This is a genomic window from Paraburkholderia sp. BR14374, assembly GCF_040948685.1.
Taxonomy (GTDB): Bacteria; Pseudomonadota; Gammaproteobacteria; order Burkholderiales; family Burkholderiaceae; genus Paraburkholderia; species Paraburkholderia youngii.
The window spans coordinates 288358-343919 of the sequence record NZ_JBFPKF010000004.1 but is presented as its reverse complement, the minus strand read 5'-3'; the positions used below and the strand labels follow the sequence as shown (position 1 = coordinate 343919).

Genomic DNA, 55562 nt, shown 5'->3' with positions numbered 1-55562 from the left:
CGCCTGCGCATACGTCGCGTCCGATACGCGCCTGGTCTCATACAGTTCGCTTGCGAAGTCGTAGATCAGTGCGTCGTCGGCATCGGCGAACTCGGGGCGGCGCCCCTGGCGAATCGTCTCGGCCTCCGCTGCGGCCACGCCCGCCTGCAGCGCGATCGGATAGTGGATGTGCCACTCCGCCTGGGCCTGCCAGCGCGAAGCGGTGACCAGAATCGCGAGTTCCGACAGCCGCAGCGGCAGCCCGGTCTGGTAGCGGCAAAACGCGCCGAGGCGTTGCGCGTGCTGCGCAAGTTCGGGGCTATGGATCCAGCCGAGGAACGGCCCGTTCAGGTTGCCGCGCGGGCCGGACAGGATTTCGTCGAGCACCGCCTTCTGCTCGGGCGTGGCGGTGGATATCTCGAAGTGAGGCAAGCGCTCGGTCATCATGGTTCTCGCTAAGGGCAATGGTTCGGAACAGCTTAGACGGCGGCGAGCGACGCGCCGATCCCATCGTCGAGGCGGCTGACGATTTCGTCGATGTCGCGCGCCGTACAGATGAACGGCGGCGCGAGCAGCACGTGGTCGCCGCTCTTGCCGTCGACGGTGCCGCCCATCGGATACACCATCAGGCCGCGCGCGAACGCTTCGCGTTTGATCGTTGCGTGCAGTTTCAGTTTGGCGTCAAACGGCTCTTTGGTACCGCGATCCTTCACGAGTTCGACGCCGACGAACAAGCCGCGCCCGCGCACGTCGCCGATATGCGCATGCTGCGCATAAAGCTCGCGCAGCCGGCCGCGCAACTGCTCGCCACGCGCCTGCACGTTCGCCAGCAGATTGTCTTCCGCGATCACGCGCTGCACTTCGAGCGAGGCCGCGCACGCGGTCGCATGGCCGATATAGGTATGGCCGTGCTGAAAGAAGCCGGAGCCGCCGACGATCGTCTGATAGATGCGGTCGCTGACCAGGGTCGCGCCGATCGGCTGATAACCCGCGCCAAGGCCCTTGGCGATGGTCAGCATGTCCGGCGCCACGCCGTCTTCGTCGCACGCGAACAGATAACCGGTGCGGCCCATGCCCGACATGATCTCGTCGAGAATCAGCAGCACGCCGTAGCGGTCGCACACCGCGCGGATCTTGCGGAAGTATTCGCGCACCGGCGGCACCGCGCCCGCCGTGGCGCCGACCACCGTTTCCGCGACGAATGCGGCGACCGTGTCCGCGCCGAGTTCGAGAATCTTCTGCTCGAGTTCATCGGCCAGACGCTGCGCGAACGCTTCTTCGGTTTCGTCCGGGCGCTGTTCGCGATACGCGTAGCACGGGCTCACGTGATGCGCTTCGATCAGGATCGGCAGGAACGGCTCGCGGCGCCACGCATTGCCGCCAATCGCGAGCGCGCCGAGCGTGTTGCCGTGATAGCTCTGCCGACGCGCGATGAAATGACGCCGCTGTGTCTCGCCCTTCTCGACGAAATACTGACGCGCGAGCTTCAGCGCCGCCTCGATCGCCTCCGAGCCGCCCGACACGAAGTACACGTGCTCGAGTCCGGCCGGCGCGCTCGCCACGAGCCGGTCGGCCAGTTCCTCGGCCGGCTCCGTCGTGAAGAACGACGTGTGCGCGTACGGCAGCTGTTGCGCCTGCCGCTTGATCGCGTCGATCACGCGCTGGTTGCTGTGGCCGAGGCACGACACGGCGGCGCCGCCCGACGCGTCGATATAGCGCTTGCCCGTGGAGTCGATGATTTCGATGCCGTCGCCCGCGACGGCCACCGGCAAGGACTGCTTCGGAGAACGATGAAAAACGTTGGTCATGATGTTCAGCTCCTGCTGATGGAGGTGCGGACTGAGACGCAGGCCGGCTCGGGCGTCGCGCACGCGATGAAAGTGTCGAACACGCATTGCCGCTGGCGATACGCCTCATCGACACGCCCGCACTGCCGATGCCGAACAGCACGGTCGCTAAGGTGTTTTCGTCGTCGGAATGGTGCGGATCGTCGCTGCATCGACGCCACGGGCCGCACCGATATTCAACAATCGGTACGTATTTATACGCCTATACAACATTTGTTGTCAAACGTTGTTGGACGGCACCAGTTGGAGCGCGGCGTGCCCTCACGCAATCGTTCAAGGCACGTACGCGCCCTTCGCATGCAGCGATTGTTCGGCGAGCGCGAGCTGTTCGAGCGCATCCGCGCCTTCGAGCGCGAGCAGATGCGCGACCAGCGCTTCGGTGATCGCGGTGGCGGCCACCAGCGACGGAAAGAACGACGGGCTTTCGTGCGAGAAAATCAGCACCTTGTCGGCGTTCAGCGCGATCGGCGACACCGCGCTGTCGGTGATGGCGATCAGCTTGCTGCCTTTTTCGAGCGCGGCCTCGGCGACGCGCGCGGCTTCGACCGAATACGGCGCGAAGCTGATGACGATGGTCGCGCTGTCTCGCTCGATCGTGCGCAGCTGCATTTCGAGCGTGCCGGCCTCGCCGTTGAGCAGCGATACCGACGGCCGAAACAGCCGGTAGCCATAGACGAGGCCGAACGCCACCGGATAACACGAGCGGAAGCCCGCCACGTGAACGTGCGGCGCGCGCCGCAATACCCGCGCGGCCTCGACGATCACGCGACCGTTATGCGCGGCGGTCGTTTCGAGATTGTGCTGTTGCGCGACGAGCAGGTCGTTCGCGAGCGCATCTTTCGATTTGACCATCGAGCGCGCCCGGCTCGTCAACGGCTCGGGCCGCGTGCGCACGCGCGCGACGAACAGATCGCGCAATTCGTTCCAACCGGGAAAACCCAGTTGCTGCGACAGCCGCACCAGCGACGCCGGCTGCACCTGCGCGCGCTCGGCCACCTTGCGCATCGACGACACCGCGACCTCGTCCGGGTGATCGAGCAGGAAGCCCGCCCCCATCTGGAACTGCGGACTCAGTTCGGGGAAGCGCGCCCGGATCAGGGCGACGAGCTGATCGAAGCTGTCTGGCATGTTGAGGTGGCGCGGCGCCGCGGTAAGAGATGACAACAAATGTTACCACCGGGTAGCAGTGTTTCAACGGCGCGAAGACGCTCTGGCGCCCTTAAGTGACTCCAGATTGCGCGGCCGAGGTCGGCGGGATCGCGCAAGTCCGCAGACAGCGCAAGCGCGGCGCTGCCGAGTTCCGTGGCAGCGGCTTCCAGCCGCGACGAGTTTGTTCCGATCACCCGTCAGTTCACTCCACCAGCGCCTCCCGATGCGCGTCGACGAAGTCAGCCATGCTGTTGAAGCGGAAGTCGAGGTTCGGCTGCGAGCCCGGGTCCATCGTCGCGCCGAAGCCCGGCTGCGAATGGCGACGGTAAATCCAGCACGACGCCAGCCCGAACTCGTTTGCGGGCTTGTGGTCATGAAAAAGGCTTTCTGCGGTGTGGAGGATTTTTCCCTTCCTGATGCCCCGCTGATCGAGCTTCTGAAGCATGTACTCGAAGTTGCGCGGCGACGGCTTGTAGGAGCCGACGTCCTCCGCCGTGATGATCGCGTCGAACTCAACCTGCAGCCTGGCGTTGCTGTAGGTGAAACTTTCGTTGTCGATGTTCGACAGGATGACCAGCTTGTAGTGCTGCTTCAGATATTGCAGCGCGGCCGCCGAATCGGGGAATGCTGGCCAGTTTCTGATCGAGCGACCGTACGCCACGCATTCTTCGTGGGTGTAGGGCAGGCCCCATTCCTCTGCCATGCGCTTATACACGATGGACAGCAGTTCCTGATAGCGCTTCGCGGGCGTGAATATCTGCTGCGACGACTCATGGCGAGCGTGGGCTTCCAGAACCTGGTCGCGTGTGAGCGGCGTCCTGGCTCGCTCCAGCAGAGGCTGCAGGGCTTCAAAGATGCCACTCTCCCAGTCGATCAAGGTGCCGTAGCAGTCAAAAGTCAGTGCCTCGAAATCGGTCAGTTTCACGACTCTCTCCTGTCAGATGTCCATGATGAAAATCACAATGGATTGAGCAACTGCCGGAACCAGAACTTTAATGCAGCAGCGAATCGACAGCGTCATTTCTCTTCGCAAACCCTGGCGTTTTCCCGAATGCGATCCCACGCCGAAGCGGAGCTAATCTGATCAACCCGGTCCAACACCTGGAGACTTTATGCGCCCCCTCGTCATAACAATGGCTGTCCTAACAGCCGCCGGCATCTCCGCATCCGTCAACGCTCAATCGGTGGTCACGCTCGGTCACTCGGCTCCCCTCACTGGCCCGCAGGCGCCGAACGGAAAGGACAACGAGAACGGCGCCCGCCTCGCTATCGACGAACTCAACAAGAGCGGTGTCACGGTTGCTGGCCAGAAGGTAACGTTCAAACTGGACTCCGAAGACGATCAGGCAGACCCGAAGATCGGCGTTCAAGTCGCGCAGAAACTCGTCGACAGCGGCGTGATCGCCGTGCTGGGCCCGTACAACTCGGGCGTGGCGATTCCGGCATCGCGCGTCTATAACACGGGTGGCGTACCGATGCTGCCGGTTGCGTCCAATCCGGCGCTGACGAAGCAAGGCTTCAAGAACATCTTCCGTATCGGCGCGAGCGACGAGCAGCTAGGCGGGACGATGGGCCAATTTGCGGCCAAGACATTGAAGGCCAAGACCGCCGCGGTGATCGACGACCGCACGGCCTATGGGCAAGGCGTGGCCGAGCAGTTCATCAAAGAGGCCAAGGCAAACGGAATTCAGATCGTGGACCAGCAGTTCACGAACTCGTCGGCGACTGACTTCCTCGGCATTCTGACCAGCATCAAGGCCAAGAATCCGGATGTCGTCTTTTTCGGCGGATACGCTGCTCAGGGCGCGCCGATGGCCAAGCAGATGCGCGCACGCGGACTGCGTGCCAAGCTGCTTGGCGGCGACGGCATTTGCTCGGCCGATATGGGTAAGGTCGCCGGTGACGCGGCCTCCATCGTGTATTGCGCCCAAGGCGGCATTGCGCTCGACAAGACCCCAGCCGGCCGTGAGTTTCTGCAGAAGTACAAGACCGCCTTCAATACCGATACGCAGGTCTATGCAGTCAGCTACTACGACGGCGTAAAACTGCTGGCTGATGCGATGGTCAAAGCGGGCACCACGACCGACAAGGCAAAGCTGACCGCCCAGTTGGCAAAGACCGACTACAAGGGCGTCGCAGGCACCTACTCGTTCGATGAAAACGGCAATCTGAAGGGCGCACCCACGACCGTCTATGTGATCAGAAACGGTCTTCCGGTGCCGTACGGCCAGTGACGTTCAATAGAGTAACCCCAAAGCACCCATGAAAATCACCCGCACTATTTCAACAGTCGAGGTTCATACCGGCGGCGAAGCGTTCCGTATCGTGACGAGCGGGCTGCCTCGCCTTCCCGGCGACACCATCGTCAAGCGTCGCGCGTGGCTGAAAGAGAACGCCGACGAGATACGAACCGCACTGATGTTCGAACCGCGTGGTCATGCGGACATGTACGGCGGATACCTGACCGAACCCGTGAGCCCCACGGCAGACTTCGGGATCATCTTCGTCCACAACGAGGGTTATAGCGACCACTGCGGGCACGGCGTGATCGCGCTGTCCACCGCGGCGGTCGAGTTGGGCTGGGTTCAGCGCCAGATTCCCGAGACCCGCATTGGCATCGACGCTCCTTGTGGTTTCATCGAGGCCTTCGTGCAATGGGATGGTGAACACGCCGGCAACGTACGTTTCGTGAACGTTCCATCGTTCATCTGGAAACCGGATGTCACGGTTCAGACGCCGTCGTTTGGCACGGTCAGGGGTGACATCGCGTTCGGTGGTGCCTTCTACTTCTATACGGACGGTGCGCCGCACGGCCTCGCAGTCCGCGAGTCTTCAGTCGAGGAACTCATCAGGTTTGGCGCCGAGGTAAAACAAGCCGCAAATCACGCTTACCCGGTTGAGCATCCGGACATCCCGGAAATCAACCACATCTACGGCACCATCATTGCCAATGCGCCGCGGCACGAAGGCTCCACGCAAGCCAATTGTTGCGTGTTCGCCGACCGTGAGGTGGACCGTTCGCCCACCGGCTCAGGGACGGGCGGGCGCGTCGCGCAGCTCTATCTGCGTGGCGAACTTGCCATGAACGAGACGCTCGTCAACGAGTCCATCATCGGCACGGTCTTCAAAGGGCGCGTACTCAGCGAGACGACCGTCGGCGACTTCAAGGCGGTCATCCCCGAGGTCGAGGGCAGCGCCTATGTTTGCGGCTTCGCAACCTGGATCGTGGACGAGCGTGACCCGCTAGCTTACGGTTTCCTCGTCCGATAAACGGCTCAAGCTCTCCTCCGGTTCCGAAGCGCGAAGTACATACCGGCCCCGAACGCAACGAGCAGGACCACGATCAGGCCGCTCCCCATGCCGGGCAGATCTGTCATGCTGCTGGTCGCACTGGGCGCCGCAGAGGCAGCCACCGGCGCTGAAGCCACCGGCGCGACCGGTTGCGGAAGCGCCACACCGGCGGCACTACCTTGACGTACCAGAGAAGCCTCCGATGTCGGCGAGGCCGGGGACGCCTGCGGCACTTCAGGCGCGGACGCGTCAGCAGGCGCTTGCGGATTGGGTCCGACAGGCGCCATCGTGGTTTGCGAAGGCACCACGACAGATGCGGCCGCCTGAGGACCGGCTTCGAGCGCCCGCGCCATCGTCTTCCACTTGTCGAATACGCCATCCACGCAGTGCACGTCGATACACGCGTTGCGCGCGTGCCGCCACTGCGCCAGCTGCGCGGACGACAGTTTGCCGCTGCCGAGCAGTGCCTGTTGCTGCGCGAAGATGTCGTCGTACTCGTTGTTCAGGATCGCGTGATCGCAAATGACGCGCTCAGCGGGTTGCTGTGTGGTTGCACACTGAATGTCGTTCGCCGACGCCGCGGTCGAACCCAACGCCGCCAGGGATAGCAGCAATACTCCAATAGGTCGTGCCAGGTGCACCCGTCCTCCGAGAATGTGAGCGTCAAAGTCCAGGCACCACGATGAATCCGCCCGACTCGTCACCGTATGTATCGACTCTGCCTTCCAGCAGACAACGTGCCGCCAACGCGCATAGGGCCGCGTCGACATGGTCGATCGATGTCAGCGGTGCAGTCGCGATGCCTTCCCGTTCGAGAATAGCCCGGCGCTGCGGGCCCTTTTGCTTCGCGGATGCGACGTCCGTCCCGAGAAAAGCGCACGTGATCGCGTGAGGAAACGTTTCGAAGCAGACGCGACCCGTGATTTCTTTGCCGCCCCTGAAAAGCGCAAAGTGCGCGGCGAATGCGTCGTAGACGCGCTCGCCGTTGAACATCCATGCATAGAAGCCGCTTTTGCTGGCCATCGCATGTTCGCGAGCCGGAGTCGCGAACGAAAAGATGCGCTGCCGCGCGAGTGCCTTCTCGGCAAGCCTTCCCGCGGCACCCGTTCGCCAACGACACGGCGCATCGATGCCCACCGCCGCCACCTCGTGCGCGCGACACCGCTCGAGCATCTGTTCGGCGGTCGCGTTGCCGAGTTTGCACAGTATCCGAGTGCCGCGCAGGATGACCAGATGGTTGCCCTTCCGGTCCCCGCCGACATCGATGCCCGCGACGGTCGGCGACGTCAAAGCAGCGCCACCACCCTCACATCGCCCTGCTCCGCCGACGCCACCACCTTCTCGCCGATCCGGCGGAACGTGATCGACACCGACGAATCCCCGACCCGCAGATCGCTGACCTCGAGCCAGTCGATACCTTCGGGAAGCATCGGCTGTTCGATCAGCACTTCGCGGCGCTCGGCGTCGATCGTGATGCCCAGACACGCCTCGAGCATCATGAACGGCGAACCGGCCGCCCATGCCTGCGGCAAGCACGCGACCGGATAGGCCGTGGGCGGCTCGCCGCGGCGTCGCGGGAAGCCGCAGAACAGTTCCGGCAAGCGCATGTCGAAATTGACCGCGGCCTCGAACAGCGCCTGCAGCAGTTTCACGGCCGACCCCTTGGCGCCATAGCGCGACAGCCCGCGCGCGCATAGCGCGTTGTCATGCGGCCAAACCGAGCCGTTGTGATACGCCATCGGATTGAAGCGCGCCTGGCTCGCCGCCAGCGTGCGCACGCCCCAGCCGGTATGAAACAGCGTCGAGTCGAGCGCGCGCACCAACGCTTCGCCGCGCTCGCGCGTGGGCAGGCCGAACGCCAGCAGATGCCCCGCGTTCGATGCCATCACGCGACACAGCTCGCCATGACCGTCGAGCGCGATGCCGTAAAAGCCGACCTCGTCCATCCAGTACTTTTCTTCGACGCAGCGACGGATCTTCTTCGCGCGCTCCGCATACTGCGCGGCCGCGTCGCGCAGACCGCGCAGCTTCGCGAAGCGCGCCATCGTGTCGAACGCGGCGCTCGCATAGGCCTGCACTTCGACGAGCGCGATCGGGCCGTCGGGGAAGCGCCCGTCCGCATGAAACACCGAGTCGTGACTATCTTTCCAGCCCTGATTCGCGAGGCCGCCATCCGATTCGCGCTGGTAATCGAGCAGTCCGTGCCGGTTCTTGTCGCATACGCCCGCGACCCACTGCGCCGCGCGTTCGAGCGCGGGCCACAATTCATCGATCAACGCGACGTCGCCGGTGCGGGCCGCGTAGGCGCCGGCCAGCACGATGAACAGCGGCGTGGTGTCGACACCGCCGTAGTACAGCGCGAACGGCACTTCGCCGGCCGCGGCCATTTCACCCTTGCGCATCTCATGCATGATCTTGCCCGGCGCGGCGTCGCGAAACGGCGAGTTCTCGCGCGCCTGATGCTCGGCGAGAAAGCGCAGCACGCCGGCCGCGAGATGCGGCTGCAGCCACAGCGTTTGCAGCGACGTGATCACCGCGTCGCGGCCGAACGGGGTCGAAAACCATGGGATGCCCGCGTACGGGTACGGGCCGGTCGCGAGATCCGTCGTCAGCAGTTCGAGGTCGGCGAACGAACGGTCGATCCATGCGTTGAACAGCGGGTTGCTCGTGCGCACGCGCGCGCTCGCGCGGCGTCGCTCGCGCATCACCAGGTGGGCATCCACCAGCGCCGCGCGCACCGCCGCACGGCCGACGCGCGGGCGTTCCGCGTCGATCTGCGACAGATGCGCTTCGCTCAGCGCGTGCACGGGTTGCGACACGTCGGCGCCGGGCCTGCTGCTCATCGGCACGACGTGCACGGCCACCGACAGATAGATCGACACGCATGCCTGCGCGGGCAGCTTGACGGTGTAGTCGGCGCGGTCGGCGAACAGCTTGTCCGGCTGCGGCGAGAACGCGATCTGCACGTTGCGCGCGACGTCGTCGAGACCGACATAGCCGAGCAGCACCTGCTGATTCTCGACCCGCGCGGGCTGCACGCGACCCTGTTTGTCGCGCTTCAGGCCGCGCACTTCGAACATGTCGCGGAAGTCGCTGGAAAATGAAATGGAGAGCGGCACGGTCGCATCGCGCGTGCCGTAGTTCGTGAGCTCGATCGCCTCGTTGAGCACGGTGCCCGACAGCACGCGCACACGCTCGACGTGGATCACGCCTTCAGGCGTGCTGTCGCCGCCGAGCGGCGGCAGCGGGCGGTTGGTCAGATGCGCGGTGAACGTGGTGTTGTCGCTGCTGACACTGCCCGACAGCAGCGACGGCGCACGCCCGCCGAAGGTCAGGCGCAGTTGCGACATCACGCGCGTGTCGTTGACGAACAGGCCGTCGTCATGACCGGTGATATCGCCGAGCGGATCGTTGACGATGAAGGTGTCGCCCGACTTGAGCACGTGCTGCGTGGCGCTCGCGACGTTGAGGTTTTCCGTCGGGATGAAGACGCCGTCCTGCTCGGGATCGCGATGATCGACGCCGCCCGAGTGGGTCAGCCCGCCGAGGGCTTCTGGCTGCTGTTTCAAGGTCGCTCCTATGAATTCGCTGCTGCTTTCAGTTGCACTTCGGGTCTCGCCTCGGATTCGCCGCCGTGTTGGCCAGCCCATCCGATTGTAGAGGCTCTGAGGGCGTCAGACGAAGTTATCGCGTAGGAGTTTCGGCTTTTTGCGCCATTTTTTTGACGCCGTTTTCGGTGGCACAGGACGTGCAGGCGGCGGGATGCGCGGAATGTAAAAAAACCCACGGCCTCTTGAGCCGTGGGTTCGGGACCGTCGTTAAACGCGTTGTTGGACGTCTATCCGACCTGTTACCGCTTTGCAATGGGTTTCGCCTCGCGCAGCGTCTCGCCGACGAACAGCTGACGCGGACGACCAATCTTCTGCTCGGGATCGGCGATCATTTCGTTCCACTGCGCGATCCAGCCGACCGTGCGTGCCATCGCGAAGATGCACGTGAACATCGACGTCGGAATGCCCAGCGCGCGCTGCACGATACCCGAGTAGAAGTCGACGTTCGGGTACAGCTTGCGCGACACGAAGTATTCGTCTTCGAGTGCGATCTTTTCGAGTTCCATTGCAAGCTTGAACAGCGGGTCGTCGTGCAGGCCCAGCTCTTCGAGCACTTCGTGGCAGGTTTCGCGCATCAGCTTCGCGCGCGGGTCGTAGTTCTTGTACACGCGGTGGCCGAAGCCCATCAGCTTCACGCCCGAGTTCTTGTCCTTCACCTGCTTGATGAACTCGGGAATGTTGTCGACCGAGCCGATTTCTTCCAGCATGTTCAGTGCGGCTTCGTTCGCGCCGCCGTGCGCCGGGCCCCACAGACACGCGATACCCGCCGCGATACACGCGAACGGATTCGCACCCGACGAACCGGCGAGACGCACGGTCGACGTCGACGCGTTCTGCTCGTGGTCCGCGTGCAGGATCAGGATACGGTCGAGCGCGCGCACCAGCACGTCGTTGACCACGTACTCCTCGGCCGGATTCGCGAACATCATGCGCATGAAGTTTGCGCTGTACGACAGGTCGTTCTTCGGATACACGAATGGCTGATCGATGCTGTACTTGTAAGCCATCGCTACCAGCGTGGGCAGCTTCGCGATCATGCGGATCGCCGATAGGTCGCGATGCTGCTGGCTCGTGATGTCGAGCGAGTCGTGGTAGAACGCCGACAGCGCGCCGACCGCGGCAACCAGAATCGCCATCGGGTGCGCGTCGCGACGGAAGCCGCGGAAGAAGAACTGCATCTGCTCGTGCACCATCGTGTGCTGCTTGACGGTGTTCTCGAACTCGGCTTTCTGCTGCGCGTTCGGCAGTTCGCCCTTCAGCAGCAGGTAGCAGGTTTCGAGGAAGTCGGCGTTCTGCGCGAGGTTGTCGATCGAATAGCCGCGGTACAGCAGCTCGCCCTTGTCGCCGTCGATATACGTGATTTCGGAGTTGCACGCCGCCGTGGACATGAAGCCCGGGTCGTACGTGAATTTGCCGGTCTGGCCGTACAGCTTGCGGATGTCGATGACGTCGGGGCCGAGCGAGCCCTGATAGATCGGCAGATCGATGGTCTGGTCGCTGTCGGAAAAGCTCAGCGTTGCGTGTGACTTCGAGTTCATCTACGTGTTCCTTTTGCTTGATACCGCAGTCGTTCCGGCATGCATCGCGGTCGTACGGCGAGGCGCGACCTCGGCGCTCTCGAACCAGTACAGGCATGCTCAGGTTCCGCTGCGCATTCTACGGGCCGGCGTGTCGTTGATTGCGTCGATTGCTCGCAACAGACCATCTCCGCGTGCGCAACATTCGTTGTTGGCATGGGGCGCTGGCATCGCGCTGCCGATGAAAGTTGTTCGAAAGTCGGAACACCAGCTGCAACAATGTTTTGCTGCCAGCAGACTGCGTCGGGCTGGGTCCGTCTGCGATACTCGGTGTGTGCATTGATGCTTGCGGCCCGCGATTCGAAGCGGGCTTTTTTGGTCACACAGAAACGCAGGACGAATACAAATGAATGCCTCTCTCGAAACGCTGTTTCCGGACCACGTCCATACCGAAGGCCACACGGTCACCGCGCTGAATCATCAGGACATCGTCGTCGCGTTGTCGGCGGCGCTGAAGACGCAGAACGTCGCGGTGCTGCATATGCTCTATCCGCGCACCGACGCGCGCACGCATCGCAGTCTCGACACGCTCGTCGACGTGCTGCATGGACACGGCCTGCATGAAGTCGCGGATCTGATCGCGCGGGAAGCGCACTATCTGCTGTTCACAGACCCGGTGAGGGCGTGGAAGGTGTTCCACGAAATCCGCAACGATTCGCTCGCGATCGGCGTGCATCTGTACTATCACGGGCTCGTCGGCGAAGCGGCCGAACGCGCGCTCGACAAGGACGCGCATCGCAAGGCTTGATGCAGTCAACGGGCGATCGGCGGCGACGCGCGCCGACCGATCGCCGTTGATCCTCGCTTCACTTCCTCAGCGCGCGCTCACCGCCTGAATGAATTCATCCACGTAACGATTGAACGCGGACGGATGCGCGAGGTTCATGCCGTGCGACGCACCGCGTACCGTTTCGCGGCGCGCATCGGGCAACCATCCCTGCAGCGCCGTCACCGTGCGGTGGAACATGTCGGGACTCTTCTCGCCGTCGATCAGCAGCACCGGGCAGCGCAGGTCGGCCGCGTCCTCGGGCACGTAGGCGGGTAGCGGATCGCGGAATTGCCGCGCGAGCGTGTGCGCGTTGTCGGTCGCCATGCGGCGAAAACCCGGCGTGCTCATCGCCCAAAAGCCGGGGCGGCTCACCGAATCGACGAACAGTTGCAACCCTGCTTCGACCTCGCCGCTTTCTATCAGTTGAGCCGCTTTCGCGCGCAATGCGTTGACCGGCTCCGGCAGGCTCGCTGGCGGACGTCCGGCGATCTGCAGCGGTCCGCCCGGATCGGCGAGCGTCAGCGTACGCACGTGTTCGGGATGGCGTCGCGCGCAATGATAGGCGACGCAACCGCCGCGCGAATGCCCGACCACATGCGCGGGCCCCGCGCCGAAACCAGCGATGAACTCCGCGACTTCATCGGCGTGGCTGCTCCAGCTGAACGGCAGGTCCGACGCGCTATCGGTGACTGGCCAGTAATGCGTGAGACTGACCGCGATGCAGCGATAGCGCTTCGACAGACCGGACAGTTGCGGCTGCCAGTAGCGGTAGTCGCACAACGAGCCGTGCACGAACAGCAGCGGTTCGCCGTCGCCGGCCTCGATGTAAGGCATGCGCAAGCCGCTACGTAGTTCGATGAACGATGGTGAGGACGACAGAGACGAAGTGAAGACGGATTGATTCACGGGTGATGTAAAGGCGGCGCGGCTGCGGGGCGCGGATGCGTGCTGGGCGGGCAACGGGCATTGGGAAACGAGCGTATCGGCGGCTCCGAAAATGGGACGCGATGCGTATTGTCACATAAGCGTCGGCGACACGGCGGGCAGGCGTCTGCAAGGTGCCCCCTTCCAAGCGCTTATAGAGCGCCCTCGGAAGAAAGACGCACCATGCGAAAAAACGAATGCGCTACATCGCTTGCTCTGGACGAGGCCGCTGTGTTCAGCTCTTCCGCTAGCATCGCCGCGCGAGCAAGCGCGGGACGGCATCAATCCATCCACGCGTGGCGACAAAGTCGGACCACTCACCTGGAGCGCGCTTCATCAGTCGGCCGTTTCCTAAAGATCCACATAACCAGCGCGCCCCATAAAACATCGTATGTTGGATTTCCCGATACTTCTTAGATACTTGACGGCCTCTTTAAACAGGGAATCATCTTTGTCCCGCTCCGTGATTGTTCGCCAATCGTGATCGCCGTCTCCTTTCATCTTTAGGAAATGTGCGTCGCCTGGTTCGTCCACATAGGCTCTTGCCATATAACTAACATTCCCCTTGCCAAATTCATAAATATCGTACTAGTAATAATATTCATACATTCCATTTTCATCGCGCTCGCTGCAATCGATATGGTGACTTACAATTACTTCCATTAATTTCTCCCGTGGCACAAAGTTTGGCATCAGAGCTCAAGATACGCCGTGAGAATGTAGTACGGCATGCCGTTATGGGATTCGCGCTTTATAAACATCTTTACCTTGCTCAACGGCACAAGTTTCCCTGTTGATCGAGTCACTCCATAGCCTACAGGTGATCCTACGTCATGAATCAGGCATAGACGTATGTCATTTCTGGCTGCCCATACCTTCACCCTCGAAGAGTTGAGTTGCATAACCTTTGAAATTGCACTTTCAGCGGCGTGTACCGCCCTAATCGAACCGGCAAAGCTGAACGGCACGACGATATCAACCGACAAGCCGATATTGTTCGCTATATCAGGACTGGCTTTCATCGCCTCGGCAAGCTTCGTCGTCCCTTGCTGGGTCAGCGTGGCAGTGTCCGGCCCGTCCAGATCTGACGCAGACCGGCCGCCGCCGTATCAGATCCATGCACGCCGAACACAACACATCCGGCCTTGCTCGCCATCGTCGGTTCTGGAAGCACACACAGAGCCCCCGCACCGACCATTTCCAGCACTCCGCCGACAACCTGCAAACCGCCCCATAGACGGTTGGAAAGCATCTCCGTGGGGCTGATCGACTGGCGGGAGAGCACCGCCGCCAGTTGCGGCGCACTGAGCACCACGCGCACGCCGTCCGAATCCCGTTGATACGACGTTCCGAACTCCAGTAGCTATTGGGACTGCCAAGCTAGCAGGCGACCACAGCGGCACGGAATGGGCGATGGATGATTTTAATGTCTCGTTGCGATCAACGAAATCGTAAATAGTTGTCAAAACGGACTTATCCCGAATTAATGTGATTGACCGTGGTCCGCTTCGATGGTTAATTCGCGAGGTATCACCTGAAAACTCTTGAGGAGTGCAATGGAGCTACTGAAACAGCAAAGCAGTGGGACGGATTGGACAGTCGAGGAAGAGTGCGACCTTTGCCGTATCACCTATTCGATCTACTCAAAGTTCCCGCCGATGCCGCACGCACAGGCCCTGAACGCCGAAACCGGCGAGTTCTTTCCGTTTGACAGGGTTCGTAAGATGAAATCCGGCTACGCCATGGCCGAAGCGCTGGGTTACGCATGGGCGTGCAATTGTCGCGAACGCTCACAGAAGCATTTCGACCAGCAGTTCACGCTGCGCGACAGCGCTGGCCGTTCGCTGCCACAGACGCCCTATACGGTCCGTTTCCCGTCGGGCGAACTGAAACATGGCGTTACCGATCACGCAGGGCGTACAGCCCGCCATAGAACAAGCGACGGGCAGCAACCAGCGGTGTACCTTGGACACAGGGAGGCTTGATGTCGGCTATCTACCGCAGATTCACAGGAACGCACCGGGCGCTACAGTACAGACGGGACCCGATCGGTTCAGATTTCATTGGTCACGGGGGGCGTAATGCCTGATGCAATCGGAAGCGCTCTAACAGACACAAACCCGAATTCGTGCGTTGACCTGCGTTGCGACAGGCATGGCAAGCCGTGGACCGTCACCGAAAGTCTTATTCAGTTCACCGCGCAGTGGGAAGCATTTCGTGCACACCTTTACGATAATGATGGCGGCGGCCGGGGCGGAAATACCACGATCGGATACGGCCATTTGGTACATATGGGGCCGATCAATGGCTCCGCATCGGAGACTCCGTGGTTAGCGGGTGTCACGGTGCCTCAAGCCTTCGCGCTAATTCGTGAGGATATCAAGGTTGCAGAGCGCATAATAAATCAAAGGATTCTCCTTCCGCTTTATCAATACGAATATGACTCACTCGTCGATTTTGTCTATAACGTTCGGGGGCATACCAAGGAAAGTCTGCTGAAACTGGTAAACACTGGTCACTATGACAGAGTGCCCGCAAAGTTATTGGAATATACCAGTGCGAGTGGGGCTCGCCCAGGCGGGTTACTGAAACGCCGACACGCTGAGGCAAAAATGTTCAGAGACGGAATCTACGATGCGAGTCACTAACGTCTTAGCCGCAACTCTCATTAGTTGCGTTTCGATTTCCGCATTTGCTGACGCTGCCTGCGACGCTAAGGCAAAGACGCGCGACGACTTTCTGGCTTGCACCAGCATCGATACGGATCGGGCATTGTCTGGAGCGATGCGTTTGTATCAGGCAATCAGGCCATTGACAAAAGGTGAAAAGCAAGTCGCGCTAGATCGTAATTTCAATATTTGGCAAAGTCGCCTCAAATCAGATTGCGATGTTTTAGGAAAAGCATTCAATGATTGGGGTGACGACTATTCGCCGGATACGGACTTTCAAATTGCAGAATGCCGTTTAAAGATATCAGCACAAGAACTAGAGTTTTATAGTTGGCTCGCCTGTCCTGATGATATCGAGACTTCAGACAAGCCGAAATGTGCAGCGCTCAAGGAAGCCTTGGGGCAACATAAATAGCAGATGCCCCGCTTCGGCGGGGCTTTTACGTTGGGCGCTTCGGCGCTGTAGATCGCGCGTCGTGTCATGCAACGAACCGGTACGATGCGGCCTTCGCGGCTACGCCATGGCCGGAGCGCTGGGTCACGCATGGGCGTGCAACTGCCGCGGCCCCGCCCCCAAACGGTCCAATGAGCAAGCTCAATGAGCACACTCTCGCACATTTGCTTCGTGAACTTCATAGATACGCATGCGCCGATGCTTGCATCATCGGGCCGCGCGAGTGTTGTCGTCTGGGTCAATATCACGTGGCCGCGCTTTCGCACAAACGCGGGACTGTCGCGCTAGTGCACCTGCGATGCAACTAGGTGAAATGCAATTCGGCAGACAACCCAGCCCCGCCCACCGCTCACGCGCCCCCAGCCTCGTCCACCCACCCCGCCGCTGCCGCCGCCCCCGCGCCGCGCACCGCGCAGGTCAGCGGTTCGTCGGCGACGTGCACGTCGAGGCCGGTTTCCTCACTCAAGCGCCGCCCCAGATTGCGGAGCAGCGCGCCGCCCCCGGTCAGCACGATGCCCTTGTACGCGATGTCCGTGATGAGTTCGGCGGGGGCCGATTCGAGCCCGCGCTTCACCGCGCCGATCACCTGACTCAGCGGCGCTTCGATCGCCTCCGAAATATCGCGGTTGCTAAGCTGCACCGTGCGCGGTAGCCCGTCGTCGACGCTGCGGCCGGTTGCGTTGATCTGCTCGAGCGGCACGTCGTGCACGGCCGAGGCGATTGCTCTCTTCACGTGCTCGGCGGTCTGCTCGCCGAGCAGCACACCGTACAAATTGCGCACGTAGCTGATGATCGCCGCATCGAAATTGTCGCCGCCGACGCGTACCGAGCCGCTATACGCGGTGCCGCCCAGCGCGATCACGCCGACCTCGGTGGTGCCGCCGCCGATGTCGACCACCATCGAGCCGGTCGCATCGCGCACCGGCAGGCCCGCGCCGAGCGCGGCCGCCAGCGATTCGCCGATCAGGCTGACCTTCCACGCGCCGGCCGCCTCGGCCGCTTCGCGGATCGCGCGGCGCTCGACATGGGTCGCCGCGGCCGGCACGCACAGCGTGAATGCCGCGCGCCGGCTGAACAGCGAGCGCGGCCGCGCCATGTCGACGAATTGCTTGATCATGTGTTCGGCGGCGGTGAAGTTGGCGATGACGCCGTGGCGCATCGGCCGCACCGTTTCGAGATTGCGCGGCGCGCGGCCGAGCAGTTGGTGCGCCTCGGCGCCGATCGCCGCGACCCGTTTCGCCCCGCTCGAGGGCTGCGTCTCGAAGCACACGACGGACGGCTGGTTCAGCACGACGCCGCCGTCGTCGGTATAGATAAGGGTGTTGGCCGTGCCGAGATCCACCGCCACGGAGTAGCGGAACAGTCGCTCAAAGAGCGGGTAATGCGGCGTCGGTCTGGCCATATGCAGGCTCTGATGTGTCGTTATCCGCCTTCTTGGGCGGTCTGGAAATGCGCCCCCGGGTCCCCGAAGCCGCGCGACACGCCCGCTGGGCGTTGCGCTTCCCGCGCGGCGGGGTGATTTTCAAGCTATTGCCCGTATGACGGCAAGCTCATCAGAATCTTTAGGCCCGCTTTCTATCAGAGTTGTGTCAATCGCGCGACAGCTTGCCCAGCGCGCGTTCCAGCGCGTCACGGCCGAGCGCGACACCGTCGGCGGTGATCGTGTGGCCGACGCCGGGCAGCATGTAGGCGTCGACCGGATAGCCGGCGGCGCTGAAAGCGTCGGCCGCGAATTCGAGTTCGCGCACCGGGATCACCTCGTCGTCCTCGCCGTGGACCAGCGTGAGCGGCGTCGCGCGGTTCGACGAAACGATCGGCGAGGCGAGCCGCCCCGAATACGCGACGACGCCCGCCGCGCCCTCCGCGCTCGACGCGACGTGATGCAGCGCCATGATCGAACCTTGCGAGAAGCCGACCAGCGCAAGCCGATCGAAAGACAACTGCCAATGCGCGAGCTCGGCATCGAGCACGCGGCGCAGCGCCGGATAGGCGGCGACAACGCGCGCCTCGCGGTTCGCCCCGTCGACGTCGCGCAGGCTGAACCACTGGCGGCCGCCGAAGCCGCCGTCGAACGGGTCGGTGCCGTCGAGCGACACGAACGCCGTGCCGGGCAGCTCCTCGCTCCAGATATCGGCGAGCGGCATCAGATCGCGCGCGTTGCTGCCGACGCCGTGCATCAGCACGACGACGCTCGTCGCGGGCGCGTTCCGCGGTGCCGTGTGCGGCGCGCGCCGCCAGCCGTGTTCGAATTGCTGCCAACTCATGGTGGTGTCCTTTTTTCCGTGGTTTAGTGGTTCTGGCCTTGGTGGCTCAGCCTTAGCCGGGAGCATACGCCGCGTGCCGCGTTCGCGTCGCCGGGAGCCGCATCGGCCGCTGCCGTGGCCGACGCCGGCGGGCGAATGCGGGTATGCTTTTGCGCATCGACGGAGCCGCCGCCGTGGCGCGCGGCCCGAGGCAAAACAATCCGGAGAACACCGTTTGAGCCAGCCCAACGCCGCGCCTGATGCCGCGTCGCCGCCGCCTCAGCCCCCCGCGCCACCGCCGCCGCCCGCGCCTCTCGAAGGCGGCCGGCTGGTTCTCGCGACGATCGCGGTGGCGCTCGCCACCTTCATGAACGTGCTGGATACGTCGATCGCCAACGTCGCGATTCCGACCATTTCAGGCAACCTCGGCGTCTCGGTCGACGAAGGCACATGGGTGATCACCGTGTTCGCGGCCTCCAACGCAGTGGCGATTCCGCTGACCGGCTGGCTCACGCAGCGCATCGGCCAGGTCAAGCTGTTCGTCGGCGCGATCCTGTCGTTCACGCTTGCGTCCTGGCTGTGCGGCGTCGCGCCGACGCTGCCGATCCTGCTGCTCGCGCGGGTATTCCAGGGCGCCGTGGCCGGCCCGCTGATTCCGTTGTCGCAGGCGATCCTGCTCGGCTCGTATCCGAAAGAGAAATCGTCGACCGCGCTCGCGCTGTGGGCGATGACCGCCACCGTCGGTCCGATCGCGGGTCCGGCGCTCGGCGGCTGGATCACCGATAGTTACAGCTGGTCGTGGATCTTCTACATCAACATCCCGGTCGGCCTGTTCGCGGCCGGCGTCACGTGGATGATCTACCGCAATCGCGAATCGCCGACCCGCAGACCGCCGATCGACGTGGTCGGTCTCGGCCTGCTGATCACGTGGGTCGCGTCGCTGCAGATCATGCTCGACAAAGGCAAGGACCTCGACTGGTTCTCGTCGCCGGTGATCTCGATTCTCGGCCTCGTCGCGCTGATCAGCTTTGCGTTTTTCCTCGTCTGGGAGCTGACCGAGGAGCATCCGATCGTCGATCTGCGACTCTTTCAGCAGCGCAATTTCCTCGGCGGCACGATCGCGATTTCGGTTGCATACGGGGTGTTTTTCGGCAATCTGGTGCTGCTGCCGCAATGGATGCAGGAGTATCTGAACTACCGCTCGATCGACGCCGGTCTCGTCACCGCACCGCTCGGCATCTTCGCGATCATTCTCGCGCCGATACTCGGCCGCGTGCTGCCGCATTCGGACGCACGCGTAATCTCGACGGTCGCGTTCGTCGGCTTCGCGATCGTGTTCTACATGCGCTCGAAGTACGTGATCGAGGTCGACACGTGGCACCTCGTGCTGCCGACGCTGCTGCAAGGCATTCCGATGGCGCTGTTCTTCGTGCCGCTGACGGCGATCATCCTGTCCGGCCAGCCGCAGAGCCGGATCCCGGCGGCGGCGGGTCTGTCGAATTTCGTGCGCGTGTTCTGCGGCGCGGTGGGCACGTCGATCGCGGGTACCGCATGGAACAACCGCACGATCCTGCATCACGTGCGGCTCACCGAACAGGCGTCGGTCGACAACCCGTTGTTCGCGCAGCAGATCGACAACACGGAATCGGTGCTGCATCTGAGTCCGCAATCGGCGCATGCGCTGTTCGATTTCACCGTGAACACCCAGGCCGCGATGATGGGCCTGAACGACATCTTTTTTGTGTCGGCGATCATCTTCGTGCTGATCATTCCGCTGATCTGGATCACACGGCCAGCCAAGGGCGGCGGCGGCCCGGATGCGGCCGGCGCGCATTGACGCAGCTTCGGTTTCGCGCGACGGCGACGCTCGCGCGGTGGCTGCGCAGTGGCGGCGAGCTTGCGTCAGCGGAAATAGCGCGCCGGCGTGTCGCCGAACGCATCGCGAAACACCGCGATAAACGACGACACGTCGTTATAGCCGACTTCGAGCGCCACCTGTGTGACGCTCTCACCGGCGCCGAGATGTTCGAGCGCGGCTAGCAGACGCAACTGCTGGCGCCATTGACCGAAGGTCTGCCCCGTTTCCTTCGCGAACAGACGCGCGGCCGTGCGCGCGGTGACGCCAGCGGCCGCGGCGAGTTCCTCGAGCACCAGCGATTGCGCGGGATTCGCGCTGAGCGCCTCGGCGATGCGCTGCGCGCGCGGATCGCTCGGCCAGTTCAGGCCGAGCGGCGCGGCGGGCAAGCCGGCGACGCGATCCAGCAGCACCTGCAGCAGACGGCGGGCGGGTTCGTCGGGAGAGTGATCGTGCGGCAGATCGGCCGCGGCGGCGAGCAGCGCCTGCACCAGCGCGTCGGGGATGAGCGCGCCGGTTTGCGTGGGTAGCGGCGCGGGGTCGGCGGCGGGGTCGGCGGTGTCGTCCATCGCGGAATCGGTCGCGACGTAGAGCGAATACAACTGCACGGGCCGCCTCGCGTGCAGGCAGTGCAGCGTATTCGCGGCGATCCACAGCGCGCGGGAGGGCGGCACGACCCAGCGGCCGGACTTCGTGCGCACCGTCAGCACGCCTTCGCTGACGTGAATCAGATGCGCGCGCCGATACCCGCGCCACGGCTCGTCCAGCGTCGCATGGCGCTCGCCGACCACGAAGACCGCTTGCTCGATGCCGTCCGGATCGAAGGCTTCCGTCATGGTGTCTGCTCTGACGCGGGACGTCCGCGACGGGAGCAAGATTAGCACGCGCGCGGGGCCCGGTTGCGGGGCGGCTTCTGCACGGTTCGGCAACCGTGAACGCGGCCCCGCCCAAGGCACGGCTTACCCGGCCCGCCTCACCAACTCCTCCAGCACCGTCCGATACGAGGTCGTCCCGACTACCCTCTCGTTCACGCCATCCTCGAAATCGATCCACCCCGAGTTGAAGCCGTCGAGCATCTCGATCCGCGGTGCGGGCCACTCGGTGCCTTGGGCCTGAAACTGCGCTTGCCATTGCTCGCGCGGCACCGTCCGCGCTTGGACCGGGCGTTCGAGCAGGTCGCCGAGCATCTCGGCGATCTCGCGCTGCGTATAGCGCCGCGGTCCCTCGATCTCGATCACGCGCCGCCCCTGCCACGACTGCGTGAGCGTCCGCGCAACGACGTAGCCGATATCCGCGGTCGCGACCATTGGAAACGCACGTTCGAGCGGCTGCAGAAAGCTCGGCATCAGGCCGGATGTGCGCGCCGGGGCGATGTCCCACAGCGAGTTCTCCATGAACCAGGCCGGCCGCAGGATCGCGGTTGGGATCGACAGATCGGCGAGCGCCTGCTCGAGAATATGCACCTGCGTGATCAGGCCGAGCCCCGTTTCGCGCTGCCCGCCCACCGACGACAACGCCGCCACCCTCCCCGGCCGCGCCTTCGACAGCGCCTCCTTCAGCACCGCGGCCGCCGCATGCGCGTTCGGATAGCCGGGCAGCGGCGCGAAGTTCGGCGCGATCATGACGAACACGCCGGCCGTGCCGCGAAACGCGGCGGTGAGCGCGTCGGCGTCGTCGAACGACGCCACCGCGATTTCGGCGCCTCGCTCTCGCCACGGTGCCGCTTTGCTTTCGTCGCGCAGCACGGCACGCACCGCGTGCCCCGCGTCGAGTAACGCGCGTGCCGCCGCGCCGCCCACCTGTCCTGTCACACCGGTAATTGCAAACATGCTCTTCTCCTCGATGACGGCGGATGCCGTGATGGGAAGAATTCTCGGTGTGGCGCGGCGATTTCGCGAGAACATGGATGTCATTTGTTTAGTGACTTGATGTCATCAAGTCTCCTGTCGGCGCATCTTATATATCGCTGGATCAGTCTCCTCCGTTCATGTATGGCCAGGAAATGCACGAAACATCGGACCGGTGTTTTTGCGCGCGGCGATCAACGACTACACAATGTCCAGGCCAAAGGAGAAGAAAGTAACGAAGCCGTCCTCGGTCGGCGTTCAGGGAGGAAAGCGAGGTGTCATGTGCAGCTGCGAAGTGTCGCAAAATCGGACGCTCACAGAGGATCGACGTTGGCGAGATGTCTGAAAATGGGACGCATCGAGTGGGAAGGCTCGATTGCATGTGGGATGGAGTCGTCGCACAGAGAGCGAAGTGCGCGATGTCAGCTAGAAAGAAACTGACACCTGGATAGATCCAGGGTTTGAGGGAACGTGATGGCAGGGGAAGAAGGATTCGAACCTTCGAATGCCGGAATCAAAATCCGGTGCCTTAGGCCAGCTTGGCGACTCCCCTACGTAGGGGCGAGATCCTACCAGAGGATTCGCAGAGAGCAAAGGGTCTCGCAGCTCTGGTGAGATGGGTTCGCTCAATGGTGATCCACCGGTCGCGGCCTGAGCGGTTCGCCTCCACGACATTCGAGCGCCGCCCGGTCCCAGCCGCCGAGATCCGCGGCGGCTTGATAGGTGCTCTCGAGAAAAGCGAGCAGCGCTCGCTCTGGGTCGTTCGACGTGCGGACCCGTTCGTACGGCAGGATGAATTCGCCGAGCTTGTCGTCGAAATAGGCGCCGGCCGGCAGGGGTGTTGCCTTGGCAAAGCCGTCAGGCGACGGGTAAGCGTAAGAGTAAAACGCCGCGAAAGGTGTCGCCGGCCCCCCCGGCCAGAATCCGGCCGACGATACTTCGTGGCTGTAGGCTTCGCGCGTCACTTCATCGGGTAGCGCCGGAACGCCGCCGGGGTGGAGAGGCGCGCGGCGTCCAGAAAAACGCGTCACGGCGAGATCGAAGCTACCCCAGAAAAGATGGACCGGGCTAACCTTGCCGATATAACCGGTACGAAACCGCTCCAGCACACAGCAGACAGTGACGAGCGCTTGAAAGAATCGGCTCACGGCATCCGCGTCGTAGGGGCGGGCTGCATGGTCGTCCTGGAACGGCACGGCGTTCGGGATCTCGTTGGGTCGGCCGTGAAACACGGGTTTGCCACCGAGTTGCGCAACCAGATCCAAAAAGTTGGCGTGGAATTGTGCAACCGACATCGGTACGAGCGCGAAGTGCGCCTTGCGTCCATCGGCAGCGCTGCCGACCACGCGATGCTCGAGAAAGTCGAACTCGATCTCCACGCCGCTCGCATCGGGAATAAGCGACGTCGTCAGGCCACGCGCGCTAACGTACAACGTAGCGTGCCACGAATGGTTCAGCCATGGAGTTCGGGCGAGCTTGTACTTGCCGGCGATTTGCGTGTAGAGGTGCAACGCGGCGCATGTGCCGCGCCAGGCATCGTACGGAATATCAGTCCAGGTCGCGCTCATAGAGGCTCCATCACATATTCGTCTGTGTCATCGCCAAATGACGCGCGCCCCAGTCCTTCAAGGTGCGCTGGTCGCTGAATGACCTTACGCCAGACGCAAAGTCTTGTCACCTATCGCGCAATCCGATGGTTACCGGTTGCGCAGGCCGGCTCCCGCACTACTCGATCCAAGCCGAGCGCGTTCCGTGAGCGCACGGACAAAAATAGTTTGACAGACTATCTTAAGATATATATCTTACGATGCATCTTACGACATTCATGGGAGACTCCCAGATGCGTCATCCTCATCGTTTTTCCGGCCCGCTCGGCGCGCAGAACCGTTGTCACGCGGGTTTCGGCTATCCGTCGCTGCATGCGGGCGGCTCTGTAGGCCGCGACGCCGCTGACACCGCCACTTCCCCCGACCCTCGTCAACGCTTCCTGTTCCACGTTTTGCTTCACGGCTTCGGCCGTCATCACGCGCACCGCTTCGGCGGCCGTGGCTCGCGCTTCGGCGGTCATGGCGGCCCCGGCGGGATGGGCGGCATGGGCGGATATGGTGGTTTCGGCGGCGACGGCGATGGCTTCCCGCGTGGCCGCAAATTCAGCTCTGACGATCTGCAACTGCTGCTGCTATCGCTGATCGACACGCAGCCGAGTCACGGCTACGAACTGATCAAGGCGCTCGAAACACGCTCGAACGGTTTCTATAGCCCGAGCCCCGGCATGGTCTACCCGGCATTGACCTATCTCGAAGAGCTCGGCTACGTCACCGTGCAGCTCGAAGGCAACCGCAAGCGCTATGAGCTGGCGGATGCGGGCCGCGAATATCTGGCCGCGAACCGCGAGCGCGTCGAACTGATGTTCGCGCGGCTCTCGCATATCGCCCGCAAGATGGATTCGGTGCGCCGCGCGTTGGCCGGCGAAGAGCCGGCAGACGTCAGCGAAGGCGGCTGGGTGCCGGAGCTGAACGAAGCGCGCCGCACGCTGAAGAACGCGCTGCTGCGCCGCGACAACGCGCCGGCCGACGAGCAGCGCCGCATCGCCGCCATCCTGATGCGCGCGGCCAACGAAATCGAAGGCGGCAGCAACGGCGGTAACGCTAAGACCGGCAACGACAGCGAGCCGACCATCTGACAACTCTCGCTCGTCCGCAAGACAACCCGCCGTCCTCCCAAACCGAGCAGGAATTCCTCATGCAAGAACAACTCACTCGCCCTGACCTCGCCGTGCATCGCGTGCGGCATCCGCTGAAGTTTCGTCTGCTGCAGGTCAAGCAGGTGCGCGCGCTGACACCCCACCTGATTCGCGTGACCTTCACCGGCGACGATCTGCACGACTTCGTGTCAGCGTCGTTCGACGACCACATCAAGGTGTTCTTCCCCGAACCGGGCGCCGACAAACCGACGCTGCCGCAAGCCGGCCCCGACGGCCCGGTGTTCCCCGAAGGCAAGCGGCCGACCGCGCGCGATTTCACGCCACGCCGTTTCGATCGCGACGCCCGCGAACTCGACATCGAGTTCGCGATGCACGACGCGGGGCCCGCGGCGACATGGGCCGCGCAGGCGCAGGTGGGCCAGTATCTGGGCGTCGGCGGCCCGCGCGGCTCAATGGTGATTCCGACCGGCTTCGACTGGCATCTGCTGATCGGCGACGACACCGCGCTGCCCGCGATCGCACGACGTCTCGAAGAGTTGCCGGCGGGCACGCGCGTCGCCGCGGTAATCGAGGTCGCCGATCCGTCGGCGCGCATCGAGTTCACGACGCAGGCCGAGCTGCACCTCGTCTGGTGCTATCGCAGCGAAGCCGACACGCAGACTGGCGCGCGCGGCGAAGCGCTGTTGCACGCGGTGCGCGACACCTGGCTTCCGGAGAACGGCGAAGGCTACGTGTGGGCCGCCGGCGAGGCGGCGACGATCCGCGCGGTGCGCCAGCATCTGTGCGGCGAGCGCGGCGTCGACAAAGCACGGATTCGCGCGGCCAGCTACTGGAAACAGGGCGCCGTCGCGGTCCACGAAACGATCGACGACTGAGCTCCTGCTCGCGTGGCGCGCGGCATCAGCGGCGTACTTCGAACAACAACAAAAGGAAATCAACCGATGTACTCAATCACTGCACGGCACGAACGCCATCTGCTGTGGGTGCTCGCGCTCACGCAGTTCACCATCATCATGGACTTCATGGTGATGATGCCGCTCGGTCCGCAGATCATGAGCGCGTTCCAGATCGCGCCGGCCGCGTTCGCGACGGCGGTGTCCGCCTATTCGTGGTGCTCTGGCCTGTCGGGCCTGTTCGCGGCGACCTATATCGACCGCTTCGATCGGCGCCGTCTGCTGCTCGCCATCTACGCGCTGTTCGTGCTGTCGAACCTCGCATGCGCGCTCGCGTCGAGCTTCGCGCTGCTGCTCGCCGCGCGCGCATTCGCCGGCATCTCGGGCGGCGTGCTCGGCTCCGTGATCATGGCGATCGTCGGCGACGTGATCCCGCTGCAACGGCGCGGCGCCGCGACCGGCACCATCATGACCGCATTCTCGCTCGCGGCGATCGCCGGCGTGCCGGCCGGCGTGATGCTCGGCGCGCAGTTCGGCTGGGCGGCGCCGTTCTTCCTGCTGGTCGCGTTGTCGCTGCTGGTGTGGTTCGCGGCCTCGCGACAGGTGCCGTCGCTGGCCGCGCATCTGAGCCGCAGGCAGCCGCCGCTCGCGGAAGTGCTGCCCGAGCTGTGGAGACTGCTGAGCAACCCGCGGCATCTGAATGCGTTCGCGCTGACGTTCGTGATGATGATCGCGCACATGCTGGTGATTCCGTTCATCTCGCCGATGCTGGTCGCCAATCACGGCGTCGCGCCGCGTCAGCTGTCGTGGCTGTATATGGGCGGCGGTGCGGCGACCTTCTTCACGTCGCGCCTCGTCGGCAGGCTCGCCGACCGCTTCGGCTCGCAGCGCGTGTTCCGCTGCGCGGCGCTGCTGTCGTTCGTGCCGGTGCTGTTCGTCACGCATCTGCCGGACCTGCCGTTCTACGCGCTCGTGCTGTTCTTCCCGTGCTTCCTCGTCTTGATGAACGGCCGCATGGTGCCGATGCAGGCGCTGCCGACCACGGTCCCCGAGCCCAGCCGACGCGGTGCGTTCCTGAGCGCGAACAGCGCGCTGCAGGCGCTTGGCACGGGCACCGGCGCGTGGCTCGGCGGGCTGATGCTGAGCACGTCGGCTGATGGCCGCATCGCCGGGTATGGAACCGTCGGCTGGACGGCGGTGGCGGTGGCGGTCGCGTGCGCGGCGGTGCTGTGGGTCTCGCGTGTGAAGGCTGCGCCGCGCGAAGCGGCGCCGGCCAGCGACGCTGGCGCGACGATGCCTCGCACTGCTGGCATCGAAGCCCACATCGCCGGAGAAGGATAACGATGCAAGGTCGCGCGCTACGCCTCGTCGTCGGTGCTGCCGGTCAGCGCGCGCCGCGCGGCTTCGCCCTGTTCGTGCGACGCCGCGTAAAACACCCGCGCCCGGCCAATCACGATTTTTAGCGTCGCGATCACGGGCACCGCGAGAAAGATCCCCGCGACGCCGCCGAGCTGGTCGCCCGCGAGCAGTCCGACGATCACCAGAAACGGACTGACCTCCACGCCTTCGCTCATCAGATACGGATTGAGCACGTAGTCCTGAAACAGCCGGTACAGGCCGATGAAAACCACCAGCCACAACAGGTGCGGATAGCCGCTGAAGACCGCGACCACCAGCGCGATCGCGACCGCGGCCAGCGGCCCCGCGAACGGCACGAATTCGAGCAGCCCCGCGCTGACCGCGAGCAGAAATGCGTACGGTACGCCAAGCAGCGAGAACGCGACGCCGTAGCAAAACAGCGTGGCGAGCGACAGGAACAGCAGCGCGCGCACGTACTTCGACAGCAGCACGTTCACATCGTCGATGATCTCGTTCCACAGCACGCGATGCCGCCGGTTCAGCAACGCGAGAAAGGCGTCGCGCATCCGTTCGCCGTCCTTGATCAGCAGGAAGCTCAGGATCGGTATCAGCACCAGATAGATCAGGTTGCTCGCCGCATGCACGACGCCGAGCCCGAGGCTGCGCGCGAACGGCACGGCCTTGTCGGAGCCGCTCTCGATCTGGCTGCGCAGGAAATCGACGATCCGCTCGCGCAGCGGTTCGAGAAAATGCGGCAACGGCAAACGGTTCGGCACGTCGGTGCGTAGCAGCCCGGGCAATTGCGAAAAGAGGCGCGTCGCCTGAGCCTGCAATTCCACTCCGAACACCGAGCCGACTACCGCGAGCAGCGCAACGACGACGACGAACACGACCGCGATCGACATGACGCGCGGCACGCGGCGCGGCCTCACGCGTTCGACCAGCGCGACCATCGGGTAGATCAGATAGCTGAAGAACACCGCGAACACGATGACGAGCACCGTCGTCGACGCGACATAGATGACGAAAAACAGCAGCGCGAGCAGAGACGCGGTCCAGACTTTCCTGGCCGCGCCGACGTCGAATCCCAACATGACGCGTCCTCGAATGGGCGATGCGGTACCGACGAAAACAGTGCGCCGGCTGACTTTGGACCGTAACAGAAATTTACACGATACGCGTATCGAACACCGCGCCGCGAGGGCGCGACGCGACGAGCACCGACGGCGTGCGAGGCGCTACGCACGTGGTGCGTCAGTGCACGGCTCGCGTGCCTGACTTTGCTGCGCCCGAAACCGGGCTGTCCGGATAGATAACGCTGGGATGCACGAAACCGCGACGAAACCGCGACGCGCTAGCTCTTCACGCGCTCACGTTCCTCTTCGGCTTCTTCGGCGATTCTCGCCTGGATCCTGCCGGCGATTTTCTCGGCCGCTCCTTCGGCCTGCTTCGCGCGATTGCCGGTGACCTTGCCAATCGCTTCCTTGACCGAGCCCTTGAGCTCCTTCGCTGTGCCTTCTACACGATTCCTGTCCATGGTGCCTTCCTGCTAAGTTTGACTGTGGAGTTGCCTGCTGGCGTTGCAACGAAACAGCCAACGTACGGCGCGACGCGCCTCGTGATGGCGCGGATCACTTCTGACGAAACGATCCGCGTCGGAGCAACCTGAAAATTCCTAGCATGCGCCGTTCCCGATACTACTGCGCCGCGCTTCGTCACTTGACCGTGACGGCGCCCTTCGCGGCGTCGCTGGCGTCATCCTTGCCGTGAGCCGGTTCAGGATGATCACCTTTCGAGCCGTGAAAGATATGCTGGAAAAGTTCCTTGTTCTTTGTGCCATTCAAAAGGTTCCGCAGCGCGGCATCGTCATCCGCGGGCTTGAACGAAAGCACTCGCTTACGGTAGCGCTCCCTGCGTTCGTCGAGCATGTAGCTCGCCGGCAGCGGCAGTTCCCGGCTGCCCCCGTCGAGATCGATGCCCTCGAACGTCAGCAGCCCCGCATCGTGATTGATGAAGCATGCGGGAGGCTTGGTCCGGTCGATCACATAGACGCACTGCTTCTGCAGATTGCCGGCGTCCGGCAGCTTGCCGCGGAAGATCTTGTCCCGCAGGAAAGTGCACATTTCTTCCCAGCACTGCTCGGCGGATTTTCCCTTCGCGCAAGACCGCAAGATTTCGGCCTTCAGAATGTCCTCTGGCACGGCATAGTAAATCGGATAACCGGCCCTCAGGTAAAGTTGTAGTTGCAACACTTCGTAACAGCGCCCCAACGCATGGATCGACGGTACGAGCAAAGACCTTTCATCCGACTCGTCACCTTCGCTGGGTCCGGTCGCCGTCTGGCTGCGAATCGAAGGATGCTCCGGCAGCCCCGAATTCTGCGGTTCCGGTTGTCCGCCGCCCCACAGGATCAGATCGCGAAACAGGATCATCGGCAGGAACGAATGGACGATCAGATCCGTCGAGGCCCGGCGTTTGGCGCGTTCGTTCGCATCGGCTTGCGCCGGCAACGTGGGATGCCACTTGCGCGACGAGCGCACGATATCGCCGATCGCCTTCGCCACGCAGATGCCGTTCGGCAGTCCGCCGCCCTCTTCGTCGGCCCAGGTCTGCACCAGATCCCACGGCTCGCCGATCGGCACGCCGAGGAAGTAGAGACCCAGCGACACCGCGGTCAGCAATTCGACATAGAACTGATTCGCCTGATAAGGCGCTGCGGGAATGCCCCGCATCAACTGCGAGTCGGCGAGCAGCTTCTTGCCCGATCCGACCTTGCACAGTGCACTGGCGCAGGCCTTGAGCCGGTCGACGAGACCGCGCACGTCGCGATCGGCAAGCGGCGACTGCCCGCCGACCAGATGATGCCTGACCATCAACGAAATCGGCGTCGTGAAATTCGAGCGGTCCGTGGTTTTCGTCGGCACCACGATGGACATCACCAGGTCGCTGATGATCTCCAGGTCGGCCAGCATCGCATCGATGGAAGGACTCATCATTCGACCTCCGCTGCTATCTCTTTGATCGACGGATCGTGCTGGCCGTCGATCGTCGCCGTCTGCCCCGGCTTGGACGCGGCGATGATCGCCACGGCATCCCGGATCAAGCCCTTGCAGCGTGCCGCCAGCACTCTCTTGCGAATGCCCGACGGCGCGTCGCCTTCGTTCGCCCATTCCTTGAATCCGAGTCTTTCGAGTATGTGATCCTCGTTCTGTCCGAAGGTGGCCGCGCCGTCCGCGGGTATGGCCTGATGGGCATCGGTCAGGCAGGTGCAGATGTACTCCTCGGCGGTCGGGCCACGCGCCGCCAGCGTTTGAATTTCGCGCTTGGCCCAGCGTGCGAGCGATACCGAGATCTCATCCATGTCGTGCGTCAGGTTGCGCACCTTGACATCCTTGCCGCGATCGTCGCCGAGAATCTGATAGACCGTCCGATCGACCACATGCAGCCACAGCGAGGTCTGCGCAATGCGGATCTTGTGCTCGCACACGAGCTCTTTCGAGTCGCCCTCGAGCGCGCGCCGTACGTGCCACAACACCACGTAATGCCATACGAGGCCAATGAACTTGCCGAAGAAGAGTGCCTTGTCCTGCATCGATTCGCCGTCGAACTCGGGATATTCGAGCGGTGTCACCAGCGTCATCTTCGTGCGCGCGCCTTCCTTCAAGGTCCGATAGAGCGTCGCCGCGGAGCTGTTGCGATACTCGTCCCACGTCTCTCGGGTCCACCATTGCTTGTCGATATCGAAGAAACGATAGATCGAGAAAATGCCTTTTTCCGACTCGTGAAGGTTCGCCGCGCCGCCCTGAGGCGGGTGTGCCGAGCCCGGCTGCAAACGCTTTCTCTCGTCCGCGCGGGACTGGTCCCGATTCGGGTCGCGATAGGCGTCGTAAATCACGCGAAGACCGTAGCGGGTTCCCATCGCGTTATCGATGCTGGCCACCTTGTCGCTGAGTTCCTTGCGGATGGTCTCGAGCACCGCCTCCTGCTCATCGACGAGCTTGCGCTGCTGCTCGAGCGCGGAATAGTGTTCGGCGGCCACGTAGATCGCGGCGAGCGCCAACGCGAGTACGACCGCATCGGTATAGCCCTCCCATATTTCTCCGCCGAACAGCAATACCGCGGGGAAATAGCAGAACACGGGAATCCACCAGCGCGACACGAACCACTTTCGCAGCTTGCCGATTCCCCCCTTCGAACGGGAGATGCTTGCGGGCGCGGGTTCCCCTGCCTCTTCCGCGATGCGTTTGCGCTCTTCGAATTCACGCTCCGCGATTGTCCGCGCCCGCTCTTCCTCGCCACGGCAAATGTGCACGTAGAAAACCAGGAACGTGAAGGCCGTAACCAGCGACGCAAGCAGCCAGCTCTCCCACATGCTGGTGGCGCGCTCCGCGTCGCTGACTTCCTTCATCACCGCGACGACCTTGTTAAGGCACTCGATGCCGAAATGCAAGCAATTCGCATCCGGCACGCGATGCGAAAACGTGAGTACCCAGTAGACGATGCTGCCCGCCACCACCACCATGCCGCCTAGCGCAGTGAGGACGAGCTTTGTTGCACTGGGGCCCTGCTCGACGCGGGAATCGGCTTTGTCGCCGAAGGGTTTGGAGCGGCGATTCTCATCTGACGGCTTTTCCATACGCATTGCCTCCTGACGGGTCAAGAGCACGAGAATGCGGAAACGGTGACGTGTGAACGCACCGTAGGTCGGAAGAGCGCCCGTGATGAGGGCTGAGAGCAGGCTATGCCAGTCGGGACGGGGCTGAACTCTCTATCTAAGATTGCGCCCGGGTGGATGTCAATTGGCGCGCGTGGTCTGTGTGCGCCACACCACAATCGGCACTGGGCGGCTGATGGGTGGGACGTTAAGAGCCGTGATGCCAGGTAGAGCTAAGGGCGCCCGCACTCCGCACAAGTCAGTCGCCATGCCCCGCGCCCAGCGCCGCCAGCGGATGCGCGCCGCCTTGCCACGGCGAGCTCAGGAAATGCCGCACGCGCTCGGGTTGCACATCGGCGAGCGTCGCCGGCGACCAGCGCGGCCGGCGGTCCTTGTCGATCAATTGCGCACGCACACCCTCGCGGAAATCGCCTTCGTCGATCGAGCGCTTCACGATGCCGAGCTCCATCCGGAAGCAGTCGGCGAGCGTCATCTGCCGGCCGCGCAGCAGCGCTTCGCGCGTCACGTGCAGCATCGTCGGCGAATGGGCGCTCAGTGCGTCGTAGGTCGCTTGCAGCCATTGCCGCACCTCGCGCGGCGGCTCGCGTTCGAGATCCTGACGCAGCGTCGCGACGATGCGCTCGACGCCCGAGCGCCGGTCGAAGTGGCGCAGTATCAGTTGCGTCAGCGCGCCGAGCGGCGCGTGCGGCACGATGTTGCACGGCGGCTCGAACACGGCGCGCAGCGCGTCGATGCGCGCGGCGTCCAATGCGTCGTGCGGCATGCGCTGCAAACGTTCCTCGAAGCTCGCGAGCCAGTCGGCCGGCACGCACAGGTCGGCCAGTTGCAGGCGCATCGCATCGGCGCCCGCTAGCGTCGCGCCGGTCAGCCCGACATACAGCGCAAGCTCGGCCGGCATCACGTTCAGAAAGCGGCTCGCGCCGACATCGGGCACGAAGCCGATGCGCGTCTCCGGCATCGCGATGCGGCTGCGCTCGGTCACGATGCGCAGCCGCGCCGCCTGGCCGAGGCCCATGCCGCCGCCCATCGCGATACCGTCGAGCAGCGCGACCACCGGCTTCGGAAACGTGTGCAACGCGTAGTCGAGCCGGTATTCGTCGACGAAGAACGCGAGCCAGCGCGGGTCGCCCTGCGTTGCGAGCCGATGTACCTCGCGCACGTCGCCGCCCGCGCAAAAGCCTTTGTCGCCGGCGCCTTTCAGCACCAGCGCGACGATTCCGGGATCAGTGCGGCATTGCTCGACCAGCACGGCGAGCTCGCGCACCATTGCGTGCGACAGCGCGTTGAGCGCAGCAGGGCGGTTCAGCGTGATGATCGCCACACGGTTGACGACGCGAAACAGCACGTCCGCTTCGGCTTGCGCATTCGGCGCATTGCGCGCTTCGAGCGCAACGCTTTGCAAAGTGCTCATCGCTGCGTCTCCCTTGGTGCATGGCTCGTCTGCCAGCGCGGCGGGCGTTTTTCGAGGAATGCGTTGACGCCCTCGCGCTGATCGGCGCCATCGAACAGATCGACGAAACGCTCGCGTTCGAGCGCGAGCGCGGCGGCGCGCGGCACGCCATGCCGCGCCTGATGGATCAGCTCCTTGCTGAAGCTGACCGCCTGCGGGCTCGAACCGGTGACCCGCTGCGCCATCTTCAGCGCGGCTTCACGCGCGGCGCCGCGCTCCGCCACTTCTTCGACGAGGCCGATGCGCAGCGCGCTCGCCGCATCGACGCGCTCGCCGGTCAGGATCATCCGCTTGGCCCAGCCTTCGCCGACCAGCCACGGCAGCGTCTGCGTGCCGCAGCCGCAAGGCAGCAGGCCGACCGCGGTCTCTGGCAGCGCCAGCACCGCATGCTGCTCGGCGATGCGGATATCGCATGCGAGCGCGCATTCGAGACCGCCGCCCATCGCATAGCCGTTGAGCGCCGCGATCACGACCGGCCGCGCGTTTTGCAGCGTTTCGAACGCCGCGCCGAAACGCGCCGCCGCGGCGCGCGCGACTTCGCGATCGCCGTCGGCGAAGGTGTTCAGATCGGCACCCGCGCTGAAGAACTTCGGGCCGTCGCCGGTGATCACCAGCGCGCGCACGCGCGCATCGGCGTTCAATTGCTCGACGGTGCGCTGCAATTGCAGCAGACCGTCGGGCGTGAAAGCGTTCGCGGGCGGCCGTTTCAACGTGATCAACGCAACGGCGCCGTCGTGCGCGTAATCGAGCTCGATCATTGGGTGCCTCCCTGGCCGTCACCGCCGCGCTCTCGCGAGCGATACAGCTTGATCACCGCCGAAAAGTCCAGACGTCCCGCGCCGTTCGTGCTCATCGTTTGATAAAGCTGCTGCGCGAGCGCGCCGAGATAGACCGGCTGACGCACGCCGCGCGCGGCATCGGTGGCGAGGCCGAGGTCCTTCAGCATCAGGTCGGTGCCGAAGCCGCCGGTATAGCCGCGCGACGAAGGCGCGGTCTCGATCACGCCCGGCATCGGGTTATACGTGTCCGAACTCCAGCAACGCCCGGTCGACGTATTGATGATGCTGCCGAGCACCTTCGTGTCGATGCCGAGCGTCTCGCCGAGCGACATCGCCTCCGCGACGCCCGCCATCGAGATGCCGAGCACCAGGTTGTTGCAGATCTTCGCGACCTGGCCGGTGCCGGTATCGCCGCAATGGACGATGTTTTTTCCCATCGCCAGCAGAACGGGCTTGACCTGCTCGTACGCGCTCGCGCTGCCGCCGACCATGAAGGTCAGCGTGCCCGCCGCCGCGCCGCCCGTGCCGCCCGACACCGGCGCATCGACGAAGCTGTTGCCATGCGCCGCGGCGAGTTCGGCAAACGCCTTCGCGCTGGCGGGATCGATCGTGCTCGAATCGATGATCGGCACGCCCCGCGCGATGCCGGCGAGAATGCCGTCGTCCGCGACGAGCACGCTGCGCACGTGAGCCGCGGCGGGCAGCATCGTGATCACGCATTCGACGTCGCTCGCGGCGGCCTTCGGCGAGCCGGCCGCTTGCGCGCCCGCATCGACGAGCGTGCGCACGGCCTGTGCGCTGAGATCGAACACGTTGAGCGCGTGGCCGGCCTTCAGCAGGTTCAGCGCCATCGGCGCGCCCATGTTGCCGAGTCCGATAAAGCCTATTTTCATGATGTCGTCTCCGTGTGTGCGTGCAATGCGTTCAACGCAGGCGGATCGTCGTGTTGACGCCGTCGCTGACGGTGTCGTCGTCGAACCAGCGCGCGGTGACCGTCTTCGTCTGCGTGTAGAACTGCACGGCCTGCTTGCCGTACGGACCGAGATCGCCGAGTTTCGAGCCGCGCGAGCCGGTGAAGCTGAAAAACGGCACCGGCACCGGAATCGGAATGTTGATGCCGACCTGGCCGATATCGATCTCACTCTGGAACTTGCGCGCCGCCGCGCCGCTTTGCGTAAACAGGCCCACGCCGTTGCCGAACGGGTTCGCGTTCACGAGCGCGATCGCGTCGTCGAGCGTCGCGACGTTGACCACCGCGAGCACCGGTCCGAAGATTTCGGTGCGATAGATTTCCATGTCGGTCGTGACGTCGTTGAATACCGTCGGGCCGATGAAGTTACCCTGCTCATAGCCCCGCACGCTCACATCCCGGCCGTCGAGCGCTAGTGTCGCGCCCTCCTTCACGCCCGCGTCGATCAGACCGAGAATGCGTTGCTTCGCCGCGCGCGACACGACCGGCCCGACATCGGTGCCCGGCTCATGCCCCGCGTTGACCTTCAGCGTCTTCGCCTTAGCGACGAGCTCGGGCAGCCACTCGCGCGCGGCGCCCACCAGCACCGCGACCGAAGTCGCCATGCAGCGCTGACCGGCCGCGCCGAACGCGGCGCCCGCGAGCGCGTTGAGCGTCTGTTCGCGGTTCGCGTCGGGCAGCACCACCGCGTGGTTCTTCGCGCCCATCATCGCTTGCACGCGTTTGCCGTGTTCGCTGCCGAGGCGATACACGTGCGTGCCGACCGCCGTCGAGCCGACGAACGAAATCGCCTTTACCAGTTCATGCGTGCAGAGCGCATCGACCACGTACTTGCCGCCGTGCACGACGTTCAGCACGCCCTTCGGCACGCCGGCTTCGAGCGCAAGTTCGACGAGCTGCATCGTCGACAGCGGGTCTTGCTCGGATGGCTTCAGCACGAAGGTATTGCCGCACACGAGCGCCATCGGGAACATCCACAGCGGGATCATCGCGGGGAAATTGAACGGCGTGATGCCGACACAGACGCCGAGCGGCTGACGCAGCGTGTAGGTGTCCACGCCACCAGCGACGTTCTCGGCGAATTCACCCTGCTGCAACGTGCCGATAGAACACGCGTGCTCGACGACTTCCAGACCGCGGAAGATGTCGCCCTCCGCATCGGGAATCGTCTTGCCCTGCTCCGCTGACAGCGTCTTCGCGATGCGCGGCATATGCTCACGAATCAGCGCCTGGTACTTCAGCATGATGCGCATGCGCGCGCCGATCGGCGTGTGCTTCCACGTTTTGAACGCGGCGTGCGCGCTGCGCACCGCCGCGTCGACTTCCGCGACGGTCGCGAACGGCACGCGCGCGAGCGCCGCCTGGGTGGCCGGGTTCACGATGTCGCGCCACTCGGTCGTCTTCGATTCTACGAACTCGCCGTTAATCAGCAGTTTGACGGTGGCCACGGCGCCGGCGACGTCGCGGCTGGTCTCGTTCGAAGCAAGGGTGCTCATGCTGAAACTCCTGTGCGATGGCCGCGCGGCGGCCGGACAGCGATAGGGAAGGAAAAAACAGTGCCCCGACGCATTGAATCCGAAGCTCGAATTCGACGCGTGCGATTCAGACCGGGGCGGCAAAACCAGCAATGGCGAGGAATGAAGACAGTCAACGCAAGTCGGGGAAATCCTCTTCCCAGTACTCGTCGGGCAGACGCGCGGGTTCGGCCGCACGCTCCATTTCGCGGCGCCGTAACTCGACGCGGCGGATCTTGCCGGAGATCGTCTTCGGCAGTTCGCTGAATTGCAGACGACGAATCCGCTTGTATGGCGCGAGTTTTTCGCGCGAGAACGCGAACACCGCGCGCGCAAGTTCGGGACCGGCCTCATAGCCCTGACGCACGGTGACGAACGCCTTCGGCACCGACAGACGCAACGCGTCCGCGCTCGGCACGACGGCCGCCTCGCCGATCGCTTCGTGTTCGATCAGCACGCTTTCGAGTTCGAACGGACTCAGCCGATAGTCGGACGACTTGAACACATCGTCCGAGCGGCCGACGTACACGTAGTAGCCGTCGTCGCGGCGCAGCGCGACATCCGACGTGCGATAGAAGCCGTTGCGCATCGCCTGAGCGGTCGCGTTCGCATTGTTCGCATAGCCGGTCATCAGGCCGAGCGGCCGTTCGGCGAGCGGCAGCGCGATTTCGCCTTCGGTCACGGGTTGATCGTCGGCATCGAGCAGTTCGACGCGGTAGCCCGGCAGCGGACGCCCCATTGAGCCGGCCACGACCGGCTGGCCCGGCGAATTGCCGATCTGGCAGGTCGTCTCAGTCTGGCCGTAGCCATCGCGGATCGTGATGTCCCACGCGTGCTTGACGCGCTCGATGACCTCCGGATTCAGCGGCTCGCCCGCGCCGACGATCTCGCGCAGCTTCACCGGATAGTCGCCGAGCGGCTCCTGCACGAGCATGCGCCAGACGGTCGGCGGCGCGCACAGCGTGGTCACGTTGAAGCGCACCAGCGCGGCGAGTGTGTCTTTCGGCACGAAGCGCGGGACGTTGAACACGAACACGCAGGCCTGCGCGTTCCACGGCGCGAAGAAGCAGCTCCACGCGTGCTTGGCCCAGCCCGGCGAGCTGATGTTCCAATGGATGTCGCCGGGTTGCAGGCCGATCCAGTACATCGTCGACAGATGCCCGACCGGATAGCTCTGATGCGTATGCTCGACGAGCTTCGGCTTCGACGTGGTGCCGGACGTGAAGTACAGCAGCATCGGATCGCTGGCGTGGGTGATGCCGTCCGGTGTGAAGTCCGGCGACGCCTCGTACGCGCCGGCAACATCGATCCAGCCGTCGCGCGGCGCGCCGACCGAGAAGCGCGTGAGCGGCACATAGAGCGCATCGAATTTGCCCAGCTCCGCGCTGTCGACCACAGCGAACTTCGCGCCGCCGATCTGCACGCGGTCGCGCACGTCGTCGGCGGATAGCTGCGTGGTGGCGGGCAGCACGATCGCGCCGAGCTTCATCGCGGCGAGCATCACGTCCCATAGCTCGACGCGGTTCGGCAGCATCAGCAGCACACGGTCGCCTCGACCGACGCCCGCGCCGCGCAGAAAGTTCGCCATCCGCGACGAGCGCTCCGACATCTGCGCGTACGACAGGCGCAGGCCGTCGCTGGAAGGATCGTCGACGATCCACAGCGCGGGGTTGTCGTTGTCGCGCGCAATCGCGTCGAAGTAGTCGAGCGCCCAATTGAACTCGCCGAGCGCCGGCCACGTGAATTCGCGGTACGCGCGCTCGTAGTCGGTGCGATGGCGCACTAGCAGATCGCGCGCTTCGAGAAAGGCTTTCGCTGCTGTCATCGTCGTCTCCAGGTGGCGCTCTGGGCGCTCAGTTTTTTTGCCGCTGGTTTTTGCCGCTCTTCCGCTCAACGAAGCATCACGGCCAGGCTATTGTGCGCTCAAACGCCGCCCTCAAACATAGCGCGCGATCACCATCCGCTGCACCTCGCTCGTCCCTTCGTAAATCTGCGTGATGCGCGCATCGCGATAGTGGCGCTCCACCGCATAGTCCTCCAGATAGCCGTAGCCGCCATGAATCTGGATCGCGTTCGAGCAGATCTCCTCGGCCAGCTCCGACGCGAACAGCTTCGCCTGCGACGCCTCCGACAGACACGGCCGCCCCGCCGAGCGCAGCCGCGCCGCGTGATGCACGAGCAGGCGCGCGGCGTTCAGGCGCGTCGCCATGTCGGCGAGCATGTTGGCGATGGTCTGATGATCCTTCAGCGGCTTGCCGAACTGTTCGCGCTCGCTCGCGTAGCGGCGCGCGGCATCGAACGCGGCGCGCGCGATCCCGACCGCCTGCGCGGCGATGCCGATGCGCCCCCCTTCGAGATTCGACAGCGCGATGCGCAGACCCTCGCCCGGTTCGCCGAGCAGGTTGGCCTCGGGCACCGCGCAGTGATCGAGCGAGATCGGACAGGTGTCGGACGCGCGAATGCCGAGCTTGTGCTCCGGCCGGCCGACGTTGAAGCCCGGCGTCGTGGTCGGCACGATGAAGGCCGACAGGCCGCGCTTGCCGCGCTCGGGATCGGTGACCGCGAACACGATTGCAAGCCCGGCGCGCGCGCCATTGGTCACGAACTGCTTGCTGCCGTTCAGAATCCACTGCCCGTCGCGCAACTGCGCGCGGGTGCGCAGATTGTTCGCCTCGGAGCCCGCCTGCGGCTCGGTCAGGCAGAACGCGCCGATCGTGCGGCCAGTGGCAAGGTCGCGCAAATAGCGGTCCTTCTGCGCAGCGCTGCCGAAGTTCAGGATCGGCGCGCAGCCGACCGAGTTGTGCACGCTCATCAGCGTCGCGCAGGCCGCGCAGCCGGCTGCGATCTCTTCGAGCGCGAGCGCGTAGGCAACGTAGTCGGTGTAGGAGCCGCCCCACTCGGCCGGCACCATCATGCCCAGAAAACCGAGTTCGCCCATCTGCGCGACGACCTCGGCCGGCAGTTGCGCGTCGCGATCCCATTGCGCCGCATGCGGCGCGAGACAGTCGGTCGCGAAGTCGCGCGCGGCGTCGCGGATCATCCGTTGTTCGTCGGTGTAGAAGCTGTCCATGACTGCGTCCTCGTGGGTGCTGACGGCGGTGCTGGCGATCTCGGTGATGCGGCAAGTGTAGGCAAGCGGCTCCCGCCACTCGATGCTCGCTCCGCTCACATTTGCTGAGCGCTTTTGCCATACTGCTACCATGCGTGTGCATGCGGCCTCGTCATTCAGGGGCTTCACGAACCACGAGCCAACCGATGCTGAGCGCTTTTGCCAGAGAAGCCGAATTCCGATGAAAAACGACAAAGGCACGATCTCCGTCAGTCTCGTCGAGGAAACGCTCGCGCTCGCAACGGCGCGCGGGCTCGATGCGCGAGCGTTCGCCGAGGCGGCCGGCATTGCCGCGCCGATGCTCGCGTCGCCGAAAAGCCGCGTGTCGTCGGCGCAATACGGCGCGCTGTGGGCCGGCATCTCGCGCGCGCTCGACGACGAGTTCTTCGGCCAGGACTCGCATCCGATGAAAAGCGGCAGCTTCATCGCGATGACGCAGATGGCGCTCGGCGCGCGCAACGGCGCGCAAGCGCTCGCGCGCGCGGTCGGTTTCATGCGGCTGGTGCTCGACGATCTCGGCGCGACGATCGACACCGAGGCCGAGCGCGTGCGCCTGAAGTTCGTCGAACGCGCGGGCGCGCGCAAGCCGGCGATGTTCGCTTACGCGACTTATTTCATCCTCGTGTACGGACTCGTCTGCTGGCTCGTCGGCCGGCGCATTCCGTTGCTCGAAGCGCGCTTTCGCTGCGCCGCGCCGCCGGCCGCGCACCAATACCGGCTGATGTTCTGCGAAGACATGCATTTCGACGAGCCCGAGTCGTACGTCGATCTCGACCCCGCGTTTCTTGAACTGCCGGTGATCCAGACTTCGCGCTCGGCGCGCCCGTTTCTGCGCGATGCGCCGGGCAGCTTCATCGTCAAGTACCGCAATCCCGGTTCGCTCGCCGCGCGCGTGCGCAAGACGCTGCGCGCACTGCCGATGTCCGGCTGGCCCGCGGCCGATCAGATGGCCGCGCGGCTGCACGTCGCCGAGGCGACGATGCGGCGGCATCTGAAGCAGGAGGGCCACACGTATCAGTCGATCAAGGACGCGCTGCGGCGCGACATCGCGATTGCCGAACTGCAGCGCACACAGCGCACGATCGCCGATATCGCGAACGCCGTCGGCTTCGCCGAGCCGAGCGCGTTTCATCGCGCGTTCCGCAAATGGACCGGCATGCGCCCGACCGACTATCGGCCGGCCCGGGTCACGGGGCTCGATCTCACGCTTCGCGCCGAATCGGACTAATCTTTAAGCGGCAACCGGCCAGCCTTGATCGAGGTATGGGCCCGCGCCGCCGGTTCGCACCGGCTGGCGCGACGGCCGTCAGCGATGAACACGACTCCGCGTCTCCCGCTCCGGCAGTCCGGTCCGCGCACGCCGCTTATCCGCGGCGGCATCGCGGGCCGTTTGATACGCGGCATCGCCGTGCTCGGCGTGCTGTGCGCGCTCGGCTTCGCGACGTGCGGAGAGCTCGCGCCGCTGCAAGCGGCCAATGCGGCGACACCGGCCAACGTCGGCGCCGTGACCTCGAACAGCGTCGAGGTGATTCCGGTGAACGGCGCGATCGGGCCGGCCACCGCCGATTTCATCGTGCGGGGTTTACAGCGCGCGGAGAGCCAGCACGCGCAGCTCGCGGTGCTGCAACTCGATACGCCCGGCGGACTCGACACGTCGATGCGGCAGATCATCAAGGCGATCCTCGCCTCCCCGGTACCGGTCGCGACCTTCATCGCGCCGAGCGGCGCGCGCGCCGCCAGCGCCGGCACCTACATCGTCTACGCGAGCCATATCGCGGCGATGGCGCCGGGCACCAACCTCGGCGCCGCGACGCCGATCCAGATTGGCATCGGCGGCAACGAGCCGCCCGGTGGCGGCGGCCCGCCGGGAATGCCGGGCACACCTGGAACACCGGGAACGCAGGGCACTCCAGGCACGCCGGGACTGCCGGACATGCGCACGCTGCCCGGCGGCGCTTCCGGGTCCGCGTCCGCGCCTGCGGCACCCGGCGCATCATCCGAAGCCGCCAGCGCGCTGCCGCTCGACACCCAATCGACCGAACTGCGCAAGCAGGTCCACGATGCCGCCGCCTACATCCGCGGCCTCGCGCAGATGCGCGGGCGCAACGCCGACTGGGCCGAGCGCGCGGTCCGCGAAGCGGTCAGCCTGTCCGATGAAGAAGCGCTCGCGCAGCACGTCGTCGATATCGTCGCGCGCGACGTGCCCGACCTGCTGCGCCAGCTGAACGGCCGCACAGTCGTCACGAGCGCCGGACGCGTCACGCTGCAGACCGCGCATGCGCCGCTGATCACGCTCGAACCCGACTGGCGCAGCCGCTTCCTCGCCGTGATCACCGATCCGAGCGTCGCGCTGATTCTGCTGATGCTCGGCATGTACGGCCTGTTCTTCGAATTCGCCAATCCGGGCTTCGTGCTGCCCGGCGTGGTCGGCGCGATCAGCCTGCTGCTCGGCCTGTTCGCGATGCAGATGCTGCCCGTCAGCTATGTCGGCCTCGGGCTGATCTTTCTCGGCATCGCCTTTCTGATCGGCGAAGCGTTCCTGCCGACCTTCGGGTCGCTCGGTTTCGGCGGCGTGGTCGCGTTCGTGGTCGGCGCAATGATGCTGATGGATACCGATGTGCCCGGCTACGGCATCCCGCTGCCGCTGATCGCCGCGGTCGTCGTGTTCAGCGTCGCGTTCGTGCTCGGCGTGTCGCGGCTCGCGCTGCGCGCGCGGCGCCGGCCGGTCGTGACGGGCTCGGAGGCGCTGATCGGCTGCGTCGGCGTGGTGCTGGACGGCGGCTTGCTGCCCGAACCCGAACACTCGGCCAGCGGCCCGCTGGGCGGCTGGGCGCGCGTGCACGGCGAGCGCTGGCGCGTGTCGAGCACGACGCCGGCCGCGCCGGGCCAGAGCGTACGCGTCACGGCGCGCAACGGCCTCACGCTGACCGTGGTGCCCGTCAAGCCGGCCGCCCCAATACAAGGACAAGGAGAACCCTCATGATCGGCTTCACATTCGGATTCGGCAGCATCCTGATCCTGCTCGTGGCCGTGCTGATCGCGTCGTCGGTGCGGATTTTTCGCGAGTACGAGCGCGGCGTCGTGTTCATGCTCGGCCGCTTCTGGAAGGTCAAGGGGCCCGGACTGGTGCTGATCATTCCGATAGTGCAGCAGGCGGTGCGGATGGATTTGCGCACCGTCGTGTTCGACGTGCCGACGCAGGACGTAATCACCCGCGACAACGTGTCGGTGAAGGTGAACGCGGTCGTGTATTTCCGCGTCGTCGATCCGGAGAAGGCGGTGATCCAGGTCGCGCGCTACTTCGAGGCGACCAGCCAGCTGGCGCAAACGACGCTGCGCGCGGTGCTCGGCAAGCACGACCTCGACCAGCTGCTGTCCGAGCGCGAGCAGCTGAACACCGACATCCAGAAGGTGCTCGACGCGCAAACCGATGCGTGGGGCATCAAGGTGTCGATCGTCGAGATCAAGCACGTCGATATCAACGAAACGATGATCCGCGCGATCGCGCGTCAGGCTGAGGCCGAGCGCGAACGGCGCGCCAAGGTGATTCACGCGGAAGGCGAGTTGCAGGCGTCGAGGCAGCTGCTCGAAGCAGCGCAGACGCTGGCGCGCCAGCCGCAGGCGATGCAGCTGCGCTATCTGCAGACGCTGACGACGATCGCCGCCGACAAGAACTCGACGATCGTGTTTCCGCTGCCGGTCGACCTGGTGAGCGCGGTGATGGAACGGTTCAACAAGCCTTCGACGTGATAGGACGAGATTTTGTCAGGACGCCCATTTGGCATCGACTAGCGCCGAAATTTTGAAGTTTTAGCCAAACCCGCCCGCTTCCGCGTTGCTTGCGCTCCGTGGGGAACCCGGCTCGCGGCGGGTTCGATCCGCCGGCAGAAATGGTGCGCTGCTTTTTTCCGCCTCACCCGGCGCGCACCGAAAAACGACCAGGCCCGGCTGTTTTTCCGCTCCGCAGGAGCCCGCCATGAATCTGTTCTCCCGCATTGGACTCGGCGCGCTGGTGGCCGCCGTGAGTATCAGCACCGTCTACGCACAAGCGGTGATGCAGCCCAACGACCCGTCGGCGCCGAAAACGCGCGCCCAGGTCCGCGCCGAACTCATCGAATGGCTTGCCGCCGGCTACGATCCGAACGACTGGGTCAACTATCCGGAGAACGCGCAGGAAGCCGGCCGGATCGTCGCGCAACGCCGCGCAGAGCGGCAAGGCCTCGAACCGACGACAGTGCAGTAAAAGCAGTCGCTGCCGCACCCGCAGCCTGAATGCCGCCCGCCGCGGGCGGCAGGGACACCCTTTGCGTCGCGGCAAGGTATCATCCCGTCCCTCCAACCTCCACGCAGCAAACCAGCCGCACCTAGCCGGAATCCGCACCATGCCAATCTGGGTCGATGCCGACGCCTGCCCGGCCGTCGTCAAGGACATGCTTTATCGGGCGGCGCGCCGCACCGGCATGCCGCTGACGCTGGTCGCCAACGCGTTCCTGCGCGTGCCGCCGTCGCCGCTGATCCGCGCGATCCAGGTGCCGGCCGGCTTCGACGCCGCCGATCAGCTGATCGTCGAGCGCGTCGTCGCGGGCGACCTCGTGATCACCGGCGACATCCCGCTCGCCGCCGCCGTGCTGGCAAAAAATGCCCACGCGCTCGATCCGCGCGGCAACTGGTTCACGCCCGGCACGATCGAAGAACGGCTGCGCATGCGCTCGATGCTCGACCAGTTGCGCGCGAGCGGCGTCGACACGGGCGGTCCGTCCGCCTTCAGCGCGCGGGATGGCAAGACGTTTGCTGGCGAACTCGATCGCTGGCTCGCGCGTCATGCGCCGCGCGGTGATGTGCCGGCGCCACAGTCGCCCGGCAAACCGCCCGCCTGACGGGTCCGAGAGGGCTGCCGGCGCAGCCGCAAGCGACGAGGCGCCGCCGTTGGTGTTTACAATTCCGCCGTAACATCGCCGCGCGGCCCGTTTTGCCGGGCTGCGCGGCGACTGCCTCAATCACAAAAACACTTTCCGAACGACGAAAGAGAAAACCCGCCCCATGGACTCGATCAAACGCTACTTCGGCTTCGACGCCGTCGACACCAACCTGCGCACCGAGGTGCTAGCCGGCGTGACCACCTTCCTGACGATGGCCTACATCATCTTCGTGAACCCGGCGATTCTCGGCGACGCCGGCATGCCGAAGAGCGCGGTGTTCGTCGCGACCTGCATCGTGTCCGCGCTCGCGTCGCTGATCATGGGTCTGTACGCGAACTACCCGATCGCGCTCGCGCCCGGCATGGGCCTGAACGCGTACTTCGCGTACACGGTCGTCAAGGGCCTGGGCTACACGTGGGAAGCCGCGCTCGGCGCGGTGTTCATCTCCGGCTGCCTGTTCCTGATCGTTACGCTGTTCCGCGTGCGCGAGGTGATCGTCAAGGGCATCCCGCATTCGATCCGGATCGCGATCACCGGCGGTATCGGCCTCTTTCTCGCGATCATTTCGCTGAAGTCGGCCGGCGTCGTGGTCGGCAATCCGGCCACGCTCGTCACGCTCGGCAATCTGCACGACGCGCACGTCGTGCTCGCGGCGATCGGCTTCTTCGGCATCGTCACGCTCGATCATCTGCGCGTGCGCGGGGCGATCCTGATCGGTATCGTCGGCGTGACGATCCTGAGCTTTTTCTTTGGCGGCAACCAGTTTCACGGCGTCTTGTCGATGCCGCCGTCGATCGCGCCGACGCTGTTCCAGCTCGATATCCGCACCGCGCTGTCGAGCGGCATTCTGAACGTGGTACTGGTGTTCTTCCTCGTCGAGCTGTTCGATGCGACCGGCACGCTGATGGGCGTCGCGAACCGCGCGGGGCTGCTCGTCGAAGGCAAGATGCATCGGCTGAATCGCGCGCTGCTCGCCGACAGCACCGCGATTCTCGCCGGCTCGATGCTCGGCACGTCGTCGACGACCGCGTATATCGAAAGCGCGTCGGGCGTGCAGGCCGGCGGCCGTACCGGCGCGACCGCGATCACGGTCGCCTTGTTGTTCGTCGCGGCGCTGTTTTTCGCGCCGCTCGCCGAAGTGGTGCCGCCGTATGCGACCGCGCCCGCGCTGCTGTACGTGTCGTGCCTGATGCTGCGCGAACTGGTCGACCTGCCGTGGGACGACGCGACCGAAGTCGTGCCGGCCGCGCTGACCGCGCTGCTGATGCCGTTCACCTACTCGATCGCGAACGGCGTCGCGTTCGGCTTCATCTCGTACGCGGCGCTCAAGCTGCTGACGGGCCAGGCGCGCCGGGTGAAGGTGGTCGTGTGGATCATCGCGGCGATTTTCCTGTTCCGGTATTTCTATCTCGGCAGCGAGTGAGGACGTCGCGCGGTTCGGTTGCGTGGTCGAAAGTGTCGTCGGGTTCGGCGAACGTATATCATCCGATGTTTCGAACGACGATCGATCGGGTCGCGATAGATCGGGTCGCCCCAGGAGCCGCCATGTCCTCATATAACCGCACGACGGACCGCTACACGAGGCCCGCGATTTTCTTCCACTGGATGATTTTTCTGCTGGTCGCGCTGGCCTATCTGGCCATCGAAATCCGCGGACCGCGCGGCTCCGACGGCCGCGAGTTCTGGACCGGAGTGCATTTCTGGGCGGGCACGCTGGTGCTCGTGCTGGCCGTGCTGCGCCTGCTTTGGAGACTGTGGGCCGGCGCGCCCGAGGAACTCGAAAACAGCCGGCTGCTCGCTTTTGTCGCGCGCTCCGCGCACCTCGCGCTCTATGTGTTCATCTTCGCGCAGCCGCTGCTCGGTATCCTGACGGTCAACGCGGGCGGGCGGCCCGTGTCGCTCGCGTGGACGGACATCAGCTTCACGCTGGTGCGTGCGGATTCGATCGCGCGGCCGCTGTTGAAGGACGCACACGAGTGGCTTGGCAACGTGTTCTATTGGGTGATCGGACTGCATGCGCTCGCGGCCATCGCGCACCATGTGGTGTTCAAGGATCGGGCGCTGCGGCGGATCATTTGAAAGCGCTGGAGTTGGCTGCGTGCAGTCAGTTACGCCAGTTCGCCTCATAAAAACGCACGTAGCCGCTTCTGAGCACGAGACACTGCGCGCGCGTTTCCGACAACAGCCGTCGCGTGGCGGCCTCGATGCGCGGCCGGTGCGTGTCGAACGCAACGATCATGTCCTCCTGCCGGGGGGACGCGGCGCCGAAGTGATCCTCGAGCGCTTCCGCGGTGATCATGCACTCCACCCTCTGCCCATCGACCATTGCCGGAAACGCCAAGGTAAGTTCGCGACCTGAATATTCAGGGGCTTCGTTCGGAAATTGGATCTGCATGGGAGTCACCTGGAAGAGTGCGCGTACGATGCGCTCGGGTAATGCACGCGCTGATTGCTCGCTATCGCGCCAGCCGCTCGTTCCTCCTTGTCCAATGCAGTCGACGCGGGCCGTCATCTCAGCGCGGCATAGTCAGTTCGCGCCACGCGGAGGTGAATTGATTCACTTTAGACGAGTTCGGGCCAGGTGCAAGATTTCCCCGATTTTTTCTTGACAACACGACTGATTTGCCTATGTTGCAGCGCAATATCAAGCGGCGTCCGATCCCGTGTAAAGTGTCGCGCACAAAGTAACCAACCTGACGATGTCCGCCCCCACCCGCCCGCCTGTAGTTCGCGTCGAACCGCTCGGCCAGAGCTTCGAAGCGCCCGATTCGCTGACGATTCTCGAAGCCGCCGCTTTCGCGAATCTGCGTTTGCCGCGTTCGTGCCGCAACGGCACCTGCCGCACATGCTTGTGCCGGATGACGTCCGGGCGGGTGCGCTATTCGATTGAATGGCCCGGTGTGAGCCGTGAGGAAAAGGCGGACGGTTATATCCTGCCGTGCGTGGCGATCGCGGAGACCGACGTGGTGATCGAAGTGCCGGATGCGGTCGTGATACCGGTGGGGTGAATGATGGCGCGAGCGTGAGCGCGACGCGCCCACACTCGCCGACGCTTCAGACGCCGCGTGTTACCGCCCATTGCCCATTGCGCGGGCGATTTTCTTGTCCGTGTTGTACTGGCTCAGCGCATACACCGACCAGATGGCCGCCGGCACCCAGCCGATCACCGTGATTTGCAGAATTAGGCAGATGATGCCCGCAAACGGACGGCCGATCGTGAAAAACTGCAACCACGGCAGAATGATGGCAAGCAAAAGACGCATTCGGTTTTCCTGTTCCTGTCGTTAAGGCAGCATGCGTTAGTCCGAGCGGGACGCATCTGCTTCGTTGTTGAACTCATCGAGCGGCGCGAAGCGCGGCACCTTGACGCCGTCCTGCTCGACCAGCTCGAAAAACACCGTCGCTGGACGGGTCCAGATCGTACCATTGACCGCCTTGTAGACGATCATCGTGACCGTCGGATCCGATTCGAGCGTGGCCTCGCAGACCAGTTCGTAAAGGCCGCCTTTGTAGTGTCGGTAGCGCATCGCGTATGTCCTTATTTTGGGCGTCATCGAAGCATTTTCAAGCACCGCGCGCCTGAGCTCAGCCGCCCTCTTTCATCTGCTTCAGGATCTTGTAGACGGTCGCGCGACCCATCGTCAGCACCGCGGCCACGTAGTTCGCCGAGCTGCGGCCACGAAACGCGCCCTGCGCGTGCAGCGCTTCGACGATTTCACGCTTGTGCTCGCGCGTCAGCGCATTGATGCCGATCTGCCGGTCGCGCAACCACGTGTGCAGATATGTGTTGATGCGGTCCTGCCAGTCGTCGCGGAACAGATCGTCGCCTGGCGCGTTCGTCATCGTGCCGCCCTTGATGAACAGATCGAGCGTCGAGCGCACGTCTTCGAACACCGCGATGTTGAAGTTCACGCACAGGATGCCGGCGGGCTTGCCATCGTCGTCGAGCAGGATGTTGCTCACGCAGCGCATGCGGCGCCCGTCCCAGTTCAGTTTCTCGTAGGGACCGATGGTCTGGCCGCGCGCCGCGAAGTGCGCGTCGTCGAGCACCGACGGCGCGCCCACCTCGAGCCGCGACAGATTATTCGCCAGATACGCGATGGTCTGATCGCGCAGATCGTGAATCACCACTTCGGCGCACGGATAGAGCAGCGCGGCGATGCCGTCGGCAATCGGCGCGTAGCGCTTTAACAGCAGGTCTTTGACAGGAGACACGTTCGGGTTGCGCAAGGAAAAAACGCGAGGTTCGAAGGAGGCGGCGCGCGATCGCGAATGCCGACGATGCCAGATGCCAGCAGCAGGCTTCGGCGCGCACGCTCGGTCCGCCATTCAGGAAGCCGCCATTGTAGCGGCCTCGCGCTGGCGCCGCGAATCGCCCCCGGACGGCAATTTTGTCGACCTCGCGAGCGCATTTTTTTCGTGCGATAAACGCTGAACCACCGACATCCAACCGAACCGAACGGAGCCGACCGATGGCCACACTCGAAGCGCTTCGCGCCGTGCTCGACGACACGCGTACGCCAGAGATCATTCGCAATCACGTCATCGACTCGCTGCAGTACGCACTGCGCAACTATGGTCAGGTCTTCACGGCGAAGGAAGTCGAATGGCTGGCCGGTTGGGACGATGCGCGCTTGCCGCTGGCGGCCGCGCGCGAATTGCAGAAGCGCGTCGCCGAGACGTCGCGCTGACCCCCGCAAAGCCCCGCCAGGCGGGCGTTGCGGGCGTGCACTGAAGTTTGCACTATCCAATCAGCCCTATTTCAGGCATCATATTGCAATAGTTGCACCTCGCACCCATATAGCACTGGCAGCACCAGGCAGTCTCAACCCGGCATCTCCGCACCACCCCCGACAGTTCGACCGCCCCTTATCGGCGATCCCGTCACTCCGGCAATGCGCCGTCCGCATTCGCCGCCGCGAGAAGTACACCGAGCGGTCGTTCAGCATCATGCGTCCGGCGCACGAATTGGCGCGCCGCTTCAGCGTTTTCGGTCGAATCCGCGTTTTCGCGCGACCGCTCGAGCCATTGTCATTGAGCCCGCCGGGTCTAGCAGGCCTGTGCCAACCATTTTCATCGCGGCGCGCCCATCGGGTGCTGCGCCGCCGGTCCGCGTCGCGACGCCTCGAGCAGACGTTGCCGGAAGCAGCGCCCCGCACGCGGCGCGCGGACCACGCAATACAGGACACGTTTTCATGAATTCAGCAGTCAAGACCTACAAGGGTTACGAAATTCACCCGCTCGTTTATCCGCGCCGCCCGCCGGGCGCGCAAGCGGCGCGCAATCCTGGCGCCGGTTACGACGCATCGGTGCGCATCTGCCGCGTCGGCGCCAATCCGGCGGCCGACGGCCGGGTGTTCCGTCTGCAGTATCTGTTTCCGTTCGACGGCATGGGCAAGGCGCGCATCGCGTGCATGGCGCATGCGGAACGGCTGATCGACGGCCAGGTGAGCGGTCAATCGGTCACCGATCTTTGAGCGGCGTCATCGGCGCGTCACTCATGTCGCGCAGCGTGCGTTTGGGCGCCGCTGCTTTTCCAATGAATCCACAGTCGCGCCGCTCGCAATGCCCGCGGCCGATTTCCCCTTTATCCCATCGACCAGGAGTGATGCATGGCGAAAGAAGAACTGATTGAACTTGACGGTATCGTCGACGAAGTGCTTCCGGATAGCCGCTACCGCGTGACGCTCGACAACGGCGTCGTGGTGGGCGCTTATGCGTCCGGACGGATGCGCAAGAACCATATCCGTATTCTCGCGGGCGATCGCGTGACGCTCGAAATGTCGGTCTACGACCTGACCAAGGGGCGGATCAATTTCCGCCACAAGGACGAACGCCCGAGCGGTGGCGGTGCGCCACGACCGGCGTCGCAGGGTGCCCGGCGTAGATAAGCGGTAGTGACGGCGCCGCCCTGCGGACCTGCGATGCCATGCAGGTGACGCGGGCAGCCCGCCCGAACCTCGAGAGTCAGCGCGAGGCCCTGCAGACTCGCGCCCCACCTTCGGCTCCGCGTTCTGCTCGAACGAACGCGCGGCGTCTTGACCGGAATCTGGCGGCGCGCCGCTTCGGCGACCCACGCACGTCGCAGCGTCTCGCTAAACTCCGAACACCGCCCCCAGATCCTCCCCATCCGCGCTTTTGCGCACCTGCTCGACCACCCGCTCCTCCAGCTCCGACAGATGCTCGCGCATTGCCGTCAACGCGGCTTGCAGGTCGCCGGCATCGAGTGCGTCGATGATCCGCGCATGCTCATCGGCGGAACAACTCGAACCCTTCGACGGATCGAACAGCGCCTTGTACAGCTCGGTCTTCGCGACCAGTTGCCCGACCAGTCCAAGCAACTCGGTGCCGCCCGCCAGCTCCGTCAGCAGCACGTGAAACTGGCCGGCGAGGCGCACGGATTCATTGATGGCGCCCGCGCGCAGCGCCTTTTCCTCGCTGCGCACATGCGCGCGCAAGCGCCGTTTATGCGCGGCGCTCAGCGCACCGCAAAGCGATGCGACGATGCCCGCCTCGACTATCTGCCGCGCCCGATACACCTGGCGAATGTCCTCCTCCGACGGCGACGGCACGAACGCGCCGCGATTCGCCTCGAGCACGAGCTTGCCCTCGAAGCCTAGCCGCGCGAGCACCTTGCGCAGCGCGCCGCGGGTGCAGCCGAACGCGGCCGCGAGATCGCGCTCGACCAGTTGCGCACCGGGCCGCAAACGCCCCTGCAGCAGGGCCGAGGTAATCGACGCATAAATGCGCTCTTCGACGCTCGGCGAGGCGTCGCCGCTCGCGGATGAAGCGGATGAAGCGGATTCGGCGGAGGAAGAACGCGGGGAACGCGCAGCCATGATTTCAGTAACCGTGGATGGTGGAAAACAAAGAACGGAACAACGCCGCAGCGTTCTAGCGATGCCCCGCGCACGACGCCAATCTGCCTGGCTACGCCGCCGCTTATACCGGACATTCACGCAAATGGTTAACCATATTCGGTTACTATGGTTGACCAAAACGGAGACTGCAACGTTTTCCGCAGTCCGGCTCCCAGGCTCGCCATGAATTTGCCCACCTGCGCTACTCCCCACAGTACCTCCGCAAACCGCGCCCGCGCCGCGCTCACATGGCACGACCTCGCGTGGCTCGGCGCGATCGTCGTGATCGGCATCAATCTGCGGCCATTGCTGACCTCGATCAGCCCGTTGATGACGACGATTCGCGACGCGACCGGCCTGAGCTTCTACGGCGCGTCATTGCTGACCAGCCTGCCGGTCGTCGCGATGGGCGTCGGCGCATTCGGCGCGGCGGCGTTGACGCGCGGCGTCGGCGAAACGCGCGGAGTCGCGCTCGGCCTCGTCGCGATCGCGCTTGCATGCGCGGCGCGCTGGCTGGCGTCGAGCGGCTTCACGCTGCTCTCGACGGCGCTGCTCGCGGGCGCTGGCGTCGCCGCGATTCAGGCGCTGCTGCCCGCCGTCATCAAGCAGCGTTTCCACGCCCGCGTGCCACTCGCGATGGGCGTGTTCTCCGCGTCGATCATGGGCGGCGGCGGCCTCGGCGCGAGTCTGAGTCCGTGGGTCAGCCGCGCGATGCATTCCTGGCATGCGGGGCTCGCGGTGTGGGCGCTGCCGGCCTGCGTCGCGCTCACGGGCTGGTGGCTGTTGACGCGGCGGCATGCCGTGGTCCACATCGCCGTGCGCACCTCTGCCGTGCCCGCGCCGGCCTTCTCGCCGTGGACCACTCAGCGCGCGTGGACGCTCGGCCTCTACTTCGGCATCGTCAACGGCGGTTATACGAGTCTGGTCGCGTGGCTGCCGGCGTTCTATCAGCAGCGCGGCATGAGCGTTTCAGCGAGCGGCTCGCTGCTCGCCGCGATGACGGTCTTCCAGGCCACGTCGGCGTTGCTGCTGCCGCTGGCCGCCGCGTCGTTCCGCGATCGCCGACCGTGGTTGCTGCTCGGGCTATCGGCGCAACTGGCTGGCGTTCTAGGCCTGATCGCACTGCCCGACGCCGCGCCGCTGCTATGGGTCGGCATCGCGGGCGCGGGGCTCGGCGGCGTGTTTTCGCTGACGCTCGTGACCGCGATGGATCATTCGAGCGATCATCGCGTGGCCGGCCCGCTGGTCGCGTTCACGCAGGGCGTCGGCTTTATCGTCGCGGCCGTCACGCCGCTCGTCGCCGGCATCGTACGCGGCTGGAGCGGCGGGTTCGCCGCCGCGTGGATCATGCTCGGCGGCTGCATCGCCGCGATGATGGCGGTGACCTTGCAGTTTTCTCCACGCAGTTATTCGCGCTGGCTTTGAGGCTTTGAGCCTTTGAGCCTTCGACCGTTTCGTACGCGATGCGCCGCTTCGGTGCATCGGGCGTCCGCTGTCCCGCGTGCCCCGTGCCGGTGCAGCGCGACCGACGTGGCCGCACATCTCGTTCGCGGATGATTCGCAGCCCTCGCCCGCAAGAAAATCCCAATCGGCCCGCGCCATTTACGCGCAACGCTGTTCACACACGTCGCCAATCCCCGTCGCGCGGTGATTGGCATATCCATTGCTTTACCGGTAGTCAGATGTCCCTTCCCCTGACTCCATGCTGCGCGTTCTCCTTGTCACCGACACCGACAAACCCATCGGCGATCTGCGCGACGCGCTCGCCTGTCTCGGCTGCGAAATGCTGGCCGGCACCGCGACGCCGCAGGCGCTGCATCGCGCGGTGCAGGACGAGCGGCCCGACGTGATCATCATCGATACGGAGTCGCCGTCGCGCGATACGCTCGAACAGCTCGCCGTGATGCACGCGACCGCGCCGCGCCCCGTGCTGATGTTCAGCCACGACGCGAACCAGCAACTGATCCGCGAAGCGGTCAACGCGGGCGTCACCGCGTATCTGGTCGAAGGCCTCGCGACCGAGCGGCTCGCGCCGATCCTCGAAGTCGCGCTAGCGCGTTTCGCGCAGGAGTCGCAATTGCGCGAGCGGCTCGCGCAGGCCGAAAACGAACTGGCCGAGCGCAAGCTGATCGATCGCGCGAAACGCCTGCTGATGGATCAGCAGAAACTCACCGAACCGGCCGCCTACGCGAGTCTGCGCAAACGCGCGATGAACCAGGGCGTCAAACTCGCCGAGATCGCGCGCGAGGTCGTCGCGTCGGCCGGCTCGCTCAAATGATGCGCTCATGAATCCAGCCACATCCGTCACCGCGGCGGCCTCTGCCGAGCCGCCTGAAAAGACCCATCTGCGGCTGGGCTTCGTCGCGTTGTCCGACGCGGCGCCGCTGATCGCCGCGAAGCTGCTCGAGTTCGGCCATGCGCACGGACTCACGCTCGAACTGTGCCGCCAGCCGTCGTGGGCCGCCGTGCGCGACAAGCTGCTGTCGGGCGATCTCGACGCCGCACACGCGCTTTACGGGCTTGTGTATGGCGTGCAGCTCGGCCTCGGCGGACCGCGCACCGACATGGCCGTGCTGATGGTGCTGAACCGCAACGGCCAGGCGATCACGCTGTCGAATCGGCTCGCCGAGGCGCTCGCGAAGCACGGGACTTTGCGCGACGCGCTCGCGACGCTCGGCCGCAAGCCGGTGTTCGCGCACACCTTCCCGACCGGCACGCACGCGATGTGGCTGTACTACTGGCTCGCGGCGCAAGGCGTCGATCCGTTGCGCGACATCGACAGCGTCGCGATTCCGCCGCCGCAGATGGTCGCGGCGCTCGCCGAAGACCGGCTCGACGGTCTGTGCGTCGGCGAGCCGTGGAATGCGATGGCCGAGGCGCACGGCGTCGGCAGAACCATCGCTTATACCAGCGAGGTGTGGCCCGAGCATCCGGAGAAAGTGCTCGCCTGCCGACGCGATTTCGTCGACGCCCATCCGCGCACGACGCGCGCGCTCGTGCAGACCGTGCTCGAAGCGTGCCGCTGGCTCGACGGCGCCGGGCATCGCGACGAGATCGCGCGCTGGCTTGCGCGGTCCGACTACATCGGTATCGACGAATCGCTGATCGCAACGCGCCTTGGTGACGACGTCGACACGGCGCACCCGCGCCGCCTGCCGATGCGTTTCTTCGACGACGGCGCGGTCAACTATCCGCATCCAATCGAAGGCGCGTGGTTCCTTACGCAGTTCGAGCGCTGGGGCATCATCGATGCGCGCGACGATTACGAAGCGATCGCCGAGCGCATCAACCAGACGCAGCTGTATCGCGAGGCCGCCGCGCGCGTGAACGTGCGGGTGCCCGGCGAGGAAGTGACGCGGGAATTGATCGATGGCGAGGTGTGGGGAAGCGGATCATCGCCCGCCGCGTATGGCCAGCGTTTCGCGATCCGCCGCTGAGCAGACCGCACGAGAACGCCCGTACTGATGCGCTAACTGCCCACGCGCCGCCAACGGCGATCAAGTGGACAGTCGGCGTCGCCGAAGCTCAAAAGTTGTACTTGTCGATATTGCTCGCATCGAAGGTGGTCGGCGGTCCGAGAATGATTTCGCCTTGCGCGCCGATCGTGCGCTTGCCGAGTTTCCCGGCGTCGAACGATTCGCCCTCCTTACCCGAAATCTTGCCCGACGCGAGCGACGCCGCCGCGTACGCGGCCAGATAGCCGAGCTCGCTCGGGTCCCACAGCTGGAATGCGGTCACGGTGCCGTTCTTCACGAACGCGCGCATCTGGTTCGGCGTGCCGAGGCCCGTCACCGCAACCTTGCCCTTGCTCGACGACGACGAGATATAGCGCGCCGCCGCCGCGATGCCGACCGTCGTCGGCGCGACGATCGCCTTCAGGTTCGGATACGCCTGCAGCAGGCCCTGGGTTTCGACGAAGGACTTCTGATCGTCGTCGTTGCCGTACGCGATCTTGACGAGCTTGATCTTCGAGTACTCCGGTTTCTTCAGTTCCTCCTGCATCCACTTGATCCACGTGTTCTGGTTGGTCGCGTTCGGCGTCGCCGACAGGATCGCGAACTCGCCCTCGCCGCCCATCAGCTTCGCGACCAGCTGCACCTGACCCCGTCCGATGC

The 55562-nt window shown here is 64.5% G+C and carries 54 protein-coding genes, 1 tRNA gene and 1 pseudogene (2 of these 56 only partly in view); 24 read left to right on the top strand and 32 right to left on the bottom strand.

Annotated features, from left to right (window positions below):
• The 4 genes from AB3X86_RS11840 to AB3X86_RS11825 all read right to left on the bottom strand — a co-directional run.
• A protein-coding gene (locus AB3X86_RS11840; protein WP_368596316.1) for a carboxymuconolactone decarboxylase family protein crosses the window boundary here: on the bottom strand, window positions 1–423 show its 5' portion. Its footprint begins 132 nt before the window's first position; the window shows 423 of its 555 coding nt (coding positions 1–423); the start codon lies at window positions 421–423; the stop codon falls past the left edge of the window.
• Window positions 424–458: 35 nt separating this feature from the next.
• Window positions 459–1787, bottom strand: a complete 1329-nt coding sequence (locus AB3X86_RS11835; protein WP_368596112.1) for an aspartate aminotransferase family protein — start codon at window positions 1785–1787, stop codon at window positions 459–461.
• Between the two features lie 312 nt (window positions 1788–2099).
• The gene (locus tag AB3X86_RS11830; RefSeq protein WP_176123833.1) at window positions 2100–2954 is read right to left on the bottom strand and encodes a MurR/RpiR family transcriptional regulator; all 855 of its coding nucleotides are present in this window, start codon (window positions 2952–2954) and stop codon (window positions 2100–2102) included.
• A gap of 223 nt (window positions 2955–3177) precedes the next feature.
• Window positions 3178–3900, bottom strand: a complete 723-nt coding sequence (locus AB3X86_RS11825) for a haloacid dehalogenase type II (RefSeq protein ID WP_176123700.1) — start codon at window positions 3898–3900, stop codon at window positions 3178–3180.
• 208 nt (window positions 3901–4108) lie between these two features.
• On the opposite strand from AB3X86_RS11825, the gene AB3X86_RS11820 reads away from it, so the two are divergent.
• Together AB3X86_RS11820 and lhpH are read left to right on the top strand one after the other, a co-directional pair.
• Window positions 4109–5209 (top strand): branched-chain amino acid ABC transporter substrate-binding protein, encoded by a 1101-nt coding sequence (locus AB3X86_RS11820; protein WP_368596111.1) that lies wholly within the window; start codon window positions 4109–4111, stop codon window positions 5207–5209.
• A gap of 28 nt (window positions 5210–5237) precedes the next feature.
• A complete protein-coding gene (gene lhpH, locus AB3X86_RS11815; RefSeq protein ID WP_368596110.1) occupies window positions 5238–6245 on the top strand; it encodes a trans-3-hydroxy-L-proline dehydratase in 1008 nt (335 codons plus the stop codon).
• A 5-nt stretch (window positions 6246–6250) separates the two neighbouring features.
• Here the strand turns inward: lhpH and AB3X86_RS11810 are convergent, their stop codons facing one another.
• From AB3X86_RS11810 to gltA, 4 genes are all read right to left on the bottom strand, one after another.
• Window positions 6251–6880: a hypothetical protein gene (locus tag AB3X86_RS11810; RefSeq protein ID WP_368596109.1), complete on the bottom strand. Its 630-nt coding sequence runs from the start codon at window positions 6878–6880 to the stop codon at window positions 6251–6253.
• Between the two features lie 49 nt (window positions 6881–6929).
• Window positions 6930–7556, bottom strand: a complete 627-nt coding sequence (locus AB3X86_RS11805; protein WP_368596108.1) for a DUF429 domain-containing protein — start codon at window positions 7554–7556, stop codon at window positions 6930–6932.
• Window positions 7553–9835: a glycogen debranching N-terminal domain-containing protein gene (locus tag AB3X86_RS11800; protein WP_368596107.1), complete on the bottom strand. Its 2283-nt coding sequence runs from the start codon at window positions 9833–9835 to the stop codon at window positions 7553–7555. Before AB3X86_RS11800 ends, AB3X86_RS11805 begins: the two co-directional genes overlap by 4 nt.
• 281 nt (window positions 9836–10116) lie before the next feature.
• Complete coding sequence (gene gltA, locus AB3X86_RS11795) at window positions 10117–11415, bottom strand: citrate synthase (RefSeq protein WP_176123694.1); 1299 nt, start codon at window positions 11413–11415, stop codon at window positions 10117–10119.
• Window positions 11416–11800: 385 nt separating this feature from the next.
• Here gltA and AB3X86_RS11790 point away from each other — a divergent pair, with 385 nt between their 5' ends.
• Window positions 11801–12202 carry a hypothetical protein gene (locus AB3X86_RS11790; protein WP_368596106.1) on the top strand — a complete coding sequence of 134 codons (402 nt, stop codon included), beginning with the start codon at window positions 11801–11803 and terminating at the stop codon, window positions 12200–12202.
• A 66-nt stretch (window positions 12203–12268) separates the two neighbouring features.
• Here the strand turns inward: AB3X86_RS11790 and AB3X86_RS11785 are convergent, their stop codons facing one another.
• Entirely contained in the window at window positions 12269–13057 is a 789-nt protein-coding gene (locus AB3X86_RS11785; RefSeq protein ID WP_368596105.1) for an alpha/beta fold hydrolase, read from the bottom strand.
• 782 nt (window positions 13058–13839) lie between these two features.
• Window positions 13840–14441, bottom strand: a pseudogene (locus AB3X86_RS11780) (RNase A-like domain-containing protein).
• Between the two features lie 262 nt (window positions 14442–14703).
• Here AB3X86_RS11780 and AB3X86_RS11775 point away from each other — a divergent pair.
• The 3 genes from AB3X86_RS11775 (at window position 14704) to AB3X86_RS11765 (ending at window position 16231) form a co-directional block, all read left to right on the top strand.
• On the top strand, window positions 14704–15132 hold the full coding sequence (locus AB3X86_RS11775) for a hypothetical protein (RefSeq protein WP_368596104.1): 429 nt from the start codon (window positions 14704–14706) through the stop codon (window positions 15130–15132).
• Between the two features lie 96 nt (window positions 15133–15228).
• A complete protein-coding gene (locus AB3X86_RS11770; RefSeq protein WP_368596103.1) occupies window positions 15229–15795 on the top strand; it encodes a lysozyme in 567 nt (188 codons plus the stop codon).
• Window positions 15782–16231 carry a hypothetical protein gene (locus tag AB3X86_RS11765; RefSeq protein WP_176367056.1) on the top strand — a complete coding sequence of 150 codons (450 nt, stop codon included), beginning with the start codon at window positions 15782–15784 and terminating at the stop codon, window positions 16229–16231. The genes AB3X86_RS11770 and AB3X86_RS11765 overlap by 14 nt, the downstream gene beginning before the upstream one ends.
• Before the next feature lie 388 nt (window positions 16232–16619).
• Here the strand turns inward: AB3X86_RS11765 and AB3X86_RS11760 are convergent, their stop codons facing one another.
• Both AB3X86_RS11760 and AB3X86_RS11755 read right to left on the bottom strand, forming a co-directional pair.
• Complete coding sequence (locus AB3X86_RS11760; protein WP_368596102.1) at window positions 16620–17672, bottom strand: rod shape-determining protein; 1053 nt, start codon at window positions 17670–17672, stop codon at window positions 16620–16622.
• Window positions 17673–17859: 187 nt separating this feature from the next.
• Window positions 17860–18534 carry an alpha/beta hydrolase gene (locus AB3X86_RS11755; protein ID WP_368596101.1) on the bottom strand — a complete coding sequence of 225 codons (675 nt, stop codon included), beginning with the start codon at window positions 18532–18534 and terminating at the stop codon, window positions 17860–17862.
• 214 nt (window positions 18535–18748) lie between these two features.
• Between AB3X86_RS11755 and AB3X86_RS11750 the strand changes: the two genes are divergently transcribed.
• Complete coding sequence (locus tag AB3X86_RS11750; RefSeq protein ID WP_176123845.1) at window positions 18749–20350, top strand: DHA2 family efflux MFS transporter permease subunit; 1602 nt, start codon at window positions 18749–18751, stop codon at window positions 20348–20350.
• A 65-nt stretch (window positions 20351–20415) separates the two neighbouring features.
• Here the strand turns inward: AB3X86_RS11750 and AB3X86_RS11745 are convergent, their stop codons facing one another.
• From AB3X86_RS11745 to AB3X86_RS11730, 4 genes are all read right to left on the bottom strand, one after another.
• Complete coding sequence (locus AB3X86_RS11745; protein ID WP_368596100.1) at window positions 20416–21204, bottom strand: helix-turn-helix transcriptional regulator; 789 nt, start codon at window positions 21202–21204, stop codon at window positions 20416–20418.
• A 123-nt stretch (window positions 21205–21327) separates the two neighbouring features.
• The gene (locus AB3X86_RS11740; protein ID WP_368596099.1) at window positions 21328–22197 is read right to left on the bottom strand and encodes an NmrA family NAD(P)-binding protein; all 870 of its coding nucleotides are present in this window, start codon (window positions 22195–22197) and stop codon (window positions 21328–21330) included.
• Window positions 22198–22690: 493 nt separating this feature from the next.
• Window positions 22691–22768 (bottom strand) — tRNA-Gln (locus tag AB3X86_RS11735).
• A 73-nt stretch (window positions 22769–22841) separates the two neighbouring features.
• Window positions 22842–23783 carry a DUF5996 family protein gene (locus tag AB3X86_RS11730; RefSeq protein WP_368596098.1) on the bottom strand — a complete coding sequence of 314 codons (942 nt, stop codon included), beginning with the start codon at window positions 23781–23783 and terminating at the stop codon, window positions 22842–22844.
• 272 nt (window positions 23784–24055) lie between these two features.
• Here AB3X86_RS11730 and AB3X86_RS11725 point away from each other — a divergent pair, with 272 nt between their 5' ends.
• The 3 genes from AB3X86_RS11725 to AB3X86_RS11715 all read left to right on the top strand — a co-directional run bounded on the left by AB3X86_RS11725 (window position 24056) and on the right by AB3X86_RS11715 (window position 27153).
• Window positions 24056–24898, top strand: coding sequence for a PadR family transcriptional regulator (locus tag AB3X86_RS11725; protein WP_368596097.1), 843 nt, complete (start codon window positions 24056–24058; stop codon window positions 24896–24898).
• Window positions 24899–24957: 59 nt separating this feature from the next.
• Complete coding sequence (locus AB3X86_RS11720) at window positions 24958–25794, top strand: siderophore-interacting protein (protein WP_176123849.1); 837 nt, start codon at window positions 24958–24960, stop codon at window positions 25792–25794.
• 66 nt (window positions 25795–25860) lie between these two features.
• On the top strand, window positions 25861–27153 hold the full coding sequence (locus AB3X86_RS11715; RefSeq protein ID WP_368596096.1) for an MFS transporter: 1293 nt from the start codon (window positions 25861–25863) through the stop codon (window positions 27151–27153).
• Window positions 27154–27170: 17 nt separating this feature from the next.
• Here AB3X86_RS11715 and AB3X86_RS11710 read toward each other — a convergent pair whose 3' ends face one another.
• The 10 genes from AB3X86_RS11710 to AB3X86_RS11665 all read right to left on the bottom strand — a co-directional run bounded on the left by AB3X86_RS11710 (window position 27171) and on the right by AB3X86_RS11665 (window position 39629).
• Complete coding sequence (locus AB3X86_RS11710; protein WP_368596095.1) at window positions 27171–28265, bottom strand: AI-2E family transporter; 1095 nt, start codon at window positions 28263–28265, stop codon at window positions 27171–27173.
• 260 nt (window positions 28266–28525) lie between these two features.
• Window positions 28526–28708 (bottom strand): CsbD family protein, encoded by a 183-nt coding sequence (locus AB3X86_RS11705; RefSeq protein ID WP_176106191.1) that lies wholly within the window; start codon window positions 28706–28708, stop codon window positions 28526–28528.
• 178 nt (window positions 28709–28886) lie between these two features.
• Window positions 28887–30167 (bottom strand): hypothetical protein, encoded by a 1281-nt coding sequence (locus AB3X86_RS11700; protein ID WP_368596094.1) that lies wholly within the window; start codon window positions 30165–30167, stop codon window positions 28887–28889.
• Window positions 30164–31807, bottom strand: coding sequence for a hypothetical protein (locus AB3X86_RS11695; protein WP_368596093.1), 1644 nt, complete (start codon window positions 31805–31807; stop codon window positions 30164–30166). The genes AB3X86_RS11700 and AB3X86_RS11695 overlap by 4 nt, the downstream gene beginning before the upstream one ends.
• A gap of 277 nt (window positions 31808–32084) precedes the next feature.
• Complete coding sequence (locus AB3X86_RS11690; RefSeq protein ID WP_368596092.1) at window positions 32085–33257, bottom strand: enoyl-CoA hydratase/isomerase family protein; 1173 nt, start codon at window positions 33255–33257, stop codon at window positions 32085–32087.
• On the bottom strand, window positions 33254–34054 hold the full coding sequence (locus AB3X86_RS11685; protein ID WP_368596091.1) for an enoyl-CoA hydratase: 801 nt from the start codon (window positions 34052–34054) through the stop codon (window positions 33254–33256). Before AB3X86_RS11685 ends, AB3X86_RS11690 begins: the two co-directional genes overlap by 4 nt.
• The gene (gene mmsB / locus AB3X86_RS11680) at window positions 34051–34968 is read right to left on the bottom strand and encodes a 3-hydroxyisobutyrate dehydrogenase (protein WP_368596090.1); all 918 of its coding nucleotides are present in this window, start codon (window positions 34966–34968) and stop codon (window positions 34051–34053) included. Before mmsB ends, AB3X86_RS11685 begins: the two co-directional genes overlap by 4 nt.
• A 31-nt stretch (window positions 34969–34999) precedes the next feature.
• Window positions 35000–36541, bottom strand: a complete 1542-nt coding sequence (locus AB3X86_RS11675; protein WP_368596089.1) for a CoA-acylating methylmalonate-semialdehyde dehydrogenase — start codon at window positions 36539–36541, stop codon at window positions 35000–35002.
• A gap of 151 nt (window positions 36542–36692) precedes the next feature.
• On the bottom strand, window positions 36693–38384 hold the full coding sequence (locus AB3X86_RS11670; RefSeq protein WP_368596088.1) for an AMP-binding protein: 1692 nt from the start codon (window positions 38382–38384) through the stop codon (window positions 36693–36695).
• A gap of 111 nt (window positions 38385–38495) precedes the next feature.
• Window positions 38496–39629, bottom strand: coding sequence for an acyl-CoA dehydrogenase family protein (locus tag AB3X86_RS11665; protein WP_368596087.1), 1134 nt, complete (start codon window positions 39627–39629; stop codon window positions 38496–38498).
• Between the two features lie 220 nt (window positions 39630–39849).
• Between AB3X86_RS11665 and AB3X86_RS11660 the strand changes: the two genes are divergently transcribed.
• The 7 genes from AB3X86_RS11660 (at window position 39850) to AB3X86_RS11630 (ending at window position 46666) form a co-directional block, all read left to right on the top strand.
• Window positions 39850–40896: an AraC family transcriptional regulator ligand-binding domain-containing protein gene (locus AB3X86_RS11660; protein WP_368596086.1), complete on the top strand. Its 1047-nt coding sequence runs from the start codon at window positions 39850–39852 to the stop codon at window positions 40894–40896.
• 84 nt (window positions 40897–40980) lie between these two features.
• Complete coding sequence (locus AB3X86_RS11655; RefSeq protein ID WP_368596085.1) at window positions 40981–42651, top strand: nodulation protein NfeD; 1671 nt, start codon at window positions 40981–40983, stop codon at window positions 42649–42651.
• Window positions 42648–43418, top strand: a complete 771-nt coding sequence (locus AB3X86_RS11650; RefSeq protein ID WP_176123913.1) for a slipin family protein — start codon at window positions 42648–42650, stop codon at window positions 43416–43418. Before AB3X86_RS11655 ends, AB3X86_RS11650 begins: the two co-directional genes overlap by 4 nt.
• A 226-nt stretch (window positions 43419–43644) precedes the next feature.
• Window positions 43645–43911 (top strand): DUF4148 domain-containing protein, encoded by a 267-nt coding sequence (locus AB3X86_RS11645; protein WP_176106201.1) that lies wholly within the window; start codon window positions 43645–43647, stop codon window positions 43909–43911.
• A 139-nt stretch (window positions 43912–44050) separates the two neighbouring features.
• Window positions 44051–44545 (top strand): YaiI/YqxD family protein, encoded by a 495-nt coding sequence (locus AB3X86_RS11640; RefSeq protein ID WP_176106202.1) that lies wholly within the window; start codon window positions 44051–44053, stop codon window positions 44543–44545.
• A gap of 163 nt (window positions 44546–44708) precedes the next feature.
• Window positions 44709–46010 (top strand): NCS2 family permease, encoded by a 1302-nt coding sequence (locus AB3X86_RS11635; protein WP_368596084.1) that lies wholly within the window; start codon window positions 44709–44711, stop codon window positions 46008–46010.
• A 122-nt stretch (window positions 46011–46132) separates the two neighbouring features.
• Window positions 46133–46666: a cytochrome b gene (locus AB3X86_RS11630; protein WP_368596083.1), complete on the top strand. Its 534-nt coding sequence runs from the start codon at window positions 46133–46135 to the stop codon at window positions 46664–46666.
• A 25-nt stretch (window positions 46667–46691) separates the two neighbouring features.
• On the opposite strand, the gene AB3X86_RS11625 is transcribed toward AB3X86_RS11630, so the two are convergent.
• The gene (locus AB3X86_RS11625) at window positions 46692–46982 is read right to left on the bottom strand and encodes a DUF1488 domain-containing protein (protein WP_013092011.1); all 291 of its coding nucleotides are present in this window, start codon (window positions 46980–46982) and stop codon (window positions 46692–46694) included.
• Window positions 46983–47286: 304 nt separating this feature from the next.
• Between AB3X86_RS11625 and AB3X86_RS11620 the strand changes: the two genes are divergently transcribed.
• Window positions 47287–47595, top strand: a complete 309-nt coding sequence (locus AB3X86_RS11620) for a 2Fe-2S iron-sulfur cluster-binding protein (protein WP_176106205.1) — start codon at window positions 47287–47289, stop codon at window positions 47593–47595.
• 60 nt (window positions 47596–47655) lie between these two features.
• On the opposite strand, the gene AB3X86_RS11615 is transcribed toward AB3X86_RS11620, so the two are convergent.
• From AB3X86_RS11615 to AB3X86_RS11605, 3 genes are read right to left on the bottom strand one after another with little or no spacing between them, the layout of a single operon-like run.
• On the bottom strand, window positions 47656–47850 hold the full coding sequence (locus tag AB3X86_RS11615) for a YqaE/Pmp3 family membrane protein (protein WP_013092013.1): 195 nt from the start codon (window positions 47848–47850) through the stop codon (window positions 47656–47658).
• Window positions 47851–47886: 36 nt separating this feature from the next.
• The gene (locus AB3X86_RS11610) at window positions 47887–48114 is read right to left on the bottom strand and encodes a DUF1653 domain-containing protein (RefSeq protein ID WP_368596082.1); all 228 of its coding nucleotides are present in this window, start codon (window positions 48112–48114) and stop codon (window positions 47887–47889) included.
• A 58-nt stretch (window positions 48115–48172) separates the two neighbouring features.
• Window positions 48173–48817, bottom strand: coding sequence for a transcriptional regulator (locus AB3X86_RS11605; protein ID WP_368596081.1), 645 nt, complete (start codon window positions 48815–48817; stop codon window positions 48173–48175).
• 242 nt (window positions 48818–49059) lie between these two features.
• Here AB3X86_RS11605 and AB3X86_RS11600 point away from each other — a divergent pair, with 242 nt between their 5' ends.
• The 3 genes from AB3X86_RS11600 to infA all read left to right on the top strand — a co-directional run bounded on the left by AB3X86_RS11600 (window position 49060) and on the right by infA (window position 50478).
• Window positions 49060–49278 carry a hypothetical protein gene (locus AB3X86_RS11600; protein WP_176106207.1) on the top strand — a complete coding sequence of 73 codons (219 nt, stop codon included), beginning with the start codon at window positions 49060–49062 and terminating at the stop codon, window positions 49276–49278.
• Window positions 49279–49782: 504 nt separating this feature from the next.
• Entirely contained in the window at window positions 49783–50064 is a 282-nt protein-coding gene (locus AB3X86_RS11595) for a hypothetical protein (protein ID WP_368596080.1), read from the top strand.
• A 135-nt stretch (window positions 50065–50199) separates the two neighbouring features.
• Window positions 50200–50478 carry a translation initiation factor IF-1 gene (infA, locus tag AB3X86_RS11590; protein ID WP_008924062.1) on the top strand — a complete coding sequence of 93 codons (279 nt, stop codon included), beginning with the start codon at window positions 50200–50202 and terminating at the stop codon, window positions 50476–50478.
• A 204-nt stretch (window positions 50479–50682) separates the two neighbouring features.
• On the opposite strand, the gene AB3X86_RS11585 is transcribed toward infA, so the two are convergent.
• On the bottom strand, window positions 50683–51426 hold the full coding sequence (locus AB3X86_RS11585) for a GntR family transcriptional regulator (RefSeq protein ID WP_368596079.1): 744 nt from the start codon (window positions 51424–51426) through the stop codon (window positions 50683–50685).
• A gap of 204 nt (window positions 51427–51630) precedes the next feature.
• Here AB3X86_RS11585 and AB3X86_RS11580 point away from each other — a divergent pair, with 204 nt between their 5' ends.
• The 3 genes from AB3X86_RS11580 (at window position 51631) to AB3X86_RS11570 (ending at window position 54884) form a co-directional block, all read left to right on the top strand.
• The gene (locus tag AB3X86_RS11580) at window positions 51631–52872 is read left to right on the top strand and encodes a cyanate transporter (RefSeq protein ID WP_368596078.1); all 1242 of its coding nucleotides are present in this window, start codon (window positions 51631–51633) and stop codon (window positions 52870–52872) included.
• A gap of 277 nt (window positions 52873–53149) precedes the next feature.
• Window positions 53150–53725, top strand: coding sequence for an ANTAR domain-containing response regulator (locus AB3X86_RS11575; protein WP_368596077.1), 576 nt, complete (start codon window positions 53150–53152; stop codon window positions 53723–53725).
• Between the two features lie 7 nt (window positions 53726–53732).
• Window positions 53733–54884, top strand: a complete 1152-nt coding sequence (locus AB3X86_RS11570; protein ID WP_368596076.1) for a CmpA/NrtA family ABC transporter substrate-binding protein — start codon at window positions 53733–53735, stop codon at window positions 54882–54884.
• 88 nt (window positions 54885–54972) lie between these two features.
• Here AB3X86_RS11570 and rhaS read toward each other — a convergent pair whose 3' ends face one another.
• Window positions 54973–55562, bottom strand: the 3' portion of a protein-coding gene (gene rhaS / locus AB3X86_RS11565) for a rhamnose ABC transporter substrate-binding protein (protein WP_176123923.1). Its footprint extends 421 nt past the window's final position; only the last 590 of its 1011 coding nucleotides appear in the window; its start codon lies beyond the right edge, outside the window — the gene reads right to left on this strand; it ends in the stop codon at window positions 54973–54975.

Bases quoted from the DNA above. Each gene is read 5' to 3' on its own strand.
- AB3X86_RS11835 (WP_368596112.1), bottom strand. From the start codon at position 1,787: ATGACCAACGTTTTTCATCGTTCTCCGAAGCAGTCCTTGCCGGTGGCC.
- AB3X86_RS11830 (WP_176123833.1), bottom strand. From the start codon at position 2,954: ATGCCAGACAGCTTCGATCAGCTCGTCGCCCTGATCCGGGCGCGCTTC.
- AB3X86_RS11820 (WP_368596111.1), top strand. From the start codon at position 4,109: ATGGCTGTCCTAACAGCCGCCGGCATCTCCGCATCCGTCAACGCTCAA.
- lhpH (WP_368596110.1), top strand. From the start codon at position 5,238: ATGAAAATCACCCGCACTATTTCAACAGTCGAGGTTCATACCGGCGGC.
- gltA (WP_176123694.1), bottom strand. From the start codon at position 11,415: ATGAACTCGAAGTCACACGCAACGCTGAGCTTTTCCGACAGCGACCAG.
- AB3X86_RS11790 (WP_368596106.1), top strand. From the start codon at position 11,801: ATGAATGCCTCTCTCGAAACGCTGTTTCCGGACCACGTCCATACCGAA.
- AB3X86_RS11785 (WP_368596105.1), bottom strand. From the start codon at position 13,057: ATGCCTTACATCGAGGCCGGCGACGGCGAACCGCTGCTGTTCGTGCAC.
- AB3X86_RS11775 (WP_368596104.1), top strand. From the start codon at position 14,704: ATGGAGCTACTGAAACAGCAAAGCAGTGGGACGGATTGGACAGTCGAG.
- AB3X86_RS11770 (WP_368596103.1), top strand. From the start codon at position 15,229: ATGCCTGATGCAATCGGAAGCGCTCTAACAGACACAAACCCGAATTCG.
- AB3X86_RS11765 (WP_176367056.1), top strand. From the start codon at position 15,782: ATGCGAGTCACTAACGTCTTAGCCGCAACTCTCATTAGTTGCGTTTCG.
- AB3X86_RS11760 (WP_368596102.1), bottom strand. From the start codon at position 17,672: ATGGCCAGACCGACGCCGCATTACCCGCTCTTTGAGCGACTGTTCCGC.
- AB3X86_RS11755 (WP_368596101.1), bottom strand. From the start codon at position 18,534: ATGAGTTGGCAGCAATTCGAACACGGCTGGCGGCGCGCGCCGCACACG.
- AB3X86_RS11745 (WP_368596100.1), bottom strand. From the start codon at position 21,204: ATGACGGAAGCCTTCGATCCGGACGGCATCGAGCAAGCGGTCTTCGTG.
- AB3X86_RS11740 (WP_368596099.1), bottom strand. From the start codon at position 22,197: ATGTTTGCAATTACCGGTGTGACAGGACAGGTGGGCGGCGCGGCGGCA.
- AB3X86_RS11730 (WP_368596098.1), bottom strand. From the start codon at position 23,783: ATGAGCGCGACCTGGACTGATATTCCGTACGATGCCTGGCGCGGCACA.
- AB3X86_RS11725 (WP_368596097.1), top strand. From the start codon at position 24,056: ATGCGTCATCCTCATCGTTTTTCCGGCCCGCTCGGCGCGCAGAACCGT.
- AB3X86_RS11720 (WP_176123849.1), top strand. From the start codon at position 24,958: ATGCAAGAACAACTCACTCGCCCTGACCTCGCCGTGCATCGCGTGCGG.
- AB3X86_RS11715 (WP_368596096.1), top strand. From the start codon at position 25,861: ATGTACTCAATCACTGCACGGCACGAACGCCATCTGCTGTGGGTGCTC.
- AB3X86_RS11710 (WP_368596095.1), bottom strand. From the start codon at position 28,265: ATGTTGGGATTCGACGTCGGCGCGGCCAGGAAAGTCTGGACCGCGTCT.
- AB3X86_RS11705 (WP_176106191.1), bottom strand. From the start codon at position 28,708: ATGGACAGGAATCGTGTAGAAGGCACAGCGAAGGAGCTCAAGGGCTCG.
- AB3X86_RS11700 (WP_368596094.1), bottom strand. From the start codon at position 30,167: ATGATGAGTCCTTCCATCGATGCGATGCTGGCCGACCTGGAGATCATC.
- AB3X86_RS11695 (WP_368596093.1), bottom strand. From the start codon at position 31,807: ATGGAAAAGCCGTCAGATGAGAATCGCCGCTCCAAACCCTTCGGCGAC.
- AB3X86_RS11690 (WP_368596092.1), bottom strand. From the start codon at position 33,257: ATGAGCACTTTGCAAAGCGTTGCGCTCGAAGCGCGCAATGCGCCGAAT.
- AB3X86_RS11685 (WP_368596091.1), bottom strand. From the start codon at position 34,054: ATGATCGAGCTCGATTACGCGCACGACGGCGCCGTTGCGTTGATCACG.
- mmsB (WP_368596090.1), bottom strand. From the start codon at position 34,968: ATGAAAATAGGCTTTATCGGACTCGGCAACATGGGCGCGCCGATGGCG.
- AB3X86_RS11675 (WP_368596089.1), bottom strand. From the start codon at position 36,541: ATGAGCACCCTTGCTTCGAACGAGACCAGCCGCGACGTCGCCGGCGCC.
- AB3X86_RS11670 (WP_368596088.1), bottom strand. From the start codon at position 38,384: ATGACAGCAGCGAAAGCCTTTCTCGAAGCGCGCGATCTGCTAGTGCGC.
- AB3X86_RS11665 (WP_368596087.1), bottom strand. From the start codon at position 39,629: ATGGACAGCTTCTACACCGACGAACAACGGATGATCCGCGACGCCGCG.
- AB3X86_RS11660 (WP_368596086.1), top strand. From the start codon at position 39,850: ATGAAAAACGACAAAGGCACGATCTCCGTCAGTCTCGTCGAGGAAACG.
- AB3X86_RS11655 (WP_368596085.1), top strand. From the start codon at position 40,981: ATGAACACGACTCCGCGTCTCCCGCTCCGGCAGTCCGGTCCGCGCACG.
- AB3X86_RS11650 (WP_176123913.1), top strand. From the start codon at position 42,648: ATGATCGGCTTCACATTCGGATTCGGCAGCATCCTGATCCTGCTCGTG.
- AB3X86_RS11645 (WP_176106201.1), top strand. From the start codon at position 43,645: ATGAATCTGTTCTCCCGCATTGGACTCGGCGCGCTGGTGGCCGCCGTG.
- AB3X86_RS11640 (WP_176106202.1), top strand. From the start codon at position 44,051: ATGCCAATCTGGGTCGATGCCGACGCCTGCCCGGCCGTCGTCAAGGAC.
- AB3X86_RS11635 (WP_368596084.1), top strand. From the start codon at position 44,709: ATGGACTCGATCAAACGCTACTTCGGCTTCGACGCCGTCGACACCAAC.
- AB3X86_RS11630 (WP_368596083.1), top strand. From the start codon at position 46,133: ATGTCCTCATATAACCGCACGACGGACCGCTACACGAGGCCCGCGATT.
- AB3X86_RS11625 (WP_013092011.1), bottom strand. From the start codon at position 46,982: ATGCAGATCCAATTTCCGAACGAAGCCCCTGAATATTCAGGTCGCGAA.
- AB3X86_RS11620 (WP_176106205.1), top strand. From the start codon at position 47,287: ATGTCCGCCCCCACCCGCCCGCCTGTAGTTCGCGTCGAACCGCTCGGC.
- AB3X86_RS11615 (WP_013092013.1), bottom strand. From the start codon at position 47,850: ATGCGTCTTTTGCTTGCCATCATTCTGCCGTGGTTGCAGTTTTTCACG.
- AB3X86_RS11610 (WP_368596082.1), bottom strand. From the start codon at position 48,114: ATGCGCTACCGACACTACAAAGGCGGCCTTTACGAACTGGTCTGCGAG.
- AB3X86_RS11600 (WP_176106207.1), top strand. From the start codon at position 49,060: ATGGCCACACTCGAAGCGCTTCGCGCCGTGCTCGACGACACGCGTACG.
- AB3X86_RS11595 (WP_368596080.1), top strand. From the start codon at position 49,783: ATGAATTCAGCAGTCAAGACCTACAAGGGTTACGAAATTCACCCGCTC.
- infA (WP_008924062.1), top strand. From the start codon at position 50,200: ATGGCGAAAGAAGAACTGATTGAACTTGACGGTATCGTCGACGAAGTG.
- AB3X86_RS11585 (WP_368596079.1), bottom strand. From the start codon at position 51,426: ATGGCTGCGCGTTCCCCGCGTTCTTCCTCCGCCGAATCCGCTTCATCC.
- AB3X86_RS11580 (WP_368596078.1), top strand. From the start codon at position 51,631: ATGAATTTGCCCACCTGCGCTACTCCCCACAGTACCTCCGCAAACCGC.
- AB3X86_RS11575 (WP_368596077.1), top strand. From the start codon at position 53,150: ATGCTGCGCGTTCTCCTTGTCACCGACACCGACAAACCCATCGGCGAT.
- AB3X86_RS11570 (WP_368596076.1), top strand. From the start codon at position 53,733: ATGAATCCAGCCACATCCGTCACCGCGGCGGCCTCTGCCGAGCCGCCT.